We start from the raw sequence: 48,205 nt of genomic DNA, 5'->3' as shown, positions 1-48,205 counted from the left end.
GTCGCGAAAGGGCCGCAAAGCGGCCCCGGCAATTTCTGCTGCACAGCTGAAATCCTGGGGCCGCTTCGCGCCCCATCGCGACACAAGGCCGCTCCTACAAGGGGGGCGTCAGCTTGAGTCGGTCATTCCAGGTCGAGCTTTTCTTCCAGGCGGTCGAGGTGCTTGTGCATCAGGCCCAGCGCCGCCTCGGCATCGCCATGCTCCACGGCATCGATGATCGCCGCATGTTCCTCCCACGCGCAGTGGTCGCAGCAAGGCGACTCGTAACGGGCGATGATCAGCGAGGTCATCGGCACCAGGCCATTGAGAAACCGCGCCAGTGGCGCATTGGCAGCCACCTGCGCCAGTTTCAGGTGAAACTCGCCGCCCAGGCGGATCGCCGCACAACGCTCGCCGTTTTCATGGTGCTGGCGCTCGCGCTCCACCAGTTGCCGCAGCTGGCGAATCTGTACCGGCCGGGCGCGTTGCGCGGCCAGGGTGATAAGCGTGGTTTCGGCCAGGCGCCGGGCGCTGAGCACCTGGCGTGCCTGCTCCGGGTCGGGCACGGCCAGATGCGCAGTGTGGCTGGGGCGCTGCACCACCACCTGCTGGTCGGACAGGCGCCCGAGCACACGGCGGATCACTGTACGGCTGACACCAAAGGCATGGCCCAGCGCCTGTTCGGGCAACAGGCTGCCAGGTGGCAGGCGCTGTTCGAGGATGGCATCGAACAGCCGCGGGTAGATCTGCTCGGCCGACAGGCGGGTTTCGCCAGCCGCGAGCAGGGCCGGCAAGTGAGGGGCGGCGTTCATGGTCGCTCTCCTGGGGTCATGGATGCGGGTGTTCGTCCGGGATGTTCAACGGGATGCCCATGCGCAACCCTTCGGCCAGAATGTGCTGGCGCATCTGGGCACTGGCCTGGGCGCTGCTGCGCTCACGTATGGCGCGCACCACCGCTTCGTTTTCCTTCAGCCGCGCGGCCAGGTGCTCTGGCGAATTGCGCAGCATGTCGGCGCTCTGCTTGAGGGCATTGCCGGTCTGTTGCACCACGCTCTGGAAGATCGGGTTGGTGGTCAGGGCGAACAGCGCTTCATGGAAGGCGATGTAGGCCCTGACTCCGGCTTCGCTGTCATCGGCCTCCAGCGCTTCACGCATGTCCATCAGGGTAAGGCGCAGTTGGCCGATGTCCTGACTGTTGGCCGACTGCGCCACCAGGCCGACGATGAAAGGCTCAAGGGTGTAGCGCAGCTCCAGCACGTCGGCCAGGCTGGCTGCGGCGCTGGTGTCCAGGCCCGGTTCCTGGGTGGCGGCATCGACATCCAGTACCAGCACACCCTTGCCTGGCAGCGAACGCACCAGGCCCAGGGTTTCCAGCACGGTCACCGCTTCGCGCAGGCTGGGGCGGCTGATGCCCAGTTGTTCGGCCAGTTCGCGCTGGCCTGGCAGCATGTCGCCGGTACGCCATTGGCCTCGGGCCAGGGCCTGGCGCAGTTTTTCCACCACTGAGTTGACGACGGTAGATGAGCTGATCACGGTTCGCTCCTGGAAGGGCCGGCGTCAGTGCCGGCCACGTTCGCTCAGAATTCCTGTTGATGGGGGTTGGGCTGCTTGCGTGGCATGGGGGCGAAACCGGGCTTGCCGTCGAGCACGTTGTGCGCACGTTCCAGGTCGATGTCCTTCTCCCAGCGTGCGATGGCCACGGTGGCCACGCAGTTGCCGATCAGGTTGGTCAGCGCTCGGCCGATGCCCATGAACCAGTCCACCGCCAGTACCAGTACCAGGCCGACCACCGGGATCGCCGGCACGGCGGTCAGGGTAGCGGCGAGGATGACCAGCGCCGAGCCTGGGATGCCGTGAGCGCCCTTGGAAGTCACCAGCGATACCAGCAGGATGGTCAGCAGGTCGGTCATTGCCAGTGGCGTGCCGGTGGCGTTGGCAATGAACACGATGGCCAGGGTCAGGTAGATGGAGAAACCATCGAGGTTGAACGAATAACCGGTGGGGATCACCAGGCCGACGGTGGAGCTGCCGATGCCCAGGTGCTCGAGCTTGCGCATGATCTGTGGCAGTACGGCGTCGGACGAGGCGGTGCCCAGCACGATGGTCAGTTCTTCACGCAGGTACTTGATCAGCGGCAGCAGCTTCAGCCCCGACAGGCGCATGACCGTGCCCAGCACGATCAGTACGAAGCCGGCACAGGTCAGGTAGAACAGCGCCACCAGCCCGCCCAGGTGCTGCAGCGATTCCAGGCCGTACTTGCTGGTGGTGAAGGCGATGGCGCCGAACACGCCGATCGGTGCCAGGCGCACGATCATGCCCATGATGCGGAAGATCACGTGGCTCAGTTCGTTGATCAGCCGCGAGATGCCGGCTGCCGAGTCACCCACCAGGTTCAGCGCGCTGCCGAACAGTACCGAGAACAGCAGCACCTGGAGGATGTTGTTGTCGGCAAAGGCGCCGATCACCGAGGTGGGGATCAGGTCCATGAAGAACGCCGTGGCACCGTGGATGTGCTGGCCGCGCTCGGCCAGGCTGCTGGCGTCGGCGCTGGACAGTTGGTCCAGGTGGATGTTGGCGCCGCTGCCGATGCCGCTGGTGAAGGCGAACACCAGGCCGATCACCAGTGCCAGGGTGGTCAGTATCTCGAAGTAGATCACCGACTTCAGGCCGATGCGCCCGACCTTTTTCAGGTCACCGGCGCCCGAGATACCGCTGACCACCACGCAGAACACGATCAGGCCGATGAGCATCTTGATCAGCTTGATGAAGCCGTCGCCAAGGGGTTTGAGTTGCAGGGAAAGGTCGGGGAAGCTGAGACCGCAGGCGATGCCGAGGGCAAGGCCGAGCACGACTTGAAGGAAGATCGAACGCGAGCACCATTTGAGCATGGGAGGGATCTCTGATCGGTGTCCTTGCTTCGGTAGCCGCACGGGGCGAAAGAGCGCAGGACTTAATTATTGTGGTCTTACCGGTTTGTTCAGCGCGAAGCCATGAAAGCGCGAAAAATCCGACATTGCAAGGATTTTTGGCCTTACCGGTCTGACCAGTTGTGGGGCAATCCAGCGTCTCTGGCTCTAATTCGGTGCATCTGGTTGGATCGAGCCGCAGTGCGGCCGTTCACAGGTGAATCGCAGCGGCGAACCGCGTGCGCACATGAATCAGATCAGGCTTTGGCCAGTGCCTCGTGCAACATTGCAATCAGCTTGCCAAGCGCCATGCCGACTTCGATATTTTCGATAACGCCATGATTCGTAAGGTTTATTTGCATTCCTTGGCTGACCTCGTAGAATCCGCGCCCGACCGGGAAGTCACCAAAGGGTCGATTGCAGGGGATTCATCCTGATAATCGCCTCGCAAGCAGGCTCCCGGCGTTTGAATGAATGGAGTCTCATAGTGCGTCTCAACCTTCCGGTTACCCCGGTCGAGCAACGTTTTCCCCCCGATCAGCGATTGATTTCCGCTACCGACACCAGCAGCCTGATCACCTACTGCAACCCCGAGTTCGCCGCCATCAGCGGTTACAGCGAGGCAGAGCTGATCGGCAGCCCACACAACCTGGTACGCCACCCGGACATGCCGCCGGCGGTGTACCAGTTGATGTGGAATTACCTGAAGGCCGGCAAGAGCTGGATGGGCATCGTCAAGAACCGCTGCCGCAACGGCGATTACTATTGGGTCAACGCCTACGTCACGCCTATTCTCGAAGCCGGGCGGGTGGTGGGCTATGAATCGGTACGGGTGTGCCCGACGCGTGAGCAGGTGGCCCGTGCCGAGGCCCTGTATGCACGCATGCGCAACGGTCAGGCTGTGTTGCCCTGGTCACGGCGCGCGACCATGCTGGCGCGTGACCTGGCCGTACCGCTCGTGGGCGGGGGGCTGGCTTTGGGGGCCAACAATCTGTGGCCCGGCCTGGTCGCGCAGGGGCTGACCCTGGGGCTGTTCCTGGCCTATGGCCTGTTGGCACGCAATGCCGTTGGGCGGCAGATGGAGCGCATAGTGCAGGGCGCAGACGGCACCTTCGCCGACCCGATCGCCGCCTTGACCTACAGCGACCTGCCCGGTGCTGGCGGACAACTGCAATTGATGCTGATCAGCGAGGAGGCGCGGCTGAAAACCGCGCTGACCCGGTTAAGTGACTTGGCGGCCCAGATGGCCGTGGCTGCACATGATGCCGGGGCGTTGTCGCGCAGCACCGAGGCGGCATTGCTGGAGCAGCGTGCGGAAACCGACCTGAGCGCCACTGCCATGAACCAGATGGCCGCTTCCATCGGTGAGGTTGCCAACCATGTGCAACTGACTGCTGCCGAAGCCCACACTGCGCACCTGCTGGCCGAGCAGGGCAGCCTGGTGGCCGACGCCAGCGGAGCTGCAATCCGCACCTTGGCCGGTACCGTGGCCCAGATCAACCAGGCTGTCAGCCACCTGGCTGGTCAGACCGGTGCTATCGCCGAAGCCACCGGGATGATCCGCGGCATCGCCGAGCAGACCAACCTGCTGGCGCTAAATGCCGCCATCGAGGCGGCCCGTGCCGGCGAGCAAGGCCGTGGCTTTGCCGTGGTCGCCGATGAAGTGCGGGCACTGGCCGACAAGACCCGGCAGTCGACACTGCACATCCAGGCTATCATCGATGCTCTGCGCAGTGGCGCAGAGGAGGCCGTGGCGATTGCCAGCCAGGGCATCGACGGTGCCGAGCAGGGCGTTGCCCAGGTGCAGGAAGCGCGGCAGGCGTTGCATGGCATTCGTGATGCGGTGCAGCGCATCAGTGACATGAGCCAGCAGATGGCTACGGCTTCGCAGCAGCAGTCGGCCGTCGCCGAAGACGTCTCGAGGCAGATCAATGGTGTGGCCGGCATAGCCCAGCACAGCGCACACAGCGCCAACGCCGCAGCCTCTCGCGGCGCCGAACTGGAAGAGGTGTGCGCCGGATTGCGTGCCCTTGTGGAGCGCTTCAACCGTTAAGGCAGGATGCTTTATGGATGACAACTATCGTGCAGCCGTTGACGCGGCTGCGATCTTTTCCGAAACCGACCTGCGTGGAACCATCACTTACGTCAACCAGCAGTTCTGCAGCATCTCGGGCTACAGCCGCGAGGAGCTGCTGGGCGCCAACCACCGCATCCTCAACTCCGGCCTGCACGAGCCGGAGTTCTTCGTCGGCATGTGGCGGGCGCTGGCCGCCGGCCGGGTGTGGAAGGGCGAGATCTGCAACCGCGCCAGGGACGGCTCGCTGTACTGGGTCGACAGCACCATGGTGCCACTGGTCGACCCGCTCACCGGAGAGGTGCGCAAGTACGTGTCGATCCGTTTCGACGTCACCGAGAAGCGCCAGCTGCTGCATACCTTGCAATGGCGTGTGGGCCATGACGTGCTAACCGGCCTGCCCAACCGCGCTTACCTGTCCGACCTGCTGAACCAGGCCCTGGCCTACTCGCGCCGTGAAGACATTCCGCTGGCTGTATGCATGCTCGACCTGGATGGCTTCAAGGCAGTCAACGACGGCTACGGGCATGCCATGGGCGACCTGCTGTTGGTCGAGGTGGCGCAGCGGCTGAAGCACATCCTGCGCGATGGCGACGCAGTGGCCCGGTTGTCGGGGGACGAATTCGTGCTGATCCTGCGCAACGTCGAAGACCGCCAGTTGCATGCTGCGCTGCGCCGGGTGCTGCGGGCACTGGCGGCGCCTTATGTGGTACGCGAGCAGCGCCTGTCGCTCAGCGCCAGTATCGGCGTGACCCTGTACCCGCAGGACGACGAAGACGCCGACACCTTGGTGCGCCATGCCGACCAGGCCATGTATGTGGCCAAGCAGCGTGGGCGCAACCGCTATCACCTGTTCGACGTGACACAGGAACAGGAACTCAAGGCTACCCACCAGACCGTGGCGCGGGTGCGCCGGGCCCTGCACAACGGCGAGCTGTGCCTGTATTACCAGCCCAAGGTCAACCTGCGCAGCGGCCAGGTGCTGGGCTTCGAGGGCTTGCTGCGCTGGCAGCGGCCAGGCCGCGGGCTGGTGCCGCCTGGTGATTTCCTGCCGGCAGTGGAGCAGACCGACCTGATCGTGGAAATCGGCGAATGGGTGCTCGACCAGGCGCTGAACCAGTTGCAGGCATGGCAACGTCAGGGGCAGCCCTGGTCACTGAGCGTGAACATCGCCGCGCGGCATTTGCAGCGTGGTGACTTTGTCGAGCGCCTGCAGCAGTTGCTGGCGGCGCACCCGGAGGTGGACCCGGCGCGGCTGGACCTGGAAATCGTCGAGTCGGTGGCCATCGATAACCTGCAGCATGTCAGCTGCTGTCTCGATGCCTGCCGCGCACTGGGTGTGCGCTTCTCCCTGGACGACTTTGGCACTGGCTATTCGTCGCTGAGCTACCTGAAGCGCTTGCCGACACAGACGATCAAGATCGATCAGTCATTCGTGCGCGACATCCTGCATGACCAGGACGACCTGGCGCTGACCGAAGCGGTGATCGGCCTGGCCCGGGCGTTTGGCCGCGAGGTGATTGCCGAAGGGCTGGAGAGCGTCGAGCACGGCCGCGTGCTGATGGGCCTGGGCTGCGAACTGGCACAGGGTTACTGTATCGCCCGGCCGATGCCGGCCAGTGCGGTGCAAGCCTGGGCGCAGGCCTACCGGCAGCCGGAGCAATGGCGTGACCCTTGATGCCGCGTCAGCGGGCCATTGGCTTGACCTCGGCCAGCACCGGGTGCGCCACCAGCTTGTCGATGTGCAGGGCGTCGTCGTTCATCCAGCTTTCGCTGAGCAGCCGGTAGTGTTCCATGTCGCGGCAGCGCAGGCGCAGGCTGTAGTCGAAGTGGCCGCTGATCAGCTGGCACTCGTGCACTTCCGGGCAGTTGCGCAGGGTGGCTTCGAAGGCCTTCTGCGCGGCCCGCCCGCTCTGGTTGGACAGGGCGACCAGCACAAGCAGCGACACCCCGGGCGCGACCTTCTGCAGGTCGATGATCGCCCCGTAGCCGCGGATCACGCCACGGCGCTCCAGCTTGCGTACACGCTCCAGACAGGGGCGCGGGGTGAGGTGGACGAGGCTGGAGAGTTTTTCGAAAGTGATGCGGCCGTCATGGCGCAGGATGTCGATGATCGCTTCGTCGATGCGGTCGAGGGGGTGGGCGTTGGCGTCCTTGGTGTCCATGCGCTTGGGCTTCTTTCAGAAGAGGGCATGGGACAGGGTAGGCGGTAAAGGGGGCCGCTGCGCGGCCCATCGCGACACAAGGCCGCTCCTACAAGGGATACGCGGTCCTTGTGTAGGAGCGGCCTTGTGTCGCGATGGGCTGCGCAGCAGCCCCAGGGGCCATCAGGCGCAGACAGAACCAGCCTTGGGCACCGCCCGCAACTCCACCACCCGCGGCTGCAACAACCCATACAAATCCTTCGGATCCTCCAGCACCGGCACCAGCCCGATGTCCGTGCCGATACCCAGTGCCTGCGCCGTGTCCAGCACATAGCGCAATGCCGAGTAATCCTCCAGGGCAAACCCCACCGAGTCGAACAGCGTCACCTGTTCGCCGTGCTCACGCCCCTTGGCTTCCCCGGCGACCACACGCCAGAACTCGGTCACTGGTGAGTCTGCAGGCATCTGCTGGATCTCGCCTTCCACCCGGCTTTGCGGTTCGTACTCGACGATCACCCGGGCCCGCTCCACAATCGCCCGATGCAGCTCGGTCTTGCCCGGGCAGTCACCCCCCACGGCATTCAGGTGCATGCCCGGCTCGATCATCTCCGGGGTGAGGATGGTGGCGCAGGCCTTGTCGGCGGTTACCGTGGTGACGATATCGGCCCCGCGTACCGCTTCGGCCACGGAGCTGGCGATGCTCAGCTTGAGACCGGGGCGGTTGGCCAGGTTGGCGACCAGCTTGGCCGAGGCAGCCGGGTCGATGTCATACAGGCGGATTTCATCGATGCCCAGCAGGGCATTGAAGGCGATGGCCTGGAACTCGCTCTGCGAGCCATTGCCGATCAATGCCATGCTGCGGCTGTCTTCGCGCGCCAGGTAGCGGGCGGCCAGGGCCGAGGTGGCGGCGGTGCGAATGGCGGTGGTCAGGGTCATTTCGCTGAGCAGCAACGGTGCACCGGTATCGACGCTGGCTAGGGCGCCGAAGGCCATCACCGTGAGCAGGCCATGGCGAGTGTTCTTAGGATGGCCGTTGACGTACTTGAAGGCGTAGCGGCTGGCGTCCGAGATTGGCATCAGCTCGATTACGCCGTCCGCTGAATGGTTGGCCACCCGGGCGCATTTTTCGAAGGCTGGCCAGCGCAGGTAGTCCTGGCGGATGTACTCGGCCATTTCCAGCAGGCACGTGGGCAGGCCTTTGCGGTTGACCAGGCGGGCCAGGTCTTGCACATCGATATAGCGGGTCATGAGGGGTCTCCCTGCGGTCGACGCTTCCAGAGTGGGCTCTGGTTTCATTGTGCGGCGGGTGGGGAGGCAAAGCTGGCTGTAATGGGCTGTGGCGGCAGCGGCTTTGGCTGATTTCGCTGCGCTGGCAGCCGAATCGGCTGTGGCTGGGCCGGCCCTATCGCCGGCAAGCCGGCTCCCACAGGGATATCACAGGCCTTGAGAGCGGCGCTGTACCTGTGGGAGCTGGCTTGCCGGCGATGAGGCCAGTACAGGCCAGGGCAATCATCGCTCACGCAGCCGCTTGTACAGCGTGGTGCGGCTGATCCCGAGCCCGCGCGCCACCGCCGAGAGGTTGCCGTTGGCTTGTGCCACCAGCTCGCGCAGGTCCGCCTCTTCGGGCGCAATCGGCACAGGCACCTGCGCCTCGGCGAGAAAACCCGCAGGCAGGTGTTCCAGGCCAACCGGCTCATTACCCGCCAAGGCCAGCGCCACCTGCAGCACACTCACCAGTTCACGCATGTTCCCTGGCCAGGGGTGCCGGTCAAGCAGCTCGATAATGGCCGCAGGCAGCCGCGCAGGCTGCCCGGGATCACGGTAGCGCGCATGCACCTGCTCGATCAGCTGCCGGCGGTCATTACGCTCGCGCAGCGGCGGCAAAACCACTGCCAGCCCGGCGATGCGGTAATACAGGTCCTGGCGAAAGCGCCCGGCGCGCACTTCTTCGGCCAGGTCGCGGTTGCTCGCCGACACCACGCGAATATCCACCGCCACCGGTTCGCCGCTGCCCAATGGCTGGATGCTGCGCGTCTGCAGCACGCGCAGCAGGCGGGCCTGGGTGGGCAACGGCATGTCGCCAATTTCGTCGAGGAACAGGATGCCGTGGTGGGCCTTGCGGATCAGCCCCGGGTTGCCCTTCTGGTGGGCGCCGGTGAACGCGCCCTTGTCGTAGCCGAACAGCTCCGACTCCACCAGCTCTGCGGGGATCGCCGCGCAGTTGACGGCTATGAGCGGCTGGCTGGCGCGGCTGCTGGCCCGGTGCAGGGTATCGACGAATACCTCCTTGCCTACGCCGGTTTCGCCCTGCACCAGGACCGGGATGTCTTTTTCCAGCAGCAGGCCGGCCTGCGCCAGGGCTTTCTCCAGGCGTGGCTCGGCGCTGCTGGCGGCGGGGCGGCCGGGAGCCTCGCGCGGCGGCTGCCACTGGCAATGAAAGCGGTTGCGCCCGGTGGCTTGCAGGGCGAAGGGCTGTTGCCGGGGATGGCTGAGCAGCTGTTGCAGGGGCAACTGGAACAGTTGCGCGATGTTCTGCTGCAGCGGGTTGCCCCCGAGCAGGGTGTCGGCCCGGTGATTGGCGGCCAGCACCTGCCCGTGCTCATCGAATACCAGCAGGCCGGCCCAGGGGCTGTCGAGGTTGTCGGAGGCGCTGTTGAAGATCAATTGCGCATGCTGGTCGGCATGCTCGGCGAGGATCAGGCGGTTCTCCAGGCTCTGGCCCATCATGCGTACCAGGCCCAGGGTCTGGCTGGCGGGCAGGTAGCCGTCGCTGGCCACATCGAGCACCCCGACCAGCTGCCGTTCGGCGTCGAACAGCGGCGCGGCGGCGCTGGACATATAGCGGTTCTGGCGCAGGAAGTGCTCGTCCTGGCCCACGTGGATCGCCTCGGCGCAGACCAGCGCGGTGCCCAGCGCATTGGTGCCGACACCGCGCTCGTGCCAGTGGGCCCCGGCGCTGAAACCATGCTGCTGGCGCGGCTCGATGAACCGCCGCGAGCCCCAGCTGTCGAGCAGGCAGCCGCTGGCATCGGCCAGCATCACCAGGTAGCTGGCATTGCCCAGCAGGTGGGCATATTGCGGCAGCACCGCTTCGCGGGTCAGGTGCAGCAGGGCCTGGCGCCGCTCCAGCAGGGCGCTCAGCTCGGCGCGGGTCAGGCAGTCGAAGTCCGGGGCGTGTTGGGGGTGCAGGCCGTGGTCGCGGCAGCGGGCCCAGGAGGCCTGGATCAGTTGGGCATGGGGCGAAGCGGATGCGGCCATGGGCCTGTCCTGTGTGATTGTTGTCATGGGGCCGACCGCTGTTCAGTGTCGTGCAGGGTTGTTCAATGTCAAACCGGCAAGTGTTCAGTTGTTCAGTGCTTGTGTTCAGTTGTGAACCTGCGATTGACCGGTGTTGCCGGCCAGGCCCCGGGCCAGACGGTTGCGGCGCATCTGGCACGAAACTGGCTGTGCCCGGCAGACAAAAACCACAAGAAGGCCACGCCATGTCCCTGGTGCTGGAACAGGTCAGTCGCAGCGTCGACAACCAGGCCTGGATCGTCGATGCCTCACTGCGTTTCGAACCCGGCTCGTTCAACGTGCTGCTGGGCCGCACCCTGGCCGGCAAGACCAGCCTGATGCGCCTGATGGCCGGGCTCGATCGCCCGGACCGGGGGCGGGTGCTGATGGATGGCCAGGACGTGACTGGCGTGCCGGTGCGCCAACGCAATGTGTCGATGGTGTATCAGCAGTTCATCAATTACCCGACCCTCAGCGTGTACGAGAACATTGCGTCACCGCTGCGCCAGGCACGCATGGACGAGCCCCAGATTCGCCGACGGGTGCAGGAAACCGCCGAGATGCTGCGCATCGAAGCCTACCTGCAGCGCCTGCCGCTGGAGCTGTCCGGTGGCCAGCAGCAACGCACGGCAATGGCCCGGGCGCTGGTCAAGGATGCCTCGCTGATCCTGTTCGACGAGCCACTGGTCAACCTCGACTACAAGCTGCGTGAGGGCCTGCGCCAGGAACTGCGCGAACTGTTCGCGGCACGCCACTGCATTGCCGTGTATGCCACCACCGAGCCCAACGAGGCGCTGGCTCTGGGCGGCACCACCACCCTGGTGCATGAGGGCCGTATCGTCCAGAGCGGGCCTACCGCCGAGGTCTACCAGCGCCCGGGCAGCGTGCTGGCTGCCGAGCTGTTTTCCGAGCCGCCGATCAACCTGGTGCCTGGCCGTATCAGCGGCAACGACGTGAGCCTGGCCCAGGCCGTGCACTTTGCCCGCAATGCCGACTTGCAGCCGCTCGCCGAGGGTGACTACCGCTTTGGCGTGCGGCCCAGCCACATCAGCCTGGTGCCGGCGCACGACGACGACCTGGAATTGTCGGTGCTGGTGGAACTGGCCGAGATCAGTGGTTCAGAGACCTTCCTGCATGTACGCAACGAACACTGGCGGATGATCCTGCACCTGCCAGGGGTACACGAATACCAGGTGGACACGCCGATCCGCGTGTTCATCCCCACCCACAAGCTGTTCGTGTTCGACAGTGCCGGGGCGCTGGTGCAGGCCCCGGGGCTGCGCCAGGCAAGGAGAGGTTGATGGCCGAGATCCGCCTGCGCCAACTGGCGCACAGCTACAGCCGCCAGCCCGCCAGCGAGGCGGACTATGCCCTGCACGCGCTGGAGCATGTGTGGGAGCAGGGCGGTGCCTACGCCTTGCTCGGGCCGTCGGGCTGCGGCAAGTCGACCTTGCTCAACATCATCTCCGGGCTGCTGACTCCTTCCCATGGCGAGGTGCTGTTCGACGGCAAACCGGTCAACCAGCTGTCACCGCAGGCGCGCAACATTGCCCAGGTGTTCCAGTTCCCGGTGGTTTACGACACCATGACGGTGTTCGACAACCTGGCGTTTCCCTTGCGCAACCAAGGGTTGGACGAAGCCCGGGTGCAGGCCCGGGTGGAAGAGATTGCCGAGGTGCTCGACCTGTCGGCCGTGCTGCGCAAGAAGGCGCGCAACCTCAGTGCCGACGAAAAGCAGAAGGTCTCCATGGGACGGGGCCTGGTGCGCGATGACGTGTCGGCGATCCTGTTCGACGAGCCGCTGACGGTGATCGACCCGCACCTGAAGTGGAAGCTGCGGCGCAAGCTCAAGCAGATCCACGAGCAGTTCAACATCACCATGATCTACGTCACCCACGACCAGTTGGAGGCCTCGACGTTCGCCGACAAGATCGCGGTGATGCACGGCGGGCGCATCGTCCAGTTCGGCACCCCGCGCGAACTGTTCGAGCGGCCGCGGCATACCTTCGTCGGTTACTTCATCGGCAGCCCGGGGATGAACCTGATCGAGGTGCGCGCCGAAGCGGACGGGGTGGCGTTCGGCGATATTCACCTGGTGCTGCCCGGGCAAATGCGAGAGCACCTGCGAGAGCGCCTGGCGGCCACAGGCGGTGGTCGCCTGCAGCTGGGCATCCGCCCGGAATTCGTGCAGCTGTGGGACAGCCCGTTCGATGATGCCTACCCGGCACGGGTGCTGGACGTCGAGGACCTGGGCACCTACCGCATCGTCACCCTCGAACTGGGAGGTGTCGCGCTCAAGGCACGCCTGGGCGAGGACCGCCCGTTGCCGGTGGCCCAGGCCTGGGTCAGCCTGCCGGCGCAGTGGCTGATGCTGTACCTCGACGATGTGCTGCTGGAGGCCGGGCCATGAACAAGGTGCCGAACAACAAGGCCTGGTGGCTGGTGCTGCCGGTGTTCCTGCTGGTGGCATTCAGTGCGGTGGTGCCGATGATGACGGTGGTCAACTACTCGGTGCAGGACATCTTCGACCAGTCCAACCGCTACTTCGTCGGCGCCGACTGGTACCGTCAGGTGCTGCGCGACCCGGCGCTGCACGATGCGCTGCTGCGTCAGTTCATCTATTCCGCCTGCGTGCTGCTGATCGAAATCCCGCTGGGTATCGCCATTGCCCTGACCATGCCGACCAAGGGGCGCATGGCCTCGGTTTGCCTGATCGTCATGGCCATCCCGCTGCTGATCCCATGGAATGTGGTCGGCACCATCTGGCAGATTTTCGGCCGGGCCGACATCGGCCTGCTCGGCGCCACACTGGCCAGGCTCGGGGTCAGCTACAACTACGCCGGCGACCCGTTCGACGCCTGGCTGACCGTGCTGGTGATGGACGTGTGGCACTGGACATCGCTGGTGGCGTTGCTCTGTTACTCGGGGCTGCGCGCCATCCCCGACGTGTACTACCAGGCTGCGCGCATCGACCGCGCCTCGGGCTGGGCGGTGTTCCGCCATATCCAGTTGCCCAAGCTGAAGAACGTGCTGCTGATCGCGGTGATGCTGCGCTTCATGGACAGCTTCATGATCTACACCGAGCCCTTCGTGCTGACCGGTGGCGGGCCCGGCAATGCCACCACCTTCCTCAGCCAGACCCTCACGCGCATGGCCGTGGGGCAGTTCGACCTGGGCCCGGCGGCGGCGTTCTCGCTGGTGTACTTCCTGATCATCCTGCTGGTTTCTTGGCTGTTCTACACAGCCATGACCCATGCCGACAAGGACTAGGCCATGAGCACGCGCAAATCGCTGGCCCTGCTGCTGTACTTCTTCTTCCTGCTGGTGCCGATCTACTGGCTGCTGAACATGTCGTTCAAGAGCAACACCGAGATACTCGGCGGCCTGACCCTGTGGCCACAGGCGTTCACCCTCGACAACTACCGGGTGATCTTCACCGATGCCAGCTGGTACAGCGGCTACATCAATTCGCTGTACTACGTGTGCCTGAACACGCTGATTTCGCTGCTGGTGGCGCTGCCAGCGGCATATGCCTTCTCGCGTTACCGCTTCCTCGGTGACCGGCACCTGTTCTTCTGGCTGCTGACCAACCGCATGGCGCCACCGGCGGTGTTCCTGCTGCCGTTCTTCCAGCTGTATTCGTCGATCGGCCTGTTCGATACCCATATCGCCGTGGCCCTGGCCCACTGCCTGTTCAACGTGCCGCTGGCAGTGTGGATCCTCGAGGGGTTCATGTCTGGTGTGCCGAAGGAGATCGACGAAACGGCCTATATCGACGGCTACAGCTTCCCACGCTTCTTCATGAAGATCTTCATTCCGCTGATTGGCTCCGGCATCGGCGTGACGGCGTTTTTCTGTTTCATGTTCTCCTGGGTCGAACTGCTGCTGGCGCGCACCCTCACCTCGGTGAATGCCAAGCCGATCGCCGCGGTGATGACCCGTACCGTGTCTGCCTCGGGCATAGATTGGGGGGTACTGGCGGCGGCGGGGGTACTGACCATCTTGCCGGGCATGCTGGTGATCTGGTTCGTGCGCAACCATGTGGCCAAGGGCTTCGCCCTGGGCCGGGTGTGAGGAGGGCAAGGCATGGAGTGGATGGCCTGGACCTTGCCGACGGCGCTGTTCTTCGCCGCCGTCGGCGTGCTGCTGCTGGGCATGACCCTGCTCGAACTGCGCCGCCCCTGCGTGGAGCGACGCGGCTTCCTGCCGCTGGTCACCAGCCGTGGCGACCGCTTGTTCATCGGCCTGCTGGCCAGCGCCTACCTGCATTTGCTGGTGGTTGGCGTCAGCGAGTGGCCATTGTGGGTGGCCTCGCTGCTGTCGCTGGCGTGGCTGGTGGTGGTGCTGCGCTGGGGCTGAGCGAGCGGCCCTGTGGGATAACTGAAACGGGAGATCACAATGTTCGACAACAAGTACAACAGGCGACATTTGACCCTGGCCGCGTTGCTGGTACTGGCCAGCGTGCAGGGCACAGCCTGGGCCGACCAGTACGAGGATGCGGCAAGGAAGTGGCTCGGCAGTGAGTTCAAGCCTTCGACCCTTACCCCTGAACAGCAGTTGGCCGAGTTGAAGTGGTTCATCAAGGCTGCCGAACCGTTCCGTGGCATGAAGATCAACGTGGTGTCGGAAACCATCACCACCCATGAATACGAGTCCAAGGTGCTGGCCAAGGCCTTCAGCGAGATCACCGGTATACAGCTGACCCACGACCTGCTGCAGGAAGGCGACGTGGTGGAAAAGCTGCAGACACAGATGCAGTCGGACAAGAACATCTATGACGGCTGGGTCAACGACTCCGACCTGATCGGTACGCACTTTCGCTACGGCAAGGTGGAATCGATCACCGACCTGATGGCCAACGAAGGCAAGGACTACACCTCGCCGACCCTGGACCTGAAGGACTTCATCGGCATTTCCTTCACCACCGCGCCGGATGGCAAGGTCTACCAGCTGCCGGACCAGCAGTTCGCCAACCTCTACTGGTTCCGTGCCGACTGGTTCGAGCGGCCCGAACTGAAGGCCAGGTTCAAGGAAAAATACGGCTACGAACTTGGTGTGCCGGTGAACTGGTCAGCCTACGAGGACATTGCCAGGTTCTTTACCGAAGACGTCAAGGAAATCGACGGTAAACGCGTCTATGGCCACATGGACTACGGCAAGAAAGACCCGTCACTGGGCTGGCGCTTCACCGATGCCTGGTTCTCCATGGCGGGTGGCGGCGACAAAGGTTTGCCCAATGGTCTGCCGGTGGACGAATGGGGCATTCGCGTGGAGGACTGCCACCCGGTGGGGTCCAGCGTGACCCGTGGCGGCGACACCAACGGCCCGGCTGCCGTGTATGCCACGCAGAAATACGTGGACTGGATGCGTGCCTATGCGCCCAAGGAAGCCCAGGGCATGACCTTCTCCGAAGCCGGCCCGGTGCCGGCCCAGGGCAACATCGCCCAGCAGATCTTCTGGTACACCGCGTTTACCGCCGACATGACCAAGCCCGGTCTGCCGGTGGTGAATGCCGACGGCACACCGAAGTGGCGCATGGCGCCTTCACCGAAGGGGCCGTACTGGGAGGAGGGGATGAAGCTGGGCTACCAGGACACCGGTTCGTGGACCTTCTTCAAGTCCACCCCCGAGAAGCAACGCCTGGCTGCGTGGCTGTACGCCCAGTTCGTCACCTCCAAGACCGTGTCGCTGAAAAAGACCATCGTCGGCCTCACGCCGATTCGCGAATCGGACATCAACTCCCAGGCCATGACCGAGCTGGCGCCCAAGTTGGGCGGGCTGGTGGAGTTCTACCGCAGCCCGGCGCGGGTACAGTGGACACCGACCGGCACCAACGTGCCGGACTACCCGCGGTTGGCGCAGTTGTGGTGGAGCCACATCGCCGAAGTGGCCAGTGGCGAGAAGACCCCGCAGGAAGCGCTGGACGGCCTGGCCCGCGACCAGGACCGGATGATGGAGCGCTTGCAGCGGTCCAACGCCCAGGCCACCTGCGCACCGAAGCTGAACCCGGAGAAGGACGCCCAGTACTGGTTTGACCAGCCCGGGGCGCCGAAACCGAAACTGGCCAACGAAAAACCCAAGGGCGAGACAGTCAGCTACAACGAACTGCTGAAGTCGTGGGAGGCGGCCAGGAAGTGACCGGCTGAATACCGCGCCGGCCTCTTCGCGGGCTTGCCCGCTCCCACAGGTACCCCGCGCGTCTTGAGAGCGGCGCAGTACCTGTGGGAGCGGGCAAGCCCGCGAAGAGGCCGGTAAACCCAGTGCATATTTTGCGGGCAAAAAAAACGGCACCTGCCAGAGGTGCCGTTTTCATATCACGCGGTATTACTTGTGCAGCTCTTCCGCCGCATACAGCGTGTTCTCCAGCAGGCATGCGCGGGTCATCGGCCCGACGCCGCCCGGCACCGGCGTGATCCAGCCGGCGCGCGGCAGGGCGGTCTCGTAGACCACGTCGCCGACCAGCTTGCCGTCTTCCTGGCGGTTGATGCCCACGTCGATAACGATGGCACCTTCCTTGATCCATTCACCCTTGACCAGGCCAGGCTTGCCGGCGGCCACTACCACCAGGTCGGCGCGGCCGACATGGCCGGCGAGGTCCTTGGTGAAGCGGTGGCAGACGGTCACGGTGCAGCCGGCCAGCAGCAGCTCCATGGCCATCGGGCGACCAACGATGTTGGACGCGCCGACGATGACCGCGTTCATGCCATACAGGTCCTGGCCGGTGCTTTCCAGCAGGGTCATGATGCCCTTCGGTGTGCACGGGCGCAGCAGCGGGATGCGCTGGGCCAGACGACCGATGTTGTACGGGTGGAAGCCATCCACGTCCTTGTCCGGGCGGATGCGCTCGAGCAGCAGCGAGGCGTCCAGGTGCGCCGGCAGCGGCAACTGCAGCAGGATACCGTCGACGGCCGGATCGTCATTGAGGCGGTCGATCAGCTCGGTCAGGGCCTGCTGCGTGGTTTCGCTGGGCAGGTCGAACGCCTGCGAAATGAAGCCGACCTCTTCGCAGTCCTTGCGCTTGTGCGAGACATAGACTTGGGAGGCGGGGTCGGTGCCGACCAGGATCACCGCCAGGCCCGGCGTACGCAGGCCTTGCTGGCGACGCTCCACGACACGTTGAGCGATCTGCTGGCGCAGGCTGGCGGCGATCGCCTTGCCATCGATTAGGTGTGCAGTCATAGACGCGTGATTAACCATCGAGAAGGAAACAATTAAAGAGGGCGCATTCTCGCACGACATGGGCCAAGGGCAAAGGCGGGTGGTCGGGCAAATCCCCTAAGCCCTTAAATAATTTAAATTTTTTTGAGAAAGGTGTTGACGACTTTCAGGCTCGCCTATAAGATTCGCCGCACTTGTCGGGCACAGCCTAGCACTGGTTGGCGAAGTCGGGCAGAATGAGTGGTTTAGCAGTTACCTGTTAAAGGTCTCGTTCGGTTAGGCTTCAAGCTTAAGCGCCCGTAGCTCAGCTGGATAGAGCATCCGCCTTCTAAGCGGATGGTCGCAGGTTCGAGTCCTGCCGGGTGCGCCATTTAGGCAGCTTTGGCAAGCAAGTAGGCTGTAATGCAATATGGTGGGCGTAGCTCAGTTGGTAGAGCGCTGGATTGTGATTCCAGTTGTCGTGGGTTCGATTCCCATCGTCCACCCCATATTCTTCAAAGGCGCCTCGATAGCATCTGGCGCCTTTGTTTTAAGCGTTACGCGGACGTGGTGAAATTGGTAGACACACTGGATTTAGGTTCCAGCGGCGCAAGCTGTAAGAGTTCGAGTCTCTTCGTCCGCACCATGCTTCTGTAAGGTTGTACCGCAACATCGCAAGACCGTAATATGGTGGGCGTAGCTCAGTTGGTAGAGCGCTGGATTGTGATTCCAGTTGTCGTGGGTTCGATTCCCATCGTCCACCCCATATTTCTTCGAAGGCGCCTTGATCGTGAGATCGGGCGCCTTTTTGTTTTTGCTCTGTGTGTATGGTTTGAAGGTTCTGGCGCCTGTGAGATCGAGCGGCGCTGACAATTTCATGGCGAATCACCTCTCGGTCAAATCGCATCCCGGCCCTTGCAATCCTCTGGTGACGCCCCAATAAAAGCTGTTAGATTTCAGCCGGTTGAAACGCCGGCCCATTTGGCCGGCAGAGGAACAACCCGATGATCGCAAAAGAAGCCCGTCAGGCACTGGCGCTACAGCGCTTTGCCGAGGCCAACCCGCAGCTGCTCGAAGAGATCCGTGAGCTGGATGCGCGCGAGCAGGCCCAGCAGATCGAGTGGGCGTTCGAGGATGCGGCCGAGGAGCAGGGTATCCAGCCTTGGGAGTTGGCCCTGCAACTGATCGCCGAAACCCCCGAGCAACTGCAGGCCATGCGCCTGGAGACGCACCGTGAGGTAGCCGAGGCGCTGGGGATGGAGTGGGAGGAGTACTGCCAGTTCAACGAAATCGAACCTGAATAAAGGAAGCGAATTCGTTGGTGGCAGTTGTTTGACAAGGTATTTCGGCTGCAGGTCGCCTGGTGGCTTCGTGCGGCCCCATTGAAGCAGGCCCGGCGCTATGTCGTGCGGGCCGTGAAAGTTAATCGACCGGCGTGGTTTCCCGTCGTCCCGAGTGGGGTGACTTCTGCTGCGCGACTCACTAGAATGCTTGCCCTTGATTCTGGAGTCGGGCTAACGCCGGCTAACGTCTGTGCAACGAGGAATATCCATGCAAGTTTCTGTTGAAAACACTTCCGCTCTCGAGCGTCGCATGACCATCGCCGTTCCGGCCGAGCGCGTCGAGAACGAAGTCAACAAGCGTCTGCAACAGACTGCCAAGCGCGCCAAGGTTGCCGGCTTCCGCCCAGGCAAAGTGCCGATGAGCGTGATTCGTCAGCGTTTCGAAGCCGATGCCCGTCAAGAGGCGTTCGGTGACCTCGTCCAGGCTTCCTTCTACGAAGCCATCGTCGAGCAGAAGCTGAACCCGGCTGGCGCCCCAGCGGTAGAGCCGAAGTCCTTCGAAAAGGGCAAGGACCTGGAGTTCGTCGCCATCTTCGAAGTGTTCCCGGAGTTCACCGTTGGCGGCCTCGAGTCGATCAGCGTCGAGCGCCTGAGCGCCGAAGTGGCTGATGCCGACCTGGACAACATGCTGGAAGTGCTGCGCAAGCAGAACACCCGCTTTGAGGCCGTCGAGCGCGCCGCGCAGAACGACGACCAGGTCAACATCGACTTCGTCGGCAAGGTCGACGGTGAAGTGTTCGCCGGTGGTTCGGCCAAGGGCACCCAGCTGGTACTGGGCTCCGGCCGCATGATCCCAGGCTTCGAAGACGGCCTGGTTGGCGCCAAGGCTGGCGAAGAGCGCGTTGTGAACGTGACCTTCCCAGAGGACTACCAGAACCTGGACCTGGCTGGCAAAGCCGCCGAGTTCACCATCACCGTCAACAGCGTTGCCGCTCCTGTGCTGCCAGAGCTGAACGAAGAGTTCTTCGCCCAGTTCGGCATCAAGGAATCGACCCTGGAAGGCTTCCGCACCGAAGTTCGCAAGAACATGGAGCGTGAACTGCGCCAGGCCATCAAGGCCAAGGTGAAGAACCAGGTCATGGACGGTCTGCTGGCTGCCAACCCGATCGAAGTGCCGAAAGCCCTGCTGGAAAACGAAGTCAACCGTCTGCGCGTGCAGGCTGTTCAGCAGTTCGGTGGCAACATCAAGCCTGAGCAACTGCCGGCCGAGCTGTTCGAAGAACAAGCCAAGCGCCGTGTGGTCCTGGGCCTGATCGTGGCCGAAGTGGTCAAGCAGTTCGAGCTGAAGCCGGACGAAGGCAAGGTTCGCGAAATGATCGAAGAAATGGCTTCGGCTTACCAAGAGCCTGAGCAGGTCATCGCCTGGTACTACAAGAACGACCAGCAACTGAACGAAGTCCGTTCGGTTGTGCTGGAAGAACAAGTTGTAGATACTGTTCTGCAGAAAGCGACTGTGACCGACAAGTCGGTCTCGTACGAAGATGCCGTTAAACCAGCACAGGCTCCAGCCGCCGCTGAGTAACAGGCTTCTCTCGTAGGAAACCCCCACAAGCCAGCCTTCGAGCTGGCTTGTGCGTATTCAAGCCATGACTATTTGGGAGTGAGCGCAGGACATGTCCCGCAATTCTTATATTCAGCAGAGCTCTGACATCCAGGCCGCAGGCGGTCTGGTCCCGATGGTTATCGAGCAGTCCGCCCGTGGCGAACGCGCTTACGACATCTACTCGCGCCTGTTGAAGGAGCGTGTGATCTTCCTGGTTGGCCCGGTAGAGGACTACATGGCCAACCTCGTCGTTGCGCAACTGCTGTTCCTTGAAGCGGAAAACCCGGACAAGGATATCCATCTGTACATCAACTCGCCGGGCGGTTCCGTCACCGCCGGCATGTCGATCTACGACACCATGCAGTTCATCAAGCCGGACGTCTCGACCATCTGCATCGGCCAGGCCTGCAGCATGGGCGCCTTCCTGCTGGCTGCTGGTGCCAAGGGCAAGCGTCACTGCCTGCCCAACTCGCGCGTGATGATCCACCAGCCGCTGGGCGGCTTCCAGGGTCAGGCCACCGATATCGAGATCCACGCCCAGGAAATCCTCAATATCAAGGCCCGCCTGAACGAGCTGCTGGCCTACCACACCGGCCAGGATCTCGAGACCATCAAGCGCGACACTGAACGTGACAACTTCATGAGCGCCTCGCGCGCGGCCGAGTACGGCCTGATCGACTCGGTCTACGACAAGCGGCAACTGGCCTCCTGAACCGGGGTGCCAGAGCAGGTAGGCGCGGAAAGCGCCTACCTGCGGACTTGAAAAAGCCCGCAATTGCCTTCATCTTGTGTTGCAAGCCTACCGGATTGGATCGATCGAATGACTGACACCCGTAACGGCGAGGACAGCGGCAAATTGCTTTATTGCTCCTTCTGCGGCAAAAGCCAGCACGAAGTGCGCAAACTGATTGCCGGGCCCTCGGTATTTATCTGCGACGAGTGCGTCGACCTGTGCAACGACATCATCCGTGAGGAGGTGCAGGAAGCCCAGGCCGAGAGCAGCGCGCACAAATTGCCTTCGCCGAAAGAAATCAGCGGTATCCTGGACCAATACGTCATTGGTCAGGAACGCGCGAAGAAGGTGCTTGCCGTAGCGGTGTACAACCACTACAAGCGCCTGAACCAGCGTGACAAGAAGGGTGACGAAGTCGAACTCGGCAAGAGCAACATCCTGCTCATCGGGCCAACCGGCTCGGGCAAGACCCTGCTCGCCGAAACCCTTGCACGCCTGTTGAACGTACCGTTCACCATTGCTGACGCCACCACCCTGACCGAAGCCGGTTACGTGGGTGAGGACGTCGAGAACATCATCCAGAAGCTGTTGCAGAAGTGCGACTACGACGTGGAAAAGGCCCAGATGGGCATCGTCTACATCGACGAGATCGACAAGATTTCGCGCAAGTCGGACAACCCGTCCATCACCCGTGACGTATCGGGCGAGGGCGTGCAGCAGGCACTGCTGAAGCTGATCGAAGGCACCGTGGCCTCGGTTCCGCCGCAAGGCGGCCGCAAACACCCGCAACAGGAATTCCTGCAGGTCGATACCCGCAACATCCTGTTCATCTGCGGTGGTGCCTTCTCGGGCCTGGAAAAGGTCATCCAGAACCGCTCCACCAAGGGTGGCATCGGTTTTGGCGCCGAAGTACGCAGCAAGGAAGAGGGCAAGAAGGTTGGCGAGTCCCTGCGTGAGGTCGAGCCGGACGATCTGGTCAAGTTTGGCCTGATCCCGGAATTCGTCGGCCGCCTGCCGGTGCTGGCAACCCTCGACGAGCTGGACGAGGCCGCGCTGATGCAGATCCTCACCGAGCCGAAGAACGCCCTGACCAAGCAGTATGCCAAGCTGTTCGAGATGGAAAACGTCGACCTCGAGTTCCGCAGCGATGCGCTCAAGGCCGTGGCGCGCAAGGCCCTGGAGCGCAAGACCGGCGCCCGTGGCCTGCGTTCGATCCTCGAAGGCGTTTTGCTCGACACCATGTACGAGATTCCTTCGAAGAAGGATGTCAGCAAGGTGGTGATCGACGAGAGCGTCATCGATGGCACTTCGCAGCCGCTGATGATCTACGAAAACAGCGAGCCGCAAGCCAAGGCCGCGCCGGACGCCTGATCCAGGCAATGGCCGGTTGATGGTTGCAAGCAAGAAGGGGCCTACGGGCCCCTTTCTGCTTTTCCTGCGCTAGCGCTTGTAATTTCCCAAGCCTGCCCCCACATTAGGTCCAAGCATCATTTCCACCGGTTTCCGGCCATAAGGCCGCTGTAGAGGCGAAATCATGAAGACCACCCTCGACTTGCCTCTTTTGCCATTGCGCGATGTCGTTGTTTACCCGCACATGGTCATCCCGCTGTTCGTGGGGCGCGAAAAGTCCATCGAAGCCCTTGAGGCGGCGATGACGGGCGAAAAGCAGATTCTTCTGCTGGCCCAGAAAAACCCGGCCGACGATGACCCGGGCGAGGATGCACTGTACCGCGTAGGTACCGTTGCCACCGTGCTGCAATTGCTGAAACTGCCCGATGGCACCGTCAAGGTGCTGGTCGAGGGCGAGCAGCGCGGTGCTGTGGAGCGTTTCAGTGAAGTGGAAGGGCACATCCGTGCCGAAGTTTCCCTGATCGACGAAGCCGACGCCGCCGAGCGCGAGTCGGAAGTGTTCGTGCGCACGCTGCTGTCGCAGTTCGAGCAATACGTGCAACTGGGCAAGAAAGTCCCAGCCGAAGTGCTGTCGTCGCTAAACAGCATCGAAGAGCCAGGGCGCCTGGTCGACACCATGGCCGCACACATGGCCCTGAAGATCGAGCAGAAACAGGAAATTCTCGAAATCGTCGACCTGCCGACCCGTGTCGAGCACGTACTGGCGCTGCTGGATGCCGAAATCGACCTGCTGCAGGTCGAAAAGCGCATTCGCGGTCGGGTCAAGAAGCAGATGGAGCGCAGCCAGCGCGAGTACTACCTGAATGAGCAGATGAAGGCCATTCAGAAGGAACTCGGTGATGGCGACGAAGGCCACAATGAAGTCGAAGAGCTGAAAAAGCGCATCGAAGCCGCTGGCCTGCCCAAGGATGCACTGGCCAAGGCCCAGGCCGAGCTGAACAAGCTCAAGCAGATGTCGCCGATGTCGGCCGAGGCCACTGTGGTCCGTTCCTATCTCGACTGGCTGGTGCAGGTGCCGTGGAAGGCCCAGAGCAAGGTGCGTCTGGACCTGGCCAAGGCCGAGGAAATCCTCGATGCCGACCACTACGGCCTGGAAGAGGTCAAGGAACGCATCCTCGAGTACCTTGCCGTGCAAAAGCGCGTCAAGAAGATCCGCGGGCCGGTACTGTGCCTGGTCGGCCCACCCGGCGTCGGCAAGACCTCGCTGGCCGAGTCGATCGCCGCTGCCACCAACCGCAAGTTCGTGCGCATGGCCCTGGGTGGTGTGCGTGACGAGGCCGAGATCCGTGGTCACCGCCGTACCTACATCGGTTCCATGCCTGGCCGCCTGATCCAGAAGATGACCAAGGTGGGGGTGCGCAACCCGCTGTTCCTGCTGGACGAAATCGACAAGATGGGCAGCGACATGCGTGGCGACCCGGCCTCGGCACTGCTCGAAGTGCTCGACCCGGAGCAGAACCACAACTTCAACGACCACTACCTGGAGGTCGACTACGACCTCTCGGACGTGATGTTCCTGTGCACCTCGAACTCGATGAACATCCCGCCGGCGCTGCTCGACCGGATGGAAGTCATCCGCCTGCCGGGCTACACCGAGGACGAGAAGATCAACATCGCGGTCAAGTACCTGGTGCCCAAGCAGGTCAAGGCCAACGGCTTGAAGAAGGACGAGCTGGAAGTCGATGTCTCGGCGATCCGCGACATCATCCGCTTCTACACCCGCGAAGCCGGTGTGCGCGGCCTGGAGCGGCAAATCGCCAAAGTCTGCCGCAAGGTGGTCAAGGAACATACCGGGCAGAAGCAGGTCAAGGTCAAGGTAGCCAGCGAGCAGTTGGAGCATCTGCTCGGCGTGCGCAAGTTCCGCTACGGCCTGGCCGAGCAGCAGGACCAGATCGGCCAGGTTACCGGCCTGGCCTGGACCCAGGTGGGCGGCGAACTGCTGACCATCGAAGCCGTGGTCATTCCCGGCAAGGGCCAGCTGATCAAGACCGGCTCGCTGGGCGACGTCATGGTCGAGTCGATCACCGCCGCGCAGACCGTGGTGCGCAGCCGTGCCCGCAGCCTGGGTATCGCCGCCGACTTCCACGAGAAGCACGACGTGCATATCCACATGCCTGAAGGCGCCACGCCGAAGGATGGCCCAAGTGCCGGTATCGGCATGTGCACCGCGCTGGTGTCGGCGCTGACGCAGATTCCGGTACGTGCCGATGTGGCCATGACCGGCGAAATCACCCTGCGTGGCCAGGTGCTGGCCATTGGCGGGTTGAAGGAAAAACTGCTGGCGGCACACCGTGGCGGGATCAAGACGGTGATCATTCCCGAGGAGAATGTTCGCGATCTGAAGGAGATTCCGGAAAATATCAAACAGGATCTGCAGATCAAACCAGTCAAATGGATTGACGAAGTCCTGCAAATTGCGCTGCAATACGCCCCGGAGCCCTTGCCAGATGTGGCTCCGGAGATTGTCGCGAAAGATGAAAAGCGCGACGGCGATGCTAAGGAAAGAATTAGCACGCACTAGTAGTTTTTGGCTGGGGGGCTTTCCTTGACAGTTTTTTCGGGGCCTTGCTATAAAGCGGCACGCTATTGTCATCAGGCCACCCAGCGCACGTTTCATAAGCTTTTCATTACATACTTAGAAACAAACTCAATAGAGAAATAAGGGGACTTAGAGTGAACAAGTCGGAACTGATTGACGCTATCGCCGCATCTGCTGACATCCCGAAAGCTGTAGCCGGCCGTGCGCTGGACGCAGTCATCGAATCCGTCACCGGCGCCCTGAAGCAAGGTGACGATGTGGTACTGGTTGGCTTCGGTACCTTCTCGGTCAAGGAGCGTGCAGAGCGCACCGGCCGCAACCCGCAAACCGGTAACGCGATCAAGATCGCTGCCGCCAAGGTTCCAGGCTTCAAGGCTGGCAAAGGCCTGAAAGACGCCGTCAACTAAGTCGTCTCTTTCAGCCGGACCCGGCCTGGCCAGGTCCGAGCACGGTGATGGCGGGGCGCAAACGTTCCCGCCTGACACGTTTGCTAAGAAAAGGCGCATCCTCGGATGCGCCTTTCTTTTATCAGGTTTCTACCCACGCTCCGCGGTTGTCGACGCAGTGGTACAACCGTTTCTGGGGGACGCATGCTGCAAAATATCAGGGACAATTCACAAGGTTGGATTGCCAAGACCATCATCGGCCTTATCGTCGTGTTGATGGCGTTGACCGGTTTCGAAGCCATTTTCCAGGCCGCCACCCATAGCCAGGACGCCGCCAAGGTGAACGGCCAGACCATCAGCCAGAACGAGCTGAGCCAGGCGGCCGACATGCAGCGCCGTCAGCTGATGCAACAGTTGGGCAAGGATTTCGACCCGGCGCTGCTGGATGACAAATTGCTGCGCGAAGAGGCACTGAAGGGGCTGATCAGCCGCAAGCTGCTGCTGCAAGGCGCCGAAGATGCCAAATTCGCCTTCTCCGAAGCCGCACTGGATCAGGTGATCCTGCAGACGCCGGAGTTTCAGGTGGACGGCAAATTCAGTGCCGACCGTTTCGACCAGGTCATTCGCCAGATGGGCTATGGCCGCATGCAGTTCCGCGACATGCTCGCCGAGGAAATGCTCATCGGCCAGCTGCGCACCGGCCTGGCCGGCAGCAGCTTCGTGACCGACCAGCAGGTCGATGCCTTTGCCCGCCTCGAGAAGCAGACCCGTGACTTCGCTTCCCTGACCTTCAAGGCCGACCCGGCCGCGGTCAAGGTCAGCGATGAAGAGGTCAAGGCGCACTACGACCAGCACGCCAAGGAGTTCATGTCGCCAGACCAGGTGGTGATCGACTACATCGAGCTGAAGAAGTCGGCGTTCTTCGATCAGGTCAAGGTGACCGACGAAGAGCTCAAGGCCCAGTACGAGAAGGAAATCGCCAACCTCGCCGAGCAGCGTCATGCCGCGCACATCCTCATCGAGGTCAACGACAAGGTCACCGACGCCCAGGCCAAGGCCCGCGCCGAAGAGATCGAGCAACGCCTGGCCAAGGGCGAAGACTTTGCCGCGCTGGCCAAGGAGTTCTCCCAGGACCCGGGTTCGGCCAATAGCGGCGGTGACCTTGGCTTCGCCGGCCCGGGTGTTTACGACCCGGCGTTCGAGGATGCGCTGTACAAGCTGCAGGACGGCCAGGTCTCGGCGCCGGTTCGCACCGAGTTCGGCTACCACCTGATCAAGCTGCTGGGCGTGCAGGCGCCGGAAGTGCCGAGCTTCGCCAGCCTGAAGGACAAGCTGACCCGTGACCTGAAGATCCCTCTGGTCGAGCAGCGTTACGTAGATGCCAGCAAGCAGCTGCAGGATGCTGCCTACGAGGCTTCGGACCTGGCCCAGCCGGCCCAGGACCTGAACCTGAAGGTGCAAACCTCCGCAGCGTTCGGCCGCGAGGGTGGCGAAGGCATCACTGCCAACCGTTCGGTCGTGCAGGCCGCATTCTCCGAAGAAGTGCTGGAGGAGGGTGCCAACAGCACCGCCATCGAGCTCGACCCGGAAACCACCGTGGTGCTGCGCGTCAAGGAGCACCGCAAGCCTGAGCAGCTGCCGCTGGAAGCCGTGGCCAAGAACATCAGCGAGCACCTGGCCAAGGAGAAGGCAACTGCCGAGCTCAAGGCCAAGGCGGACAAGCTGATTGCCGGCCTGCGTGACGGTTCCATCGCAGCGGGCAGTGTGCACGAAGGGCAGGGCTGGAAGGCCTATGAAGCAGTTACCCGCGGCGAGGACGGTATCGACCCGGCCGAGCTGCAGGCGCTGTTCCGCCTGGGCAAGCCACAGGCCAAGGACAAGCCGGTTTATGGCAGCGTCGTGCTGCGTGACGGTAGCCTGGTGGTACTGCAGCTCAAGGGTGTCAACGAAGGCGCTGCTGCCACCGACGAAGAGAAGCAGCAGATCCGCCGCTACCTCGCGTCGCGTGCTGGCCAGCAAGACTTCGCGGCGTACCGCAAGCAGCTGGAAGCCAAGGCAGACATCACCCGTTACTAAGGTGATGGATGCGTGAACGAACAGGCCGCCCAGTGCGGCCTGTTTCGTTTCTGCTGCCTGTAATGGCCTCATCGCCGGCAAGCCAGCTCCCACAGGTATCACACTTGCCTCAAGCATTGCGGGGTATCTGTGGGAGCTGGCTTGCCGGCGATGAGGCCATTACAGGCAGTACAAGGCCTAGCGTTTCACCCCTTCATAATTATCCAGCGTATCCCGCGCAATCTCCCGCCCCAGGGCAATCAGCTCCGGCGCCTTGTAGAACTCGAAAAACCGGCATACCCGTTTGGGCACGTTGATCAGTACATCCGGCGGATAGCCGGCGATCTTGTACTGCGCCAACGAGGTCTGCATGACCTCGAAGCTCTGGTTGATCAAGTCCAGCAGCGAAGCGGGCCCCACGTTGTCGATGATGAACGAGCCAGTCGCCGACTTCGGCGCGCCTTCGCGCTCCGGCGCCGCCGCCGGTTGCTGGCCTTCCGGGTTGGCGGCATCGGCCAGCCACGGGTTAGGCGGCGCCAGCCCTTCGGCGACGATTTCCTGCTCGATACGTATCAGCTCCTCCGCCGGCTTGCGCCGGAACGGCAAGCGCGAACCCAGCGAACTGAGTAGCGCATCGAAGCGCATCTTGAACGCCGCTGGGCGTTCGATCACCGGTAGCTGGTACTGCTTCTGGTTGGTGGCATTGAGGTTGACCGCGATGATCAGGTCGCAGTGGCTGGACACCACCGGCACGATCGGCAGCGGGTTGAGGATGCCACCGTCGACCAGCATGCGGTTGCCTTGCATCACCGGGGTGAACAGGCTGGGGATGGCTGCCGAGGCGCGCATGGCCTGGTGCAGGCAGCCCTCCTGGAACCAGATTTCCTGCTGGTTGGTGAGGTCGGCTGCAACCGCGGTGTAGGGGATGCGCAATTGCTCGATGTTGATCTCGCCGACGATCTTGCGGATTTGCCCGAACACCTTGTCGCCGCGAATTGCGCCGAGGCGAAAGCTGACATCGACCAGGCGCAACACATCCAGGTAGTCGAGGCTCTCGATCCAGTTGCGGTAGTCTTCCAGCTTGCCCGCGGCGTAGATGCCGCCGATTACCGCACCCATCGAGCAGCCGGCGATACAGGCAATGTCGTAGCCGCGGCGCTCGATTTCCTCGATCACGCCGATGTGTGCATACCCCCGGGCTCCACCCGATCCCAGTACCAGTGCCACGCGTTTGCTCATGAACATTCCCCGGCCAGTGCAACCATGGTCCTACAATGCACCCATCGCCACCTGTGCTTCAATGTGCATCGTGCTGAGCTACTGTAATAAAACTGGCTGGGCCAAGCTGGCTGGGCAGGGCACTTTTCAGCTGCCGGGGCGTCGAACAGCCAATGTTTTTTCCATTGAGGTATTACCGATGAAAGCCTGGATCTGCCTTCCACTGATCGCCTTGGCCCTTGCTGGCTGCGCGGGCAAGACGGCCTACCGCGAGAGTTGCGCAACCCAACTGGATGCCGCCTGGAAGGAGCTGGACCTGGCCAAGGCCGAAGGCTTTGCCGGTGCCGTGAGCTACTCCAAGGCCTTGTCGCTGCTGACCGGTGCCAAGACCCAACAGCAGTTCGAAGGTTACGAAAGTTGTACCAGAAAAGCCGAAAAGGCCCGTTTCTACATTCGTGAGTCGCGCGCCGGGCGCTGACCAAGGAGCGTCCTTCAATGTCTGCCATGCTCGATCATGTGGTTGCCCAGATAGTGGCCTTGCAGGTGCGCCTGCTGGCCTGCCGCGAGCGCCTGGCTGCAGATACCGACAGCGAGGCCTTGCATGACCTGCGCACCACCCTGCGGCGCCTGCGCAGCCTGCTGCGGCCGCTGCGTGGGCTGCCGGGGGTGGAGCAGCTGGAGGAGGCCGCCAGGTCGTTGGGTACCCTCACCACGCCGTTGCGCGACCGTGAGGTGCTGGCGGCCGAACTGATCGGGCATGGTTTTGCCGAGGCCGGGCAGCGGCGCCTGGAAGGGCGTGCCAGGACATTCGCCAGTGTTGCCGCCAGCCCCGAACTGACGCGGGTGCTGGCGATTGTCGACGCGTTTCCGCTGTTCATGCGTGCAGCCGGTCGCGAGGGCCTGGTCAAGGCGCTGGAAAAGCGCATCGACAAACGCCTGGGCAAGCAGTGGCGCAAGTTGTACCAGGCATTGCAGGACCCGGCCCACGACCGCCACCGCCTGCGTTTGCTGATCAAGCGTGCGCGCTATGGCGATGAGGCCTATCCGCAGCTCGACCATGCGGGCAAGCAGTTGCGGCGCTTGCTGAAGCAGGCCCAGGGCGATTTGGGTGACTGGCATGATCGCCTGCAATGGCTGCTGCAGGCGCGCGAGCATGCCGACCTGGCGCCGTGCAAGGTCGCCTGGGAGCAGGAATTGCACGAGGCCGAGCGCCATTCGGATGCGACGCTGGATGCACTGCAGCAGGCGTTGGCGCGGCGAAAGCCCGAAAAATGACCGAAATGCGGGCTGATCGGCATGGGTTTGCTGGCTAGGATGGGCAGACCTTATTCGCAGCAGGCAGGAGCCGGCCAATGAATTTCAACCAACTGCTCGACGCCGTGCGGGTCAACCCCGAAGCTGTATGTATCCCGCCAAGCTGGGCCCAGGGGCGCGCCGCCTTTGGCGGGCTGATGGCGGCCATGGTGTATGAAGCCATGCGCCAGAAAATCTCCGATGACCGCCCCGTGCGTTCGTTGGCCATCAGCTTTGTGGCGCCAGCCGCGGCCGATGTGCCAATCCGCTTCGATGTAGAGGTGCTGCGTGAAGGCAAGGCTGTCAGCACCTTGCTGGGCCGTGCCGTTCAAGACGGCCAGGTAGTGACGCTGGTGCAGGGCAATTTCGGTGCAGGGCGGCCGTCGGTGGTCGATGTGCCAGCCTTGCCGGCCGAGGAAATGAAAGCGCTCGACGATGCAGCTCCCGAGCTACCCCATATCAAAGGCGTTACTCCGGAGTTCATGCAGCATGTGGCCTTGCGCTGGGCGGTGGGTGGATTGCCGTTCAGTGGCAATCAGTCGCGGCAAATGGGCGGTTGGGTACGTTTGCGCGGGGTGGCCGAAGAACCGGTCAACGAGGCGCACCTGCTGGCGCTGGTCGATGCCTGGCCGCCAAGCCTGATGCCGTTTCTCAAACAGCCGGCTGCCGGCAGTACGTTGACCTGGACCATAGAATTCATGCAGCCCACGGCGCAGCTATCGACCCTGGACTGGTGCCGTTATTGCGTGGAAACCGAGCATGCGCGGGATGGTTACGGGCACGCTGCCGCTGCGTTGAGGACGGCGCAGGGCGAGTTGCTGGCCTTGAGCCGGCAGACGGTTACCGTGTTTGCCTAGCAGATACCTGCAGGCCTGCACGCTTTCCTGTAGGAGCGGCCTTGTGTCGCGAAAGGGCCGCAAAGCGGCCCCGGCAATCTTCGCGGCGAAGGCGTAAATCCGGGGCTGCTGCGCAGCCCTTTCGCGACACAAGGCCGCTCCTACAAAAGATTGCGCGTGATTGGAGCATCAATGGCGATGCTTGTGTCGTTCCCGCCAGGCCTTCCACCAGGCCCCGCTCAGCAAGAAGCGCGGAAAGGTGATGAACTGCTCGGTCAGCAGGCGTTGCACGGCATCCTTGCGGTTGGCGAAGGGTTCGGGTTGCTCGGCTTCCAGTCGGTGGCCCTGGCGTTGAAGGCCCAGGCCGGCGATCAGCGCAATGATGCCAACGGCAATCTGGCCCAGGTCCAGGCCGAACAGGCCGGACAGAATCAGCAACGTGCCAAGGATGAACAAAGGCACGGCGATCAGGTGCAGCACCAGGTTGGCCGGGTGGCGGTGATTGTGGTGGTAGCCGCGCCATTGCCAGGCGGGCAGGTTGGGCAGGCGTTTGCTCATGGGCATTTCCTCTCGGTCATGCCCAAAGCTTAGTGCGCCCCCCAGGCGGGGGCCAATCGAGGCTGGCTATGGTGACTATAGCTTGAGCTGGCCAATGGCCTTGTTCAGTTCACCGGCCAAGGTTGCCAGTTCGCTGCTGGTGGTTGCCGAGCCCACGGTCTGTTGCACGGTCTGTTCGGTGACATCGCGGATACTCACCACGGCGCGGTTCATTTCCTCGGCCACCTGGCTTTGCTGCTCGGCTGCCACGGCAATCTGGGTGTTGCTTTCGCGCATCTGCGCCACGGCACCGGTAATCTCGGCCAGTGCTTCGCCGGCCTCCTGGGCCTGGCGGACGCAGTCGTCGGCCTTGTACGAGCTCTCCTGCATGAACTCCACTGCATCCCGGGTGCCCGACTGCAGGGCCGAAACCATGGTGGTGATCTCGTCGGTGGAGTTTTGTACGCGCTTGGCCAGGTTGCGCACTTCATCGGCCACCACGGCAAAGCCGCGGCCCAGGTCGCCGGCGCGCGCTGCTTCGATGGCGGCATTGAGCGCCAGCAGGTTGGTCTGCTCGGCGATGCTGTGGATCACACTGACCACGCCATTGATCTTCTGACTGTCTTCGGCCAGTTGACGAATCATCTCGGCAGTTTGCTGCACGCCGCTGGACAGCCCGGAGATCGAGTCCTGTACCCGGCTGACCACCTCCTGGCCGCTACCGGCCAGGGCGTCGGCTGTTTGTGACAGGTCACGAGTGGCGCCGGCATGCTGGGCGATGTGGTGCACCGTTGCCGACATTTCGTTGATGGCAGTAGCGGCCTGGTCGGTCTCGCTCTGCTGGCCGAGCATGCCGTGGCGCACGTCGCTCATGCTCGCGGCCAGGCGCGCGGCACCGGAGTCCAGTTGCGCAGCGGTGTGGGCGACAGTACTGACCACGCGGTGGTAGGTCGCCTGCATGGCATTGAAGGCACCGGCCATCTGGCCGACCTCATCACCACAGGCCAACGGCACGCGGGCCGACAGGTCGCCAGTCTTTTCCACGTGCAGCATCACATCCTTGAGGGTGTTGAGCTGGCTGAGCAGGAAGCGGATCAGCAACTGCGAGGCGCCGAGCATGGCCAGCATCAGGATCAGTACGCATACCGCGTAGTTGCTGAATCGGTCGAAGAACACCTGGCGCAGGCTTGGCGACTGGGCCAGCACGGCCATTTGCTGATCACCGTTGCGCAGTACCTGCGCGCCCTGTAGCGGGTTGTTGCCCAAGAGCCGGGCGGCAGGCAGTTCGACCCAGCCTTGGGCATTGCGCAGGGCCTCCAGGGGTTCGCCCGCGAAGGTGGGCGTTTGCCCGGGCGACCAGCTGATGACATTGGCCGGGCGGGGTAGCGGCTGGCCGGCCGGCCAGGCGGCAAGCAGTTGCGCCTGCGCGGCCGCCTGGGCCTGCGCGGCCTCGGCGCGGGCGCGTTGCTCCAGGTGCACGGCATAGAGCACCAGCAGCAAGGTCGTGACAAAGGCCACTGCGTTGACGGCCCAGAACTTGTACTTCAGGGAAACATTGCTAAGCCAGGCACCCATGGGCAGGTCTTCTCTGAGTTGAGCGGGAACAATATTGGCAAGGTGCCATCATTGTGCCTGCGCAAGCCAGGGCCTTTCTTGATGTGTATCAAGAAAATTCCGCCGCAAGTTCTGCCGCGCTTTTGTAGGAGCGGCCTTGTGTCGCGATAGGGGTGCGAAGCGCCCCCAGGTTTTCAGCTTCAGCGGATAGATTGCCGGGGCCGCGTTGCGGCCCTTTCGCGACACAAGGCCGCTCCTACAGGAGAACGCGTCGGGTTCAGGGGAGTTGGAAAAACGCCCGCGCCGTTGCCGTGGTATGTGCCGCCGTGTGTTCGGTCGACTCACCCCGGTGCAAGGCCACTTCACGCAACACCTCCAGCAGGAACGCTGGTTCGTTGCGCCCGTTCTTCGGCTTGGGCCGCAGGCTGCGCGGCAGCAGGTAAGGCGCATCGCTCTCCAGCATCAGCCGCCCCTCGGCAATGTTGCCCACCAGCGGATGCAGGTGGGTGCCACGGCGTTCGTCACAGATCCAGCCGGTAATTCCGATGTGCAAGTCCATGTCCAGGTAGGCGAACAACGCGTCGCGCTCGCCGGTAAAGCAGTGCACCACTGCGCCGGTCAGGTGGTCGCGGTAATCCTTGAGGATCGCCAGCAGGCGTTCGCTGGCGTCGCGTTCGTGCAGGAACACCGGCAGACGCAGCTCGGCAGCCAGTGCCAGTTGTGCCTCCAGGGCTTTTTCCTGCAGCGGGCGAGGGGAGAAGTCGCGGTTGAAGTCCAGGCCGCATTCACCCACGGCGCGTACACGTGGTTCACTCAACAGCTGGCGCAGCTGGCGCTCGCTGCCGGCATCCCAGGTTTTGGCATCATGAGGGTGTACGCCTGCCGTGGCGAACAGGTGCGCGCCGCTCGCATCCAGTTGCTGGCACAGCTCCAGCGCCTGTTCGCTGACCGCCAGGCTGGTGCCCGTCAGCACCATCTGCGTGACCCCGGCCTCAAGGGCGCGCTCGACGATTGCCGCCTGCTGGTCGTGGAAACTGCTGTTGGTCAGGTTGACGCCGATATCGATCAGTTGCATGGTGCTATCTCGTGCCGCGGGGCGGCCAGCATAGCAAAAACCGTGTTTTTCTGAAAAAAACCAAGAACTTCATGCTGTTGCCGTGGTCTTTTGCCGTCATTTCTCTTGGCGGCACAACCCACGGATGCCGCCCACCGACAACGGACACGTTTTCGCATGCAGCGATGCTGGCTCATTTTCCTGCTGACGCTTGGGCTGACCCTGACCGGGCCTGCCCATGCGCGCGCGCCGGGGCCGCAGCAGAACATCGCGCCTGCCAAGGTCCGTGACCTGCAACAGATTCGCACCAGCCAGGTGCTGCGGGTGCTGGTCAACCAAAGCCGCAACAGCTCCGGTGAGGTCAAGGGCGAGCCGGTCGGTATCGAATACTACCGCCTGCGTGCCCTGGAGCATTACCTCAATGCTCGCGCCGACGATGGCCAGGAGATCCAGCTAAAGCTGATCCCGCGGGCCAAGGAGCAGTTGCTGGGCGCCTTGGCCCGTGGCGAGGGCGACCTGGCCGCGCCGGGCGAGCTGCTCGACCCCGCCGTGGTGCGCGGGGTCAGCAGCAGCGCACCAGTGCTCGACCAGGTGCCGCTGCTGCTGGTGGGGCGCAAGGGCGAGCGCAGTTTCAGCCATGTCGAGCAGTTGTCCGGGCGTACCGTGGCCCTGACCAGCGCCAGCGCGGCCGGCCCGTTGATCCAGCAGGTCAACCAGCAGCTGGCGCTGCGCAAGCGCGCGCCGATCAAGGTGGAGTGGGTCGACTCGACCTTGGCGGTGGAGGATGTGCTGGAGATGGTCCAGGCCGGCATCTATCACCTGACCGTGGTCGAGCAGCCGATCGCCCGGCGCTGGGCCCGGGTGATGCCGCGTCTGAGGCTGGACAGCCGCGTAAAACTGGGGGCGCCGCAAGCCATGCGTTGGTATGTGGGGCGCGATGCGCCGCAGTTGCTGGCCACGGTCGATCGCTTTCTGCAGGGCTACCGGGCGCCGGACAACCAGGACGCCGCGTTCGAGCGCATCTACCGCCGCCAGTACCGGGTGCACGACCCATTGGCCAGCAAGAATCGCCAGCGCCTGACCGCGCTGCGGCCGGTGCTGCAGAAACACGGTGATGCGCAGCAGATAGACTGGCTCAACCTGGCCGCGCTGGCCTTCAAGGAGTCGACGCTCAACCCGGCAGCGCGTGGCACCGGAGGGGCCCATGGCCTGATGCAGATCACCCCTTCGGCGGCGCAGCGCGTGGGGGTGAGCAACACCGCCTCGGTGGATGGCAATGTCCAGGCCAGCGCCCGTTACCTGGCACTGATCCGGCGCAAGTTCTTTGCCAGCGCCAAGATCAACGAGCGCGAGCGCATGGCCTTCGTGCTGGCGGCCTACAACCTGGGCCCCGAGCGCGTCCAGGCCATGCGCGCGGAAGCGCGCCGGCGCGGGCTGAATGGCGACCAGTGGTTTTTCCAGACCGAACGCATCGCCATGGAGCAGGTGGGCATGGGGCCAGTCAACTTCGTCAATAGCGTCAACAAGTACTTTGTAGCGTTCAACCGGGAGCGTGCCGCGCTGGAGCGTGTGGCTAAACGCTGACAAATCGATATTGTCGATTGTTATGTTGGGTTTTTTGCGATTTTCATATCTATCGAATCGATTATGATGGCGCCCATCCCAACACAACTTTCCCGCTTCAAGGAGTCTTCGACATGAACAACGCTACCCTCAACGCTCTGTTCTCCACCCGCGCCGGCGCTGGCCTGAGCGTCATCCGTATCCTGGTCGGCATCATCTTCATTGCGCATGGTGCGCAGAAACTGTTCGGCATGTTCGGCGGCTATGGCCTGGAAGGCACCGGCCAGTGGATGGAGAGCATCGGCCTGGCCCCGGGTTACCTGATGGCCCTGTTGTCTGGTAGTGCCGAGTTCTTCGGCGGCCTGGCCCTGGTGATCGGCCTGCTGGCCCGCCCGGCGGCCCTGGTGCTGGCGGTGACCCTGGTGGTGGCGATCCTCTCGGTGCACATCGGCAACGGCCTGTTCATGTCCAACAACGGCTATGAGTTCGGCCTGGCCCTGCTGGCTGGCACCGTCGCGGTGCTGATCGAAGGCGCTGGCCGCTTCTCGCTGGACCGCCTGATCGCCCGCTGATACACCGCAAATGCCAAGATACGAGCCTCAGGCCGATCACTTTCGGCTTGAGGCTTGTATCTTGCCGCTTGTAGCTCTAGCATACCGTCTGCGCCGATTTAAACAGCTACTTGCGGGGCGCAGGAAAGCCCCTCTCCGGGTCATCCGAAATACCGCTAAAGCGCTGGTTCGGTGACGCCTCCCACCGCTGCCCAGCGGGATTCGCGAGGCGGAGAGAAGCTCCATGAGTTGCCCACGTACCAGTGTCTGTTTGAGCCCCTTGCCTGCCAGCCAGGCGTCCCGCACACCGCGCATCCTGCTCGGCGGCCAGCATCAACCCACTCTTTTGCGTCACCTTGAAGGCCTGTCCAGGCGCAAGGGCCAGGCGCGTGCCTTTCTGATCCAGTTCGCCGATACCGGCTGCCACCTCGCGCAGTATGGCAATGACCGTTTCGACCTGGCCGTGATCCAGGCCCCGGCGCCGGACGAGGCCGCCGATATCATCGGCCACCTCACCCGTATCGCGCGTCAAGGCTTGATTACCCGCCGCTGAGGAGCGCGCTGTTGAGTACCAATATCATCACCACGGAAGGCCATGAGGCACTGAAGAAAGAACTGGACCACCTGTGGCGGGTGTACCGCCCCGAGATTACCCAGAAGGTTACCTGGGCGGCCTCGCTGGGCGACCGCAGCGAGAATGCCGACTACCAGTACAACAAGAAGCTGCTGCGCGAGATCGACCGTCGGGTGCGTTATCTGCGCAAGCGTCTTGAAGATGTGAAGGTGGTGGCCTACTCGCCGCAGCAGGAGGGCAAGGTGTTTTTCGGTGCCTGGGTGGAGATTGAGAACGACGAGGGCGAGACCATGAAGTTTCGCATTGTCGGGTATGACGAGATCTATGGGCGCAATGACTACATCTCGATCGACTCGCCCATGGCTCGCGCCTTGCTGAAGAAGGAGGAGGGTGATGAGGTGGTGGTGCACACACCTACCGGTGAAGCGACCTGGTATGTAACCAACATCACTTACGGTCAGTGAGTTGATATTGCCTGTGCTGGCCTCTTCGCGGGCTTGCCCGCTCCCAAAGGGTAACCACAGCATTTGGTCGTTGTGCCGAACCTGTGGGAGCGGGCGCGCCCGCGAAGAGGCCGGCACAGGCTGTCATCAACTCTCGCGTAAAACCGCCAACGGGCTGGCATTCAACGCCCGCCGCGTCCCCAGCACCCCTGCACCACCTACCAGCAGCGCCCCTGCCAGCGGCAACAGCAGCAACCACACATGCGGGCTCCATTGCAGGTCGAAGGCATAGCGGTACAGCACCAAGGTAATCAGCTCACACCCGACCGCCGCCAGCAAGCCGCTGGCCGCACCCAGCAAGCCGAACTCGATCCGCCGCGCCTTGACCAGCAATGGTCGCGCCGCGCCCAGCGCACGCAGCAAGGCGCCCTGGCGGATACGCTCGTCCAGCGTCGCCTGCAAGCCAGCGAATAGCACCGCCAACCCGGCTGCCAGCACGAACAGCAACACATACTCGACCGCCAGGGTCACCTGGGCGAGGATGCTGCGCAGCTGATCGAGCAAGGCGTCCACCTGCAGGATGGTCACTGCCGGGAATGCCCGTGACAGCGCCACCACGTCCAGGTCATGGCCCGGTGCCAGATAGAAGCTGGTCAGGTAGGTGGTCGGGAGCCCCTGCAGCGTGCCGGGTTGGAAGATCATGTAGAAGTTCGGCTGGAAGCTGTCCCAGTGCACGCTGCGCAGGCTGCTGACCCGTGCCTGGCGTTGCTGGCCGCCGATGTCGAAGGTTAGCAGGTCACCCAGTTGCAGCTTCAGGCTGTTGGCCAGTTCCGCCTCCACCGACACACCGGGGATTTCATCTTCGGCGGGCAACGCCTGCCACCAGTTGCCGCCCGTCAGTGTGTTGCCTTCGGGCAGTTCGGCTGCCCAGGTCAGGCTGAGGTCGCGCTGCACGGCGCGCTCGCCTGCCGAATCCTTGCTGACCACCTGCTGCACCGGTTGCTCATTGATTCGCACCAGGCGGCCGGGTGTCACCGGGTACAGCGGCGCCGAGGTGGCATTGACCTGCTGCAGGTGTTGGGCGAAGGGCTCACGATCATCAGGCAGGATGTTCAGGGCGAAATGGTTGGGTGCATCCTTGGGCAGCTGCGCTTGCCAGGTGTCGAGCAGTTCCGCGCGCAGCAGCGCGACCAGGGCCATGGCCAGCAGGATCAGGCCGAAGGCCAGGGCCTGGCCGGCAGCGGCCATGGGGTGGCGCAGCAGTTGGCCCAGCCCCAGGCGCCAGGTCAGTGGTGCCCCGGCCAGCAATTGGCGCAGGCTGCGCAAACCGAGCAGCAGCAGGCCGCCGAGCAGCAGAGCGGCGACCAGGCCGCCACCGAGCAGGGCGAAGGTGAGCAGCAGGTCGAGGCTCAGGCGCCACATGATCAGGCCCAGGGCGAACAGGGCCGCACCGTACACCAGCCAGCTGCTGGGCGGTATCGGCAGCAGGTCGCGGCGCAGCACGCGAAGCGGCGGTACCTGGCCCAGCGCGGCAATTGGCGGCAGGGCGAAACCGGCCAGGGCTACCAGCCCGGTAGCGATGCCGGCCAGGGCTGGGACGATGCCGCCTGCAGGCACCACGCTTGGCAACAGGCCATGCAGCAGGCGGAACAGGCCCAGTTGCGCCAGCCAGCCGAGCAGGGCGCCGGCCAGCGCGGCGACCAGGCCGAGCATGGCCAGCTGCAGGCAGTACAGGCCCAGTGCCTGGCGGCGCGAAAGGCCCAGGCAGCGCAGCAGGGCGCTGGCGTCCAGGCGGCGTGCGGCATAGCGGCTGGCCGACAGGGCCACGGCAACGCCTGCCAGCAGCACCGCCACCAGGCTGGCCATGTTCAGGTAGCGCTCGGCCTTGCCCAGCGCGCCGCCGACCTGCTGGTTGCCATCGCGGGTGTCGCGCAGGCGCTGGTTGGCGGCCAGGTCCTTTTTCAGTGCCCCGCGGTACTGGGCCAGCGCTTCGGCATCGCCGCGCCACAGGTCGCGGTAGGTGACCCGGCTGCCCGGCTGGATCACGCCGGTGGCTTGCAGGTCGGCCAGGTTCATCATTACCCGTGGGGTAAGGCTGTAGAAGTTGTTGGCGCGGTCCGGTTCGTAGGTCAGTACGCGGCTCATGCGCAGCGTCTTCATGCCCACGTCGATGCTGTCGCCAACCTTCAGCCCCAATGCCGCCAAAAGGCGTGGTTCGACCCATGCTTCGCCAGGTGCCGGGCCGCCGCCCGGGGTTTCTGTGGCATAGGGCTGCGCAGCACTGCGCACTTGCCCGCGCAATGGGTAGGCACCGTCGGCAGCCTTGACGCTGGACAGTTGGATGCCGTTGTCGCCGCCGACCACGCTGGTGAACTCGACGACCTGGGCGTGGCGCAGGCCCAGTGCCTTGCCGGCCTCGATCTGCTGGTCGCGGGCCGGCGCGCTGCCCTGCAGCACCAGGTCGGCACCAAGGAACTCGCTGGCGCGCAGTTGCATGGCGCCGTTGAGGCGGGCACCGAAATAGCCGATGGCAGTGCTGGCCGCGACCGCCACCAGCAGGGCGAAGAACAGCACGCGCACTTCGCTTGCGCGAATGTCGCGCAGCAGCTGGCGCAGGGCCAGGCCGCCCAGGCGGGACAGCGGCATGTGGGTCATCAGGCCTCCGCCGGGGCCACCAGGCGGCCCGCATCCAGGCGAATCTGGCGGCGGCAGCGCCGGGCCAGGCGTTCGTCATGGGTAACCAGCACCAGGGTGGTGCCGCGCTCCTTGTTCAGTTCGAACAGCAAGTCGCTGATGCGTTCGCCGGTGTGGCTGTCGAGGTTGCCGGTGGGTTCGTCGGCAAACAGCACTGCCGGTTGCGCGGCGAAGGCGCGGGCGATGGCCACCCGTTGTTGTTCACCGCCCGAAAGCTGGCGCGGAGTGTGGCTCAGGCGCTTGCCCAGACCGACCCGTTCGAGCAGGGTGCGCGCGTGTTCGCGGGCATCGCGGCGGCCATCCAGCTCCAGCGGCAGCATGACGTTCTCCAGGGCATTGAGGCTGTCGAGCAACTGGAACGACTGGAACACGAAACCCACATGTTCGGCGCGCACCCGCGCGCGCTGGTCTTCATCCAGCGGCCCCAGGTCGTGGCCAGCAAGGATGACCTTGCCGGCACTGGGCTGGTCGAGGCCGGCGAGCAGGCCAAGCAGGGTCGATTTGCCCGAACCCGAGGCGCCGACGATTGCCAGGCTGTCGCCTTGGGCCAGGTCGAGGGACAGGGCGTGCAGGATGGTCAGGTCACCTTCCGCGCTGGGGACCACTTTGCTAAGGTTCTGCGCAACGAGAATGCTGGGGCCCATGGAGAATCCGATGCGAGTGTGGTGGTTGAGTGCCGGTCTGGCCCTGTATTGCCTGGCCCAGAGCGCGGCGGCGGGAACACTGCTGGTTGTCGGCGATAGTATCAGCGCCGGTTTTGGCCTGGATACCCGCCAGGGCTGGGTTTCCCTGTTGCAGACCCGCCTGCGGGACGAAGGTTTCGACGACAAGGTGGTCAATGCATCGATCGGCGGCGACACCAGTGCAGGTGGCCAGGCGCGGCTGCCGGCGCTGCTTGCAGCGCACAAGCCGAGCCTGGTGGTACTGGAACTGGGTGGCAACGATGGCCTGCGTGGGCAGCCGCCAGCGCAATTGCAACAAAATCTTGCCTCGATGATCGAGAGCTCGCGCAAGGCCGGTGCCAAGGTGGTGCTGCTGGGCATGCGCCTGCCACCCAATTATGGCGTGCGCTACACCACCGCCTTCGCCCAGGTGTATGAGCAGTTGGCGACGGAAAAACAGGTGCCACTGGTGCCGTTTTTCCTCGAGGGGGTAGGGGGCGTGCCTGAGTTGATGCAGGCGGATGGCATTCACCCGGCCCAGGCCGCCCAGCAGCGCCTGCTGGAAAATGCCTGGCCGGCGATAAAACCCTTGCTGTGACGCTTTAAACGGCGCCGGCTTTCGGCTAATGTTGCGCCCCCCGTTTCGAGTGCCACCGATGCCGCGCCCTGCCTGGTCCCTGTATGCCTACCAACTGATCGAGCCTGATGAGCAGCTCGACCTGTTCGCCTGCCAGGAAATCCGCGTCCACCTCGTGGCCCGCCAGCTCGAGCTGGGCGTACCGGCCGACCGCACTTTGTGCGGTGGCCTGCTGCCGGCGCAACCGCGCTGGTCGGGGGTGCCGCGCTCGATCTACCGCGATGGCCGCCTGTGCGACCTGTGCCGCGCCATCCTCGATGCCCAGCGGCGCGGCATGCGCCCGGTGTGGCCGGAGCTGCAGGGCGGCTGAGCGCCGCACCTTTCATCATCTGAAACGCTTGCATGGCGCCAATGCCTCCCGCTTGCATCGGCGCGGGTGTACAATCGATTCTCTTGACCCACCTTTCGAAGGATTTACCGGATGTTGCCGCGCTTTCCTGCCGTCACCCGTAGCCTGTCCCTGGCCGCCCTGCTGGTAGCAGGCCCCGCTGCTGCGCTGGAGTTGCCACTGCCACCACCCGGTGAAGACATCATCGGCCAGGTGCATGTGATCAAGGCAAAGTACGAGGACACGTTCGCCGATATCGGCACTGCCAACGACCTCGGCTATCTGGAAATGATCGCCGCCAACCCGGGCGTGGACCCGTGGTTGCCAGGTGCCGGCACCGAGATCATCCTGCCGACCCGCTACATCCTGCCGCCTGGCCCGCGTGAGGGCATCGTCATCAACCTGGCCGAATACCGTATGTACTACTTCCCGAAAGGGCAGAACGTGGTGCATACATTCCCGCTGGGCATCGGTCGTGAAGGCTGGGGTTCGCCGATCGCCAATACCAAGATCACCGCCAAGACGCCAAACCCGACCTGGACCCCGCCAGCGTCCATCCGTGCCGAGCACGCGGCTGACGGCGACATCCTGCCGAGCGTGGTGCCGGCCGGCCCGGACAACCCGCTGGGGCCGTTCAAGTTCACCCTCGGCGTGCCGGGCTACCTGATCCACGGTTCGAACAAGAAGTTCGGCATTGGCATGCGTACCAGCCACGGTTGCTTCCGCATGCTCAACAACAACGTGCTGGAACTGTCGAAGATGGTGCCGGTGGGTACGCCGGTGCGCATCATCAACGAGCCCTACAAGTTCGGTATCAGTGGTGGCAAGGTCTATCTGGAGGCGCACACGCCGCTGGACGACCAGGGTAATCCGTCGGTGGTCGATAAACACACTGCTGTTATCAATGCCTTGCTCAAGCGAGAAGACCTGGCCAATAACCTACGCATGAACTGGGACATGGTGCGTGATGTGGTGGCCGCGGAAGATGGCATGCCGGTGGAAATTGCCGTACCGACCGAAAACCAGGGTGGTGCGCCGATGGTTTCGAGCATTCCGCCCGAACTGCAGTAAGGTAATTGCGACACACCCGGGCCTGCCTTAGTGCAGGCCTTTTCGTTTCTGCCTGGCGCGTTTGCCTTGTGCGCAGGCAATAAAAAAGCCGACCCACAAGTGGGTCGGCTTCATAACAATCCGTGAGGATTATTACTTGCGGCTGGCTTTGTCCAGCATACGCAGAGCGCGCTCGTTGGCTTCGTCAGCGGTCTGCTGAGCCTTCTGAGCGGCTGCCAGTGCGTCGTCAGCCTTACGGTAGGCTTCGTCAGCACGAGCTTGAGCGCGAGCTGCTGCGTCTTCAGTCGCAGTCAGACGAGCTTCGGTTTCTTTGGATACGCTGCTGCAACCGGTAGCCAGAACTGCGGCCAGAGCCAGAGCAGAGAATTTCAGAACGTTGTTCATCGTGTTCCCCTTCAAGGACTTTCTATTAAATAGCCATCTCTCGGAAAAGAGAAACTGGCCGGCGTACATAGTACCCATTACTTGTAGTAAGTAAACTGACTAAGCGCAAGAACTGCAAAAAAAATGTTGCTTGACGCCTTTCCGACAAGATTTGCGACACGCCCGTGAAAAAAACGTGCAGGCTTCGCAAGCGACTGTGGTACAGGAACTTTTTTGTTGAACTAAGGGTGACTCTAACTGTCTGCCAGCGTCTTAAGCCCTAGTACATCCGGTTGCAGCAGGGCGCGCGGTCAAGAATGGCATTTGGCCGCATTTTCGCCATTTTTAACCGCCACCACCTTGAGCAATCCCGCCTGCGACGCCTACTATCTTGTGAGTGCCAGAAGATCCGAACGATTGCAATCGTCCAGTGGTCGAAGTGGGCAACAGGTGGCGTAGAGGATTCTGTGCCGGATAAACCACCATCGGTTAAGGTATGGGTCTGCCGAGAAGACCTGCGAGGAGTAGTGATGAGCGAAGCGCTGACCATCCATCATGACCAGGCCGGTCATCAGTTCGAGACCAGCGTGGACGGTCATCGTGCCTATCTGACGTACATGGACCTGGGCAAGCAGACGCTGGACATCTATCGCACCTTCGTACCCAACGCCCTGCGCGGCCGCGGGATTGCTGCCGCCCTGACCGAGCGGGCCCTGGAGTATGCTGAGCAGATGGGCTACACCGTGATTCCGTCCTGCTCGTACGTGGAACGCTACATGGAGCGCCAGCAGCGGCATTCGAGCAAGGTCTGATTCTGTAAAAAAAGCGGGGCCGCTTCGCGCCCCATCGCGACACAAGGCCGCTCCTACAGAAAATCGCATAACCCTGTAGGAGCGGCCTTGTGTCGCGATGGGGCGCGAAGCGGCCCCGCTCTTTTATTGCATCAGCCGCGCTTACGCTGCGGCAGCACATCCTTAAGCTTGGCACGCATGCTGCGCAGGGTCTTCTCGGTAGCCGACCAGTCGATGCAGGCATCGGTAATCGACACGCCATACTGCAGCTCGTCCAGGTTCTTCGGAATCGACTGGCAGCCCCAGTTCAGGTGGCTCTCGACCATCAGGCCGATGATCGACTGGTTGCCTTCGAGGATCTGGTTGGCGACGTTCTCCATCACCAGTGGTTGCAGGGCCGGGTCCTTGTTGGAGTTGGCGTGGCTGCAGTCGACCATGATATTGGCCTTGATCTTGGCCTTGGCCAGGTCCTGTTCGCAGAGGGCGACGCTGACCGAGTCGTAGTTCGGCTTGCCGTTGCCGCCGCGCAGTACCACGTGGCCGTACGGGTTGCCCTTGGTGGTGACGATCGACACGCCGCCTTCCTGGTTGATGCCGAGGAAGCGGTGCGGCTTGGATACCGACTGCAGGGCGTTGATGGCAACGGTCAGGCCGCCGTCGGTGCCGTTCTTGAAACCGACTGCCGAGGACAGGCCCGAAGCCATCTCGCGGTGGGTCTGCGATTCGGTGGTGCGGGCGCCGATGGCCGACCAGCTGATCAGGTCCTGCAGGTACTGCGGGGAAATCGGGTCGAGCGCTTCGGTGGCGGTCGGCAGGCCCATTTCGGCCAGGTCCAGCAGCAGCTTGCGACCGATGTGCAGGCCATCCTGGATCTTGAACGAGTCATCCAGGTACGGGTCGTTGATCAGGCCTTTCCAGCCGACGGTGGTGCGCGGTTTTTCGAAATACACGCGCATGACCAGGTACAGCGTGTCGGACACTTCCTCGGCCAGCACTTTAAGGCGGTCGGCATACTCGTGGGCGGCCTTGATGTCGTGGATCGAGCATGGGCCGACCACGACGAACAGGCGATGGTCCTTGCCGTCGAGAATATTGCGCACCACTTCACGGCCGGCAGTCACGGTCTGCAGGGCCTTGGCGCTGAGGGGGATTTCCTTCTTGAGCTGATCGGGTGTGATCAGGGTCTCGTTGGAGGCAACGTTCAAGTCATCGATCGGTAAATCAGCCATCGTGTTACTCGTCAGGTCACGGGTGCCGGCCGCCAACTATCCCCGTGCGGCCCAGCAGCAAGAATAATCGCAGCGGGGAGCCGAACCTTAGCGCGTTACAGGTGGCGCGACAATGGGCTGGGCCCAGTCCGTGTGGGGTTTTTCCGAGATGGCAGGTGTTTGCCGAGCATGGGCTGCCCAGCGCCGCGCAACCTGTGTAAAAAGAGGGCTGACATTTACCAGGAGATCGGCATGCATCCGCACACACCACGTATCGGCATCATCGGCAGTGGCGCCATCGGCGGCTTCTATGGGTTGATGCTGGCCCGGGCCGGCTTCGATGTGCATTTTCTTTTGCGCAGCGAGTACGAGGTTGTCCGCAAGCAGGGGTTGACCCTGGAAAGTGCCGAGCATGGCAAACTGCAGACAAAGGTGCAGGCCTATTCCAGTGCCGCCGGCATGCCGCCCTGCGACTGGCTGCTGGTGGGTGCCAAGGCCACCAGCAATGACCAGTTGGCGCCGCTGATCGTGCAGGCGGCTGCACCGGGCGCCAAGGTGGTGCTGTTGCAGAATGGTCTGGGCGTGGAGGAGCAGTTGCGTCCGGCCTTGCGCAGCGACATGCACCTGCTCGGCGGCCTGTGTTTCATCTGCGTCAACCGCCAGGCGCCCGGCGTGATTCGCCACCAGGCCCTGGGCGCGGTCAACCTCGGCTACCACAGCGGGCCGGCAAACGATGGCGGTGCCGCGCTGGTCAATGAGGGTGCTGAGCTGTTCCGGGCTGCGGGCATCGACTCGCAGGCCATGCCCGACCTGGCCCAGGCACGCTGGCAGAAGCTGGTATGGAATGTGCCCTATAACGGCCTGTCGGTGCTGCTCGGAGCCAGCACCACGCCGTTGATGGCCGACAGTAATGGCCGTGCCCTGATCCAGGCCTTGATGGCGGAGGTAGTACAAGGCGCGGCGGCATGTGGCCATGTGTTGCCCGAGGGATATGCCGAGCACCTGTTCCAGGTGACCGAGCGCATGCCCGACTACTGGCCCAGCATGTACCACGACCATGTCCACAAGCGCCCGCTGGAGCTGCAGGCCATCTATGCCGAGCCGTTGGCACAGGCGCGTGCGGCAGGCTGCCACTTGCCGCGTATGGAGATGTTGTACCAGGCGTTGGCTTTCATCGATCGGGGCGAACAGCCCCGCTGAGGGTGGCTCTGGCCCCGTCGGGGCGCTCCAGCCCGCATCGGCAGCGCGCCGGACGGCAAAGCGTGCGTCCGGCGCGCTGCTAAGCTGAAGCTTGCTCTGCCGCAGCGGCAGTCGAGGAGGTCGAATGATCCACTCCATGCTGTATGCCACCGACCTCGGTGTCTACGCCCCTTTTGTCATGCAACACGCGCTGGCGCTGGCGCGCACATTTGGCGCCGAGTTGTATGTGATCCATGCGGTGGAGCCCATGGGCCAGTTCGCTGAATCTCTCCTGCAGAGCTACCTCGATGAGCAGACGCTCGACCAGTTGCACAGCCAGGGGGTGAATACGGTGATGGCCAATATCGAGCAGCGTGTGCTGGAAAACTTTCGCGACGAACTTGGCGAGGAGGCTGACCTGGCAGTGATCAAGGCAGTGCGGGTACGCCAGGGCGACCCAGCGCAGGTGATCCTCGACCAGGCACAGCGGCTGAGCGTCGATCTGCTGATTTTCGGTAGCCACAGTGCCGGCGCCGGCGTGGATGTGCCATTGGGGCGTACGGCGGTACGGCTGCTGCAGCTGTCGCCGGTACCGGTATACATGGTGCCGCTGGCGCAGCATTTGGGGCGTAGGAAAGCATGAAGATGGCCGTAGGCCATTTCGGGGTGGTATGTAACAAAATAGTTCTAGATTTATTTCCAGAACCACTAATATAGTTATATATCGTCGCCGCCTGCTGCCGCGGACTCATCGCTGAACCGAGGGAAACCTATGAAGCTTCAACAACTGCGCTACATCTGGGAAGTGGCGCACCATGACCTCAACGTCTCCGCGACGGCGCAGAGCCTGTATACCTCCCAGCCAGGTATCAGCAAGCAGATCCGCCTGCTCGAGGATGAGCTGGGTGTTGAAGTCTTTGCCCGCAGCGGCAAGCACCTGACCCGCGTTACCCCGGCCGGTGAGCGCATCATCAATACCGCCGGCGAAATCCTGCGCAAGGTCGAAAGCATCAAGCAGATTGCCCAGGAGTTCTCCAACGAGAAGAAAGGCACGCTGTCCATCGCCACCACCCACACCCAGGCGCGTTATGCCTTGCCGCCGGTGATCAGCAATTTCATCAAGCAGTACCCGGAAGTGTCCTTGCACATGCACCAGGGTTCGCCCATGCAGATTGCCGAAATGGCTGCGGACGGTACGGTCGACTTTGCCATCGCCACCGAGGCGCTGGAGCTGTTCGGCGACCTGATCATGATGCCGTGCTACAAGTGGAATCGCTGCGTGGTAGTGCCGCAGGGCCATCCGTTGACCAAGCTGCCAAAGCTTACCCTGGAAGCGGTCGCCGAATACCCGATCGTTACCTACGTGTTCGGTTTCACCGGGCGTTCGAAGCTGGACGAAGCGTTCAACCACCGCGGCCTCACGCCGAAAGTGGTGTTTACCGCGGCTGACGCCGACGTGATCAAAACTTATGTGCGGCTGGGGCTGGGCGTGGGGATCGTCGCCAAGATGGCGGTGGACACCAAACTCGACAGCGACCTGGTGGCCCTGGATGCCAGCGAGCTGTTCGAAGCCAGCATTACCAAGATCGGCTTCCGCCGCGGCACTTTCCTGCGTGGTTTCATGTGCGACTTCATTGAAAAGTTCGCCCCGCACCTGACCCGTGAAGTGATGGCCAAGGCCATCCAGTGCCACAACAAACAGGAGCTGGAAGACCTGTTCGAAGGCGTCGAGCTGCCGGTGCACTGATCTAGAATCGTACGGGGCCGCTTTGCGGCCCAATCGCCGGCAAGCCAGCTCCCACAGGATTACCATTGCCTGAAGGCTTGTGATGTTCCTGTGGGAGCTGGCTTGCCGGCGATTGGGGCGCGAAGCGGCCCCAGCTGTGTTATGCCTTGCTGATCAGGTTGCCCGCGTGCAACCCGCATTCCTTCTGCGTCGACTCTTCCCACCACCAGCGCCCTTCGCGCTCATGCTGGTTTGGCAGCACCGGGCGGGTGCAGGGCTCGCAGCCGATGCTGATGAAGCCGCGCTCGTGCAGGCTGTTGTACGGCAGCTCCAGCATGCGGATATAACCCCACACCTCCTCGCTGGTCATCTGCGCCAGTGGGTTGAACTTGTACAGG

Annotated in this window: 45 protein-coding genes, 4 tRNA genes and 1 pseudogene (1 of these 50 cut by a window edge); 34 read left to right on the top strand and 16 right to left on the bottom strand. The window is 63.1% G+C overall.

What is annotated here, in order from left to right:
• Positions 1-122: 122 nt before the first annotated feature.
• Genes ACLCGK_RS13630 through ACLCGK_RS13620 form a run of 3 tightly spaced genes read right to left on the bottom strand, consistent with a single transcriptional unit; the run spans position 123 to position 2,867 of the window.
• The gene (locus tag ACLCGK_RS13630; protein WP_003260724.1) at positions 123-791 is read right to left on the bottom strand and encodes a GntR family transcriptional regulator; all 669 of its coding nucleotides are present in this window, start codon (positions 789-791) and stop codon (positions 123-125) included.
• Between the two features lie 16 nt (positions 792-807).
• Complete coding sequence (locus ACLCGK_RS13625) at positions 808-1,512, bottom strand: FadR/GntR family transcriptional regulator (protein WP_015269682.1); 705 nt, start codon at positions 1,510-1,512, stop codon at positions 808-810.
• 44 nt (positions 1,513-1,556) lie between these two features.
• Positions 1,557-2,867, bottom strand: a complete 1,311-nt coding sequence (locus ACLCGK_RS13620) for a C4-dicarboxylate transporter DctA (protein ID WP_191471838.1) — start codon at positions 2,865-2,867, stop codon at positions 1,557-1,559.
• A gap of 505 nt (positions 2,868-3,372) precedes the next feature.
• Here ACLCGK_RS13620 and ACLCGK_RS13615 point away from each other — a divergent pair.
• The 3 genes and pseudogenes from ACLCGK_RS13615 to ACLCGK_RS13605 form a co-directional block, all read left to right on the top strand.
• Positions 3,373-3,654: pseudogene (locus ACLCGK_RS13615) on the top strand (PAS domain-containing protein); the annotation flags it as partial.
• 114 nt (positions 3,655-3,768) lie between these two features.
• Positions 3,769-4,938: a methyl-accepting chemotaxis protein gene (locus ACLCGK_RS13610; RefSeq protein ID WP_410952182.1), complete on the top strand. Its 1,170-nt coding sequence runs from the start codon at positions 3,769-3,771 to the stop codon at positions 4,936-4,938.
• Between the two features lie 13 nt (positions 4,939-4,951).
• On the top strand, positions 4,952-6,637 hold the full coding sequence (locus ACLCGK_RS13605; protein ID WP_410952180.1) for a putative bifunctional diguanylate cyclase/phosphodiesterase: 1,686 nt from the start codon (positions 4,952-4,954) through the stop codon (positions 6,635-6,637).
• Positions 6,638-6,644: 7 nt separating this feature from the next.
• Here the strand turns inward: ACLCGK_RS13605 and ACLCGK_RS13600 are convergent, their stop codons facing one another.
• The 3 genes from ACLCGK_RS13600 to ACLCGK_RS13590 all read right to left on the bottom strand — a co-directional run bounded on the left by ACLCGK_RS13600 (position 6,645) and on the right by ACLCGK_RS13590 (position 10,361).
• Positions 6,645-7,124 (bottom strand): Lrp/AsnC family transcriptional regulator, encoded by a 480-nt coding sequence (locus ACLCGK_RS13600; RefSeq protein ID WP_015269686.1) that lies wholly within the window; start codon positions 7,122-7,124, stop codon positions 6,645-6,647.
• Positions 7,125-7,286: 162 nt separating this feature from the next.
• A complete protein-coding gene (locus ACLCGK_RS13595; protein ID WP_015269687.1) occupies positions 7,287-8,351 on the bottom strand; it encodes an ornithine cyclodeaminase in 1,065 nt (354 codons plus the stop codon).
• Positions 8,352-8,612: 261 nt separating this feature from the next.
• Positions 8,613-10,361, bottom strand: coding sequence for a sigma-54-dependent Fis family transcriptional regulator (locus ACLCGK_RS13590; RefSeq protein WP_410952179.1), 1,749 nt, complete (start codon positions 10,359-10,361; stop codon positions 8,613-8,615).
• Between the two features lie 224 nt (positions 10,362-10,585).
• Here ACLCGK_RS13590 and ACLCGK_RS13585 point away from each other — a divergent pair, with 224 nt between their 5' ends.
• The 6 genes from ACLCGK_RS13585 to ACLCGK_RS13560 are packed head-to-tail and all read left to right on the top strand — an operon-like array spanning position 10,586 to position 16,517.
• The gene (locus tag ACLCGK_RS13585; RefSeq protein ID WP_025338412.1) at positions 10,586-11,680 is read left to right on the top strand and encodes an ABC transporter ATP-binding protein; all 1,095 of its coding nucleotides are present in this window, start codon (positions 10,586-10,588) and stop codon (positions 11,678-11,680) included.
• Entirely contained in the window at positions 11,680-12,789 is a 1,110-nt protein-coding gene (locus ACLCGK_RS13580; protein WP_322265476.1) for an ABC transporter ATP-binding protein, read from the top strand. The genes ACLCGK_RS13585 and ACLCGK_RS13580 overlap by 1 nt, the downstream gene beginning before the upstream one ends.
• Positions 12,786-13,649, top strand: coding sequence for a carbohydrate ABC transporter permease (locus ACLCGK_RS13575; RefSeq protein WP_039614302.1), 864 nt, complete (start codon positions 12,786-12,788; stop codon positions 13,647-13,649). The genes ACLCGK_RS13580 and ACLCGK_RS13575 overlap by 4 nt, the downstream gene beginning before the upstream one ends.
• A 3-nt stretch (positions 13,650-13,652) precedes the next feature.
• The gene (locus tag ACLCGK_RS13570) at positions 13,653-14,453 is read left to right on the top strand and encodes a carbohydrate ABC transporter permease (RefSeq protein WP_247847347.1); all 801 of its coding nucleotides are present in this window, start codon (positions 13,653-13,655) and stop codon (positions 14,451-14,453) included.
• 12 nt (positions 14,454-14,465) lie between these two features.
• Positions 14,466-14,738, top strand: coding sequence for a DUF2160 domain-containing protein (locus tag ACLCGK_RS13565; RefSeq protein WP_013971877.1), 273 nt, complete (start codon positions 14,466-14,468; stop codon positions 14,736-14,738).
• Between the two features lie 39 nt (positions 14,739-14,777).
• Positions 14,778-16,517, top strand: coding sequence for an ABC transporter substrate-binding protein (locus tag ACLCGK_RS13560; RefSeq protein WP_013971878.1), 1,740 nt, complete (start codon positions 14,778-14,780; stop codon positions 16,515-16,517).
• Between the two features lie 186 nt (positions 16,518-16,703).
• Here ACLCGK_RS13560 and folD read toward each other — a convergent pair whose 3' ends face one another.
• Entirely contained in the window at positions 16,704-17,558 is an 855-nt protein-coding gene (gene folD, locus ACLCGK_RS13555; protein ID WP_013971879.1) for a bifunctional methylenetetrahydrofolate dehydrogenase/methenyltetrahydrofolate cyclohydrolase FolD, read from the bottom strand.
• A gap of 272 nt (positions 17,559-17,830) precedes the next feature.
• On the opposite strand from folD, the gene ACLCGK_RS13550 reads away from it, so the two are divergent.
• From ACLCGK_RS13550 to ACLCGK_RS13500, 11 genes are all read left to right on the top strand, one after another.
• Positions 17,831-17,907, top strand: a tRNA-Arg gene (locus ACLCGK_RS13550).
• Between the two features lie 42 nt (positions 17,908-17,949).
• Positions 17,950-18,025: transfer RNA gene (locus ACLCGK_RS13545), tRNA-His, on the top strand.
• Positions 18,026-18,077: 52 nt separating this feature from the next.
• A tRNA-Leu gene (locus ACLCGK_RS13540) sits at positions 18,078-18,162 on the top strand.
• A gap of 44 nt (positions 18,163-18,206) precedes the next feature.
• Positions 18,207-18,282: transfer RNA gene (locus ACLCGK_RS13535), tRNA-His, on the top strand.
• 238 nt (positions 18,283-18,520) lie between these two features.
• Positions 18,521-18,820 (top strand): DUF6388 family protein, encoded by a 300-nt coding sequence (locus ACLCGK_RS13530; protein WP_274297956.1) that lies wholly within the window; start codon positions 18,521-18,523, stop codon positions 18,818-18,820.
• 247 nt (positions 18,821-19,067) lie between these two features.
• On the top strand, positions 19,068-20,381 hold the full coding sequence (tig, locus tag ACLCGK_RS13525) for a trigger factor (protein WP_015269696.1): 1,314 nt from the start codon (positions 19,068-19,070) through the stop codon (positions 20,379-20,381).
• Positions 20,382-20,472: 91 nt separating this feature from the next.
• Entirely contained in the window at positions 20,473-21,114 is a 642-nt protein-coding gene (gene clpP / locus ACLCGK_RS13520) for an ATP-dependent Clp endopeptidase proteolytic subunit ClpP (protein WP_003259400.1), read from the top strand.
• A gap of 108 nt (positions 21,115-21,222) precedes the next feature.
• Positions 21,223-22,506, top strand: a complete 1,284-nt coding sequence (gene clpX / locus ACLCGK_RS13515; protein ID WP_013971882.1) for an ATP-dependent Clp protease ATP-binding subunit ClpX — start codon at positions 21,223-21,225, stop codon at positions 22,504-22,506.
• A gap of 163 nt (positions 22,507-22,669) precedes the next feature.
• Positions 22,670-25,066 carry an endopeptidase La gene (lon, locus tag ACLCGK_RS13510; protein WP_013971883.1) on the top strand — a complete coding sequence of 799 codons (2,397 nt, stop codon included), beginning with the start codon at positions 22,670-22,672 and terminating at the stop codon, positions 25,064-25,066.
• 152 nt (positions 25,067-25,218) lie between these two features.
• On the top strand, positions 25,219-25,491 hold the full coding sequence (locus tag ACLCGK_RS13505) for an HU family DNA-binding protein (protein ID WP_003259401.1): 273 nt from the start codon (positions 25,219-25,221) through the stop codon (positions 25,489-25,491).
• Positions 25,492-25,674: 183 nt separating this feature from the next.
• Entirely contained in the window at positions 25,675-27,546 is a 1,872-nt protein-coding gene (locus ACLCGK_RS13500) for a SurA N-terminal domain-containing protein (protein ID WP_013971884.1), read from the top strand.
• A gap of 177 nt (positions 27,547-27,723) precedes the next feature.
• On the opposite strand, the gene ACLCGK_RS13495 is transcribed toward ACLCGK_RS13500, so the two are convergent.
• Positions 27,724-28,764, bottom strand: coding sequence for a patatin-like phospholipase family protein (locus ACLCGK_RS13495; RefSeq protein WP_025338421.1), 1,041 nt, complete (start codon positions 28,762-28,764; stop codon positions 27,724-27,726).
• Between the two features lie 178 nt (positions 28,765-28,942).
• On the opposite strand from ACLCGK_RS13495, the gene ACLCGK_RS13490 reads away from it, so the two are divergent.
• The 3 genes from ACLCGK_RS13490 to ACLCGK_RS13480 all read left to right on the top strand — a co-directional run bounded on the left by ACLCGK_RS13490 (position 28,943) and on the right by ACLCGK_RS13480 (position 30,893).
• The gene (locus ACLCGK_RS13490; RefSeq protein ID WP_003259403.1) at positions 28,943-29,221 is read left to right on the top strand and encodes a hypothetical protein; all 279 of its coding nucleotides are present in this window, start codon (positions 28,943-28,945) and stop codon (positions 29,219-29,221) included.
• Positions 29,222-29,238: 17 nt separating this feature from the next.
• Positions 29,239-30,018 (top strand): CHAD domain-containing protein, encoded by a 780-nt coding sequence (locus tag ACLCGK_RS13485; protein ID WP_367245256.1) that lies wholly within the window; start codon positions 29,239-29,241, stop codon positions 30,016-30,018.
• Positions 30,019-30,095: 77 nt separating this feature from the next.
• Positions 30,096-30,893: an acyl-CoA thioesterase gene (locus tag ACLCGK_RS13480; protein WP_367245255.1), complete on the top strand. Its 798-nt coding sequence runs from the start codon at positions 30,096-30,098 to the stop codon at positions 30,891-30,893.
• Between the two features lie 168 nt (positions 30,894-31,061).
• Here ACLCGK_RS13480 and ACLCGK_RS13475 read toward each other — a convergent pair whose 3' ends face one another.
• From ACLCGK_RS13475 to ACLCGK_RS13465, 3 genes are all read right to left on the bottom strand, one after another.
• Positions 31,062-31,430: an Mpo1-like protein gene (locus ACLCGK_RS13475; protein ID WP_015269702.1), complete on the bottom strand. Its 369-nt coding sequence runs from the start codon at positions 31,428-31,430 to the stop codon at positions 31,062-31,064.
• A gap of 75 nt (positions 31,431-31,505) precedes the next feature.
• On the bottom strand, positions 31,506-32,984 hold the full coding sequence (locus ACLCGK_RS13470; RefSeq protein WP_013971890.1) for a methyl-accepting chemotaxis protein: 1,479 nt from the start codon (positions 32,982-32,984) through the stop codon (positions 31,506-31,508).
• A gap of 256 nt (positions 32,985-33,240) precedes the next feature.
• A complete protein-coding gene (locus ACLCGK_RS13465; RefSeq protein WP_410952178.1) occupies positions 33,241-34,038 on the bottom strand; it encodes a TatD family hydrolase in 798 nt (265 codons plus the stop codon).
• A 156-nt stretch (positions 34,039-34,194) separates the two neighbouring features.
• On the opposite strand from ACLCGK_RS13465, the gene ACLCGK_RS13460 reads away from it, so the two are divergent.
• From ACLCGK_RS13460 to greB, 4 genes are all read left to right on the top strand, one after another.
• A complete protein-coding gene (locus ACLCGK_RS13460; RefSeq protein ID WP_410952177.1) occupies positions 34,195-35,601 on the top strand; it encodes a transglycosylase SLT domain-containing protein in 1,407 nt (468 codons plus the stop codon).
• Between the two features lie 113 nt (positions 35,602-35,714).
• Positions 35,715-36,152: a DoxX family protein gene (locus ACLCGK_RS13455; protein ID WP_015269705.1), complete on the top strand. Its 438-nt coding sequence runs from the start codon at positions 35,715-35,717 to the stop codon at positions 36,150-36,152.
• 223 nt (positions 36,153-36,375) lie between these two features.
• Positions 36,376-36,684, top strand: coding sequence for a hypothetical protein (locus ACLCGK_RS13450; RefSeq protein WP_023661930.1), 309 nt, complete (start codon positions 36,376-36,378; stop codon positions 36,682-36,684).
• Positions 36,685-36,695: 11 nt separating this feature from the next.
• Positions 36,696-37,169 carry a transcription elongation factor GreB gene (greB, locus tag ACLCGK_RS13445; RefSeq protein ID WP_410952176.1) on the top strand — a complete coding sequence of 158 codons (474 nt, stop codon included), beginning with the start codon at positions 36,696-36,698 and terminating at the stop codon, positions 37,167-37,169.
• A gap of 126 nt (positions 37,170-37,295) precedes the next feature.
• Here the strand turns inward: greB and ACLCGK_RS13440 are convergent, their stop codons facing one another.
• Together ACLCGK_RS13440 and ACLCGK_RS13435 are read right to left on the bottom strand one after the other, a co-directional pair.
• Complete coding sequence (locus ACLCGK_RS13440) at positions 37,296-39,803, bottom strand: ABC transporter permease (RefSeq protein ID WP_367245252.1); 2,508 nt, start codon at positions 39,801-39,803, stop codon at positions 37,296-37,298.
• On the bottom strand, positions 39,803-40,486 hold the full coding sequence (locus ACLCGK_RS13435) for an ABC transporter ATP-binding protein (protein WP_003259775.1): 684 nt from the start codon (positions 40,484-40,486) through the stop codon (positions 39,803-39,805). The genes ACLCGK_RS13440 and ACLCGK_RS13435 overlap by 1 nt, the downstream gene beginning before the upstream one ends.
• 10 nt (positions 40,487-40,496) lie before the next feature.
• Here ACLCGK_RS13435 and ACLCGK_RS13430 point away from each other — a divergent pair, with 10 nt between their 5' ends.
• The 3 genes from ACLCGK_RS13430 to ACLCGK_RS13420 all read left to right on the top strand — a co-directional run bounded on the left by ACLCGK_RS13430 (position 40,497) and on the right by ACLCGK_RS13420 (position 42,540).
• Complete coding sequence (locus ACLCGK_RS13430; protein WP_410952175.1) at positions 40,497-41,102, top strand: arylesterase; 606 nt, start codon at positions 40,497-40,499, stop codon at positions 41,100-41,102.
• 58 nt (positions 41,103-41,160) lie between these two features.
• Positions 41,161-41,451 (top strand): hypothetical protein, encoded by a 291-nt coding sequence (locus ACLCGK_RS13425; protein ID WP_013971899.1) that lies wholly within the window; start codon positions 41,161-41,163, stop codon positions 41,449-41,451.
• Positions 41,452-41,562: 111 nt separating this feature from the next.
• Positions 41,563-42,540: a L,D-transpeptidase family protein gene (locus ACLCGK_RS13420; RefSeq protein ID WP_003259779.1), complete on the top strand. Its 978-nt coding sequence runs from the start codon at positions 41,563-41,565 to the stop codon at positions 42,538-42,540.
• 132 nt (positions 42,541-42,672) lie between these two features.
• On the opposite strand, the gene oprI is transcribed toward ACLCGK_RS13420, so the two are convergent.
• Complete coding sequence (gene oprI, locus ACLCGK_RS13415; RefSeq protein WP_003259780.1) at positions 42,673-42,924, bottom strand: outer membrane lipoprotei OprI; 252 nt, start codon at positions 42,922-42,924, stop codon at positions 42,673-42,675.
• 509 nt (positions 42,925-43,433) lie between these two features.
• Here oprI and ACLCGK_RS13410 point away from each other — a divergent pair.
• Positions 43,434-43,715, top strand: coding sequence for a GNAT family N-acetyltransferase (locus ACLCGK_RS13410; RefSeq protein WP_003259781.1), 282 nt, complete (start codon positions 43,434-43,436; stop codon positions 43,713-43,715).
• A 131-nt stretch (positions 43,716-43,846) separates the two neighbouring features.
• On the opposite strand, the gene ACLCGK_RS13405 is transcribed toward ACLCGK_RS13410, so the two are convergent.
• Entirely contained in the window at positions 43,847-44,923 is a 1,077-nt protein-coding gene (locus ACLCGK_RS13405; RefSeq protein WP_410952174.1) for a 3-deoxy-7-phosphoheptulonate synthase, read from the bottom strand.
• A 231-nt stretch (positions 44,924-45,154) separates the two neighbouring features.
• Between ACLCGK_RS13405 and ACLCGK_RS13400 the strand changes: the two genes are divergently transcribed.
• The 3 genes from ACLCGK_RS13400 (at position 45,155) to cysB (ending at position 47,828) form a co-directional block, all read left to right on the top strand.
• Positions 45,155-46,102, top strand: coding sequence for a putative 2-dehydropantoate 2-reductase (locus tag ACLCGK_RS13400; RefSeq protein WP_085721243.1), 948 nt, complete (start codon positions 45,155-45,157; stop codon positions 46,100-46,102).
• 124 nt (positions 46,103-46,226) lie between these two features.
• Positions 46,227-46,724: a universal stress protein gene (locus ACLCGK_RS13395; RefSeq protein WP_015269711.1), complete on the top strand. Its 498-nt coding sequence runs from the start codon at positions 46,227-46,229 to the stop codon at positions 46,722-46,724.
• A gap of 129 nt (positions 46,725-46,853) precedes the next feature.
• Positions 46,854-47,828 carry an HTH-type transcriptional regulator CysB gene (gene cysB / locus ACLCGK_RS13390; RefSeq protein ID WP_013971904.1) on the top strand — a complete coding sequence of 325 codons (975 nt, stop codon included), beginning with the start codon at positions 46,854-46,856 and terminating at the stop codon, positions 47,826-47,828.
• 139 nt (positions 47,829-47,967) lie between these two features.
• Here the strand turns inward: cysB and ACLCGK_RS13385 are convergent, their stop codons facing one another.
• A protein-coding gene (locus tag ACLCGK_RS13385) for a phosphoadenylyl-sulfate reductase (protein ID WP_003259694.1) crosses the window boundary here: on the bottom strand, positions 47,968-48,205 show its 3' portion. It continues 497 nt past the right edge of the window; 238 of the gene's 735 nt are visible here — the last part of the coding sequence; its start codon lies off the right edge, out of view; its stop codon occupies positions 47,968-47,970.

The sequence above is a fragment of the Pseudomonas sp. S1(2024) genome (assembly GCF_046557535.1).
The sequence above is the reverse complement of the archived record's forward strand: the minus strand, read 5'-3'. Positions and strand labels throughout refer to the sequence as shown.

What these genes read in the sequence shown, in the direction of transcription:
- ACLCGK_RS13630 (WP_003260724.1), bottom strand. Translation starts at nt 791, where the DNA reads ATGAACGCCGCCCCTCACTTGCCGGCCCTGCTCGCGGCTGGCGAAACC.
- ACLCGK_RS13620 (WP_191471838.1), bottom strand. Translation starts at nt 2,867, where the DNA reads ATGCTCAAATGGTGCTCGCGTTCGATCTTCCTTCAAGTCGTGCTCGGC.
- ACLCGK_RS13610 (WP_410952182.1), top strand. Translation starts at nt 3,769, where the DNA reads ATGCGCAACGGTCAGGCTGTGTTGCCCTGGTCACGGCGCGCGACCATG.
- ACLCGK_RS13605 (WP_410952180.1), top strand. Translation starts at nt 4,952, where the DNA reads ATGGATGACAACTATCGTGCAGCCGTTGACGCGGCTGCGATCTTTTCC.
- ACLCGK_RS13600 (WP_015269686.1), bottom strand. Translation starts at nt 7,124, where the DNA reads ATGGACACCAAGGACGCCAACGCCCACCCCCTCGACCGCATCGACGAA.
- ACLCGK_RS13595 (WP_015269687.1), bottom strand. Translation starts at nt 8,351, where the DNA reads ATGACCCGCTATATCGATGTGCAAGACCTGGCCCGCCTGGTCAACCGC.
- ACLCGK_RS13590 (WP_410952179.1), bottom strand. Translation starts at nt 10,361, where the DNA reads ATGGCCGCATCCGCTTCGCCCCATGCCCAACTGATCCAGGCCTCCTGG.
- ACLCGK_RS13585 (WP_025338412.1), top strand. Translation starts at nt 10,586, where the DNA reads ATGTCCCTGGTGCTGGAACAGGTCAGTCGCAGCGTCGACAACCAGGCC.
- ACLCGK_RS13580 (WP_322265476.1), top strand. Translation starts at nt 11,680, where the DNA reads ATGGCCGAGATCCGCCTGCGCCAACTGGCGCACAGCTACAGCCGCCAG.
- ACLCGK_RS13575 (WP_039614302.1), top strand. Translation starts at nt 12,786, where the DNA reads ATGAACAAGGTGCCGAACAACAAGGCCTGGTGGCTGGTGCTGCCGGTG.
- ACLCGK_RS13570 (WP_247847347.1), top strand. Translation starts at nt 13,653, where the DNA reads ATGAGCACGCGCAAATCGCTGGCCCTGCTGCTGTACTTCTTCTTCCTG.
- ACLCGK_RS13565 (WP_013971877.1), top strand. Translation starts at nt 14,466, where the DNA reads ATGGAGTGGATGGCCTGGACCTTGCCGACGGCGCTGTTCTTCGCCGCC.
- ACLCGK_RS13560 (WP_013971878.1), top strand. Translation starts at nt 14,778, where the DNA reads ATGTTCGACAACAAGTACAACAGGCGACATTTGACCCTGGCCGCGTTG.
- folD (WP_013971879.1), bottom strand. Translation starts at nt 17,558, where the DNA reads ATGACTGCACACCTAATCGATGGCAAGGCGATCGCCGCCAGCCTGCGC.
- ACLCGK_RS13530 (WP_274297956.1), top strand. Translation starts at nt 18,521, where the DNA reads ATGATCGCAAAAGAAGCCCGTCAGGCACTGGCGCTACAGCGCTTTGCC.
- tig (WP_015269696.1), top strand. Translation starts at nt 19,068, where the DNA reads ATGCAAGTTTCTGTTGAAAACACTTCCGCTCTCGAGCGTCGCATGACC.
- clpP (WP_003259400.1), top strand. Translation starts at nt 20,473, where the DNA reads ATGTCCCGCAATTCTTATATTCAGCAGAGCTCTGACATCCAGGCCGCA.
- clpX (WP_013971882.1), top strand. Translation starts at nt 21,223, where the DNA reads ATGACTGACACCCGTAACGGCGAGGACAGCGGCAAATTGCTTTATTGC.
- lon (WP_013971883.1), top strand. Translation starts at nt 22,670, where the DNA reads ATGAAGACCACCCTCGACTTGCCTCTTTTGCCATTGCGCGATGTCGTT.
- ACLCGK_RS13500 (WP_013971884.1), top strand. Translation starts at nt 25,675, where the DNA reads ATGCTGCAAAATATCAGGGACAATTCACAAGGTTGGATTGCCAAGACC.
- ACLCGK_RS13495 (WP_025338421.1), bottom strand. Translation starts at nt 28,764, where the DNA reads ATGAGCAAACGCGTGGCACTGGTACTGGGATCGGGTGGAGCCCGGGGG.
- ACLCGK_RS13490 (WP_003259403.1), top strand. Translation starts at nt 28,943, where the DNA reads ATGAAAGCCTGGATCTGCCTTCCACTGATCGCCTTGGCCCTTGCTGGC.
- ACLCGK_RS13485 (WP_367245256.1), top strand. Translation starts at nt 29,239, where the DNA reads ATGTCTGCCATGCTCGATCATGTGGTTGCCCAGATAGTGGCCTTGCAG.
- ACLCGK_RS13480 (WP_367245255.1), top strand. Translation starts at nt 30,096, where the DNA reads ATGAATTTCAACCAACTGCTCGACGCCGTGCGGGTCAACCCCGAAGCT.
- ACLCGK_RS13475 (WP_015269702.1), bottom strand. Translation starts at nt 31,430, where the DNA reads ATGAGCAAACGCCTGCCCAACCTGCCCGCCTGGCAATGGCGCGGCTAC.
- ACLCGK_RS13470 (WP_013971890.1), bottom strand. Translation starts at nt 32,984, where the DNA reads ATGGGTGCCTGGCTTAGCAATGTTTCCCTGAAGTACAAGTTCTGGGCC.
- ACLCGK_RS13465 (WP_410952178.1), bottom strand. Translation starts at nt 34,038, where the DNA reads ATGCAACTGATCGATATCGGCGTCAACCTGACCAACAGCAGTTTCCAC.
- ACLCGK_RS13460 (WP_410952177.1), top strand. Translation starts at nt 34,195, where the DNA reads ATGCAGCGATGCTGGCTCATTTTCCTGCTGACGCTTGGGCTGACCCTG.
- ACLCGK_RS13455 (WP_015269705.1), top strand. Translation starts at nt 35,715, where the DNA reads ATGAACAACGCTACCCTCAACGCTCTGTTCTCCACCCGCGCCGGCGCT.
- ACLCGK_RS13450 (WP_023661930.1), top strand. Translation starts at nt 36,376, where the DNA reads ATGAGTTGCCCACGTACCAGTGTCTGTTTGAGCCCCTTGCCTGCCAGC.
- ACLCGK_RS13440 (WP_367245252.1), bottom strand. Translation starts at nt 39,803, where the DNA reads ATGACCCACATGCCGCTGTCCCGCCTGGGCGGCCTGGCCCTGCGCCAG.
- ACLCGK_RS13435 (WP_003259775.1), bottom strand. Translation starts at nt 40,486, where the DNA reads ATGGGCCCCAGCATTCTCGTTGCGCAGAACCTTAGCAAAGTGGTCCCC.
- ACLCGK_RS13430 (WP_410952175.1), top strand. Translation starts at nt 40,497, where the DNA reads ATGCGAGTGTGGTGGTTGAGTGCCGGTCTGGCCCTGTATTGCCTGGCC.
- ACLCGK_RS13425 (WP_013971899.1), top strand. Translation starts at nt 41,161, where the DNA reads ATGCCGCGCCCTGCCTGGTCCCTGTATGCCTACCAACTGATCGAGCCT.
- ACLCGK_RS13420 (WP_003259779.1), top strand. Translation starts at nt 41,563, where the DNA reads ATGTTGCCGCGCTTTCCTGCCGTCACCCGTAGCCTGTCCCTGGCCGCC.
- oprI (WP_003259780.1), bottom strand. Translation starts at nt 42,924, where the DNA reads ATGAACAACGTTCTGAAATTCTCTGCTCTGGCTCTGGCCGCAGTTCTG.
- ACLCGK_RS13410 (WP_003259781.1), top strand. Translation starts at nt 43,434, where the DNA reads ATGAGCGAAGCGCTGACCATCCATCATGACCAGGCCGGTCATCAGTTC.
- ACLCGK_RS13405 (WP_410952174.1), bottom strand. Translation starts at nt 44,923, where the DNA reads ATGGCTGATTTACCGATCGATGACTTGAACGTTGCCTCCAACGAGACC.
- ACLCGK_RS13400 (WP_085721243.1), top strand. Translation starts at nt 45,155, where the DNA reads ATGCATCCGCACACACCACGTATCGGCATCATCGGCAGTGGCGCCATC.
- ACLCGK_RS13395 (WP_015269711.1), top strand. Translation starts at nt 46,227, where the DNA reads ATGATCCACTCCATGCTGTATGCCACCGACCTCGGTGTCTACGCCCCT.
- cysB (WP_013971904.1), top strand. Translation starts at nt 46,854, where the DNA reads ATGAAGCTTCAACAACTGCGCTACATCTGGGAAGTGGCGCACCATGAC.